At 53.4% G+C, this 56,488-nt stretch carries 52 protein-coding genes and 1 riboswitch (2 of these 53 only partly in view); of the genes, 25 read left to right on the top strand and 27 right to left on the bottom strand.

The window, feature by feature from the left end; genetic code table 11:
- Positions 1-2,204: the 5' portion of a 5-methyltetrahydropteroyltriglutamate--homocysteine S-methyltransferase gene (gene metE / locus LX66_RS26415; RefSeq protein ID WP_145719127.1), read on the bottom strand. Its footprint begins 100 nt before the window's first position; the window shows 2,204 of its 2,304 coding nt (coding positions 1-2,204); its start codon is at positions 2,202-2,204; its stop codon lies beyond the left edge, outside the window.
- Between the two features lie 91 nt (positions 2,205-2,295).
- A riboswitch (cobalamin riboswitch) is annotated at positions 2,296-2,503 on the bottom strand.
- A 200-nt stretch (positions 2,504-2,703) separates the two neighbouring features.
- Here metE and pepT point away from each other — a divergent pair.
- The 3 genes from pepT to LX66_RS26400 all read left to right on the top strand — a co-directional run bounded on the left by pepT (position 2,704) and on the right by LX66_RS26400 (position 5,271).
- The gene (pepT, locus tag LX66_RS26410) at positions 2,704-3,951 is read left to right on the top strand and encodes a peptidase T (RefSeq protein WP_145719125.1); all 1,248 of its coding nucleotides are present in this window, start codon (positions 2,704-2,706) and stop codon (positions 3,949-3,951) included.
- Positions 3,952-4,031: 80 nt separating this feature from the next.
- Positions 4,032-4,748: a MotA/TolQ/ExbB proton channel family protein gene (locus LX66_RS26405; protein ID WP_145719123.1), complete on the top strand. Its 717-nt coding sequence runs from the start codon at positions 4,032-4,034 to the stop codon at positions 4,746-4,748.
- A gap of 112 nt (positions 4,749-4,860) precedes the next feature.
- Positions 4,861-5,271 carry an ExbD/TolR family protein gene (locus LX66_RS26400; protein ID WP_145719121.1) on the top strand — a complete coding sequence of 137 codons (411 nt, stop codon included), beginning with the start codon at positions 4,861-4,863 and terminating at the stop codon, positions 5,269-5,271.
- On the opposite strand, the gene prmC is transcribed toward LX66_RS26400, so the two are convergent.
- Positions 5,268-6,125, bottom strand: a complete 858-nt coding sequence (gene prmC / locus LX66_RS26395) for a peptide chain release factor N(5)-glutamine methyltransferase (RefSeq protein WP_145719119.1) — start codon at positions 6,123-6,125, stop codon at positions 5,268-5,270. The two genes, LX66_RS26400 and prmC, sit on opposite strands and share 4 nt — an antisense overlap.
- Before the next feature lie 46 nt (positions 6,126-6,171).
- On the opposite strand from prmC, the gene ribD reads away from it, so the two are divergent.
- A complete protein-coding gene (gene ribD / locus LX66_RS26390; protein ID WP_145719117.1) occupies positions 6,172-7,218 on the top strand; it encodes a bifunctional diaminohydroxyphosphoribosylaminopyrimidine deaminase/5-amino-6-(5-phosphoribosylamino)uracil reductase RibD in 1,047 nt (348 codons plus the stop codon).
- Complete coding sequence (locus LX66_RS26385) at positions 7,218-7,817, top strand: IMPACT family protein (protein ID WP_145719115.1); 600 nt, start codon at positions 7,218-7,220, stop codon at positions 7,815-7,817. The genes ribD and LX66_RS26385 overlap by 1 nt, the downstream gene beginning before the upstream one ends.
- A gap of 4 nt (positions 7,818-7,821) precedes the next feature.
- On the opposite strand, the gene LX66_RS26380 is transcribed toward LX66_RS26385, so the two are convergent.
- Positions 7,822-8,295, bottom strand: coding sequence for a CAP domain-containing protein (locus LX66_RS26380; RefSeq protein WP_145719113.1), 474 nt, complete (start codon positions 8,293-8,295; stop codon positions 7,822-7,824).
- 163 nt (positions 8,296-8,458) lie between these two features.
- On the opposite strand from LX66_RS26380, the gene LX66_RS26375 reads away from it, so the two are divergent.
- The 4 genes from LX66_RS26375 to LX66_RS26360 all read left to right on the top strand — a co-directional run bounded on the left by LX66_RS26375 (position 8,459) and on the right by LX66_RS26360 (position 17,042).
- Positions 8,459-9,196: a GH12 family glycosyl hydrolase domain-containing protein gene (locus LX66_RS26375; RefSeq protein ID WP_145719111.1), complete on the top strand. Its 738-nt coding sequence runs from the start codon at positions 8,459-8,461 to the stop codon at positions 9,194-9,196.
- A gap of 401 nt (positions 9,197-9,597) precedes the next feature.
- Positions 9,598-12,726, top strand: coding sequence for a SusC/RagA family TonB-linked outer membrane protein (locus LX66_RS26370; RefSeq protein ID WP_145719109.1), 3,129 nt, complete (start codon positions 9,598-9,600; stop codon positions 12,724-12,726).
- An 18-nt stretch (positions 12,727-12,744) separates the two neighbouring features.
- Positions 12,745-14,247 carry a RagB/SusD family nutrient uptake outer membrane protein gene (locus LX66_RS26365; protein WP_145719108.1) on the top strand — a complete coding sequence of 501 codons (1,503 nt, stop codon included), beginning with the start codon at positions 12,745-12,747 and terminating at the stop codon, positions 14,245-14,247.
- Positions 14,248-14,276: 29 nt separating this feature from the next.
- Positions 14,277-17,042: a glycoside hydrolase family 78 protein gene (locus tag LX66_RS26360; RefSeq protein ID WP_145719106.1), complete on the top strand. Its 2,766-nt coding sequence runs from the start codon at positions 14,277-14,279 to the stop codon at positions 17,040-17,042.
- Here LX66_RS26360 and LX66_RS26355 read toward each other — a convergent pair.
- The gene (locus LX66_RS26355) at positions 17,035-17,922 is read right to left on the bottom strand and encodes a 3-hydroxyacyl-CoA dehydrogenase family protein (protein ID WP_145719104.1); all 888 of its coding nucleotides are present in this window, start codon (positions 17,920-17,922) and stop codon (positions 17,035-17,037) included. The genes LX66_RS26360 and LX66_RS26355 overlap by 8 nt on opposite strands.
- Before the next feature lie 69 nt (positions 17,923-17,991).
- Positions 17,992-18,642, bottom strand: a complete 651-nt coding sequence (locus tag LX66_RS26350) for a carboxypeptidase-like regulatory domain-containing protein (protein ID WP_145719102.1) — start codon at positions 18,640-18,642, stop codon at positions 17,992-17,994.
- 134 nt (positions 18,643-18,776) lie between these two features.
- Here LX66_RS26350 and LX66_RS26345 point away from each other — a divergent pair, with 134 nt between their 5' ends.
- Positions 18,777-19,874, top strand: coding sequence for an Mrp/NBP35 family ATP-binding protein (locus LX66_RS26345; RefSeq protein WP_145719100.1), 1,098 nt, complete (start codon positions 18,777-18,779; stop codon positions 19,872-19,874).
- Between the two features lies 1 nt (position 19,875).
- Complete coding sequence (locus LX66_RS26340) at positions 19,876-20,490, top strand: FMN-binding negative transcriptional regulator (RefSeq protein WP_145719098.1); 615 nt, start codon at positions 19,876-19,878, stop codon at positions 20,488-20,490.
- A 33-nt stretch (positions 20,491-20,523) separates the two neighbouring features.
- Here the strand turns inward: LX66_RS26340 and LX66_RS26335 are convergent, their stop codons facing one another.
- Positions 20,524-21,882: a Gfo/Idh/MocA family protein gene (locus LX66_RS26335; protein WP_145719096.1), complete on the bottom strand. Its 1,359-nt coding sequence runs from the start codon at positions 21,880-21,882 to the stop codon at positions 20,524-20,526.
- 90 nt (positions 21,883-21,972) lie between these two features.
- Complete coding sequence (locus LX66_RS26330) at positions 21,973-22,833, bottom strand: sugar phosphate isomerase/epimerase family protein (protein ID WP_158642772.1); 861 nt, start codon at positions 22,831-22,833, stop codon at positions 21,973-21,975.
- A gap of 417 nt (positions 22,834-23,250) precedes the next feature.
- On the opposite strand from LX66_RS26330, the gene pyrF reads away from it, so the two are divergent.
- Positions 23,251-24,069 carry an orotidine-5'-phosphate decarboxylase gene (pyrF, locus tag LX66_RS26325; RefSeq protein ID WP_145719092.1) on the top strand — a complete coding sequence of 273 codons (819 nt, stop codon included), beginning with the start codon at positions 23,251-23,253 and terminating at the stop codon, positions 24,067-24,069.
- Positions 24,070-24,157: 88 nt separating this feature from the next.
- On the opposite strand, the gene LX66_RS26320 is transcribed toward pyrF, so the two are convergent.
- The 4 genes from LX66_RS26320 to LX66_RS26305 form a co-directional block, all read right to left on the bottom strand.
- On the bottom strand, positions 24,158-25,450 hold the full coding sequence (locus LX66_RS26320; protein WP_145719090.1) for a RagB/SusD family nutrient uptake outer membrane protein: 1,293 nt from the start codon (positions 25,448-25,450) through the stop codon (positions 24,158-24,160).
- Between the two features lie 18 nt (positions 25,451-25,468).
- Positions 25,469-28,570, bottom strand: coding sequence for a SusC/RagA family TonB-linked outer membrane protein (locus tag LX66_RS26315; RefSeq protein WP_145719088.1), 3,102 nt, complete (start codon positions 28,568-28,570; stop codon positions 25,469-25,471).
- An 85-nt stretch (positions 28,571-28,655) separates the two neighbouring features.
- A complete protein-coding gene (locus LX66_RS26310) occupies positions 28,656-29,402 on the bottom strand; it encodes a DeoR/GlpR family DNA-binding transcription regulator (protein ID WP_145719086.1) in 747 nt (248 codons plus the stop codon).
- Positions 29,403-29,575: 173 nt separating this feature from the next.
- Complete coding sequence (locus LX66_RS26305; protein ID WP_145719084.1) at positions 29,576-30,001, bottom strand: YciI family protein; 426 nt, start codon at positions 29,999-30,001, stop codon at positions 29,576-29,578.
- Positions 30,002-30,073: 72 nt separating this feature from the next.
- On the opposite strand from LX66_RS26305, the gene LX66_RS26300 reads away from it, so the two are divergent.
- Together LX66_RS26300 and LX66_RS26295 are read left to right on the top strand one after the other, a co-directional pair.
- On the top strand, positions 30,074-31,252 hold the full coding sequence (locus LX66_RS26300; RefSeq protein ID WP_145719082.1) for an acyl-CoA dehydrogenase family protein: 1,179 nt from the start codon (positions 30,074-30,076) through the stop codon (positions 31,250-31,252).
- Between the two features lie 79 nt (positions 31,253-31,331).
- Positions 31,332-32,399, top strand: a complete 1,068-nt coding sequence (locus LX66_RS26295) for an FAD:protein FMN transferase (protein WP_158642771.1) — start codon at positions 31,332-31,334, stop codon at positions 32,397-32,399.
- Here LX66_RS26295 and LX66_RS26290 read toward each other — a convergent pair.
- From LX66_RS26290 to LX66_RS26270, 5 genes are all read right to left on the bottom strand, one after another.
- On the bottom strand, positions 32,359-32,988 hold the full coding sequence (locus LX66_RS26290) for an outer membrane beta-barrel protein (RefSeq protein WP_145719078.1): 630 nt from the start codon (positions 32,986-32,988) through the stop codon (positions 32,359-32,361). The genes LX66_RS26295 and LX66_RS26290 overlap by 41 nt on opposite strands.
- A gap of 29 nt (positions 32,989-33,017) precedes the next feature.
- A complete protein-coding gene (locus LX66_RS26285; RefSeq protein WP_244620519.1) occupies positions 33,018-33,671 on the bottom strand; it encodes a DUF4136 domain-containing protein in 654 nt (217 codons plus the stop codon).
- Positions 33,672-34,014: 343 nt separating this feature from the next.
- Positions 34,015-34,641 carry an HAD family hydrolase gene (locus LX66_RS26280; RefSeq protein ID WP_145719076.1) on the bottom strand — a complete coding sequence of 209 codons (627 nt, stop codon included), beginning with the start codon at positions 34,639-34,641 and terminating at the stop codon, positions 34,015-34,017.
- Between the two features lie 31 nt (positions 34,642-34,672).
- A complete protein-coding gene (locus tag LX66_RS26275; protein ID WP_244620518.1) occupies positions 34,673-35,932 on the bottom strand; it encodes a DUF2130 domain-containing protein in 1,260 nt (419 codons plus the stop codon).
- Between the two features lie 238 nt (positions 35,933-36,170).
- A complete protein-coding gene (locus LX66_RS26270) occupies positions 36,171-36,455 on the bottom strand; it encodes a hypothetical protein (RefSeq protein WP_145719071.1) in 285 nt (94 codons plus the stop codon).
- 150 nt (positions 36,456-36,605) lie between these two features.
- Here LX66_RS26270 and LX66_RS26265 point away from each other — a divergent pair, with 150 nt between their 5' ends.
- The 3 genes from LX66_RS26265 to LX66_RS26255 all read left to right on the top strand — a co-directional run bounded on the left by LX66_RS26265 (position 36,606) and on the right by LX66_RS26255 (position 40,194).
- The gene (locus LX66_RS26265) at positions 36,606-38,669 is read left to right on the top strand and encodes a tetratricopeptide repeat-containing sensor histidine kinase (RefSeq protein WP_145719069.1); all 2,064 of its coding nucleotides are present in this window, start codon (positions 36,606-36,608) and stop codon (positions 38,667-38,669) included.
- Complete coding sequence (locus LX66_RS26260; RefSeq protein ID WP_145719067.1) at positions 38,666-39,421, top strand: LytR/AlgR family response regulator transcription factor; 756 nt, start codon at positions 38,666-38,668, stop codon at positions 39,419-39,421. The genes LX66_RS26265 and LX66_RS26260 overlap by 4 nt, the downstream gene beginning before the upstream one ends.
- 113 nt (positions 39,422-39,534) lie before the next feature.
- Entirely contained in the window at positions 39,535-40,194 is a 660-nt protein-coding gene (locus LX66_RS26255; protein ID WP_145719065.1) for a hypothetical protein, read from the top strand.
- A 175-nt stretch (positions 40,195-40,369) separates the two neighbouring features.
- On the opposite strand, the gene LX66_RS26250 is transcribed toward LX66_RS26255, so the two are convergent.
- The 6 genes from LX66_RS26250 to LX66_RS26225 form a co-directional block, all read right to left on the bottom strand.
- Entirely contained in the window at positions 40,370-40,555 is a 186-nt protein-coding gene (locus LX66_RS26250; RefSeq protein ID WP_211366582.1) for a hypothetical protein, read from the bottom strand.
- A 3-nt stretch (positions 40,556-40,558) separates the two neighbouring features.
- Positions 40,559-41,722 (bottom strand): PepSY-associated TM helix domain-containing protein, encoded by a 1,164-nt coding sequence (locus LX66_RS26245; protein ID WP_145719064.1) that lies wholly within the window; start codon positions 41,720-41,722, stop codon positions 40,559-40,561.
- A 100-nt stretch (positions 41,723-41,822) separates the two neighbouring features.
- A complete protein-coding gene (locus tag LX66_RS26240) occupies positions 41,823-42,482 on the bottom strand; it encodes a response regulator transcription factor (RefSeq protein ID WP_145719062.1) in 660 nt (219 codons plus the stop codon).
- Positions 42,475-43,257 carry a sensor histidine kinase gene (locus LX66_RS26235; RefSeq protein ID WP_158642770.1) on the bottom strand — a complete coding sequence of 261 codons (783 nt, stop codon included), beginning with the start codon at positions 43,255-43,257 and terminating at the stop codon, positions 42,475-42,477. Before LX66_RS26235 ends, LX66_RS26240 begins: the two co-directional genes overlap by 8 nt.
- The gene (locus LX66_RS26230; RefSeq protein ID WP_145719059.1) at positions 43,233-43,895 is read right to left on the bottom strand and encodes a hypothetical protein; all 663 of its coding nucleotides are present in this window, start codon (positions 43,893-43,895) and stop codon (positions 43,233-43,235) included. Before LX66_RS26230 ends, LX66_RS26235 begins: the two co-directional genes overlap by 25 nt.
- A 3-nt stretch (positions 43,896-43,898) precedes the next feature.
- Positions 43,899-44,453, bottom strand: a complete 555-nt coding sequence (locus LX66_RS26225) for a hypothetical protein (protein WP_145719057.1) — start codon at positions 44,451-44,453, stop codon at positions 43,899-43,901.
- A gap of 252 nt (positions 44,454-44,705) precedes the next feature.
- Between LX66_RS26225 and LX66_RS26220 the strand changes: the two genes are divergently transcribed.
- From LX66_RS26220 to LX66_RS26205, 4 genes are read left to right on the top strand one after another with little or no spacing between them, the layout of a single operon-like run.
- Positions 44,706-45,032 (top strand): hypothetical protein, encoded by a 327-nt coding sequence (locus LX66_RS26220; protein ID WP_145719055.1) that lies wholly within the window; start codon positions 44,706-44,708, stop codon positions 45,030-45,032.
- A gap of 23 nt (positions 45,033-45,055) precedes the next feature.
- A complete protein-coding gene (locus LX66_RS26215; protein ID WP_145719054.1) occupies positions 45,056-45,970 on the top strand; it encodes a trypsin-like peptidase domain-containing protein in 915 nt (304 codons plus the stop codon).
- 3 nt (positions 45,971-45,973) lie between these two features.
- Entirely contained in the window at positions 45,974-47,446 is a 1,473-nt protein-coding gene (locus tag LX66_RS26210) for a hypothetical protein (RefSeq protein ID WP_145719053.1), read from the top strand.
- Between the two features lie 56 nt (positions 47,447-47,502).
- A complete protein-coding gene (locus LX66_RS26205; protein WP_145719052.1) occupies positions 47,503-48,114 on the top strand; it encodes a hypothetical protein in 612 nt (203 codons plus the stop codon).
- A gap of 56 nt (positions 48,115-48,170) precedes the next feature.
- On the opposite strand, the gene LX66_RS26200 is transcribed toward LX66_RS26205, so the two are convergent.
- The 3 genes from LX66_RS26200 to LX66_RS26190 all read right to left on the bottom strand — a co-directional run bounded on the left by LX66_RS26200 (position 48,171) and on the right by LX66_RS26190 (position 53,455).
- A complete protein-coding gene (locus LX66_RS26200; RefSeq protein WP_145719340.1) occupies positions 48,171-49,496 on the bottom strand; it encodes an alpha-L-fucosidase in 1,326 nt (441 codons plus the stop codon).
- 207 nt (positions 49,497-49,703) lie between these two features.
- A complete protein-coding gene (locus tag LX66_RS26195) occupies positions 49,704-51,695 on the bottom strand; it encodes a flavin monoamine oxidase family protein (protein WP_145719050.1) in 1,992 nt (663 codons plus the stop codon).
- Between the two features lie 41 nt (positions 51,696-51,736).
- Positions 51,737-53,455, bottom strand: coding sequence for an alpha-keto acid decarboxylase family protein (locus LX66_RS26190; RefSeq protein ID WP_145719048.1), 1,719 nt, complete (start codon positions 53,453-53,455; stop codon positions 51,737-51,739).
- A gap of 279 nt (positions 53,456-53,734) precedes the next feature.
- Between LX66_RS26190 and LX66_RS26185 the strand changes: the two genes are divergently transcribed.
- Entirely contained in the window at positions 53,735-54,277 is a 543-nt protein-coding gene (locus tag LX66_RS26185; protein ID WP_145719046.1) for a DUF2975 domain-containing protein, read from the top strand.
- Between the two features lie 3 nt (positions 54,278-54,280).
- The gene (locus LX66_RS26180; RefSeq protein ID WP_145719044.1) at positions 54,281-54,484 is read left to right on the top strand and encodes a helix-turn-helix domain-containing protein; all 204 of its coding nucleotides are present in this window, start codon (positions 54,281-54,283) and stop codon (positions 54,482-54,484) included.
- A gap of 116 nt (positions 54,485-54,600) precedes the next feature.
- Here LX66_RS26180 and LX66_RS26175 read toward each other — a convergent pair whose 3' ends face one another.
- Both LX66_RS26175 and LX66_RS26170 read right to left on the bottom strand, forming a co-directional pair.
- Complete coding sequence (locus LX66_RS26175; RefSeq protein ID WP_145719042.1) at positions 54,601-55,113, bottom strand: hypothetical protein; 513 nt, start codon at positions 55,111-55,113, stop codon at positions 54,601-54,603.
- A gap of 128 nt (positions 55,114-55,241) precedes the next feature.
- The gene (locus LX66_RS26170) at positions 55,242-55,829 is read right to left on the bottom strand and encodes a Crp/Fnr family transcriptional regulator (protein WP_145719041.1); all 588 of its coding nucleotides are present in this window, start codon (positions 55,827-55,829) and stop codon (positions 55,242-55,244) included.
- Between the two features lie 303 nt (positions 55,830-56,132).
- Between LX66_RS26170 and LX66_RS26165 the strand changes: the two genes are divergently transcribed.
- Positions 56,133-56,459 (top strand): ArsR/SmtB family transcription factor, encoded by a 327-nt coding sequence (locus LX66_RS26165; RefSeq protein ID WP_145719040.1) that lies wholly within the window; start codon positions 56,133-56,135, stop codon positions 56,457-56,459.
- Positions 56,456-56,488 carry the 5' portion of an SRPBCC family protein gene (locus LX66_RS26160; protein ID WP_145719038.1) on the top strand. Its footprint extends 492 nt past the window's final position, so the window shows 33 of its 525 coding nt (coding positions 1-33); it begins with the start codon at positions 56,456-56,458; its stop codon lies beyond the right edge, outside the window. The genes LX66_RS26165 and LX66_RS26160 overlap by 4 nt, the downstream gene beginning before the upstream one ends.

Below are 56,488 nucleotides of genomic sequence, written 5' to 3'. Positions count from 1 at the left end.
TCGGGGTTCACCCAGATGTTGCGGGCCGGCAGCAACTGCGCCGCTTTTTCCAGCAGCTCCGTCATTTCAGTAATGGTCGGCACCCGCGGGGAATGAATATCATATACGCCCGGCCCTATCTCGTTGGGATAGCGGAAAGCGGCAAAGGCTTCCAGCAGCTCCATTTGCGAGCGGGAAGTTTCAATAGTGATCACATCTGCGTCCATTGCGGCAATGCTGTCTATAATATCGTTGAACTCGGAGTAGCACATATGCGTATGCACCTGTGTTTCGTCCTTCACACAGGAAACGGATACGCGGAAGGCGCGCACCGCCCAGTCCAGGTACGCCTTCCACCGGGCCTTGCGCAGCGGCAATCCTTCGCGGATGGCCGGCTCGTCCACCTGTATCACCTGTATGCCCGCTTTTTCCAGCTCCGCCACCTCATCGCGGATGGCCAGCGCTATCTGCAGGGTGGTGTCCGCACGGGGCTGATCATCCCGCACAAAGGACCATTGCAGGATGGTAACCGGGCCCGTCAACATGCCTTTCATGGGCTTGCGGGTGAGTGACTGCGCGTAGCTGCTCCAGGCTACCGTCATAGGCTGGCTGCGCTGTACGTCGCCATAGATCACGGGCGGTTTCACGCAGCGGGAGCCATAGCTCTGTACCCAGCCGTTCTGCGTGAATACAAAGCCTTCCAGTTGCTCGCCGAAATACTCTACCATATCGTTCCGCTCAAATTCGCCATGCACCAGCACATCCAGTCCCAGGCCCTCCTGCCATTTTACGGCGTCTGCTATGGCTGCGCGGATCGCTGTTTCATATTCGGCGGGGGTAATATCCCCTTTTTTCAGGCGGGCGCGCAGTTGGCGGATCTCCGCTGTTTGCGGGAAGGAGCCGATGGTGGTAGTAGGGAACAGGGGCAGTTGTAGTAAGGCTTCCTGCGCCTGCTGCCGGATATGGAAGGGATGCTGCCGGGTAGCGTCCGCTTCCGTGAGCGCCTCTACGCGGGCCTTTACGGCTGGCTTATGCACAATGGCGGCGATACTTTTTTCGTACAGGCATGCCTGGTTGGCTTCCAGCAGCGAATTATCGCCGGCCAGTATCTGCCGCAGCTCGGCGAGCTCCTGCACTTTTTGTTTGGCAAAGGCCATCCAGCTTTTTATATGCGGCGTCAGCACGGCTTCATCGGTTTCCAGGTCCAGGTCGTACGGCGTATGCAGCAGGGAGCAGGAGCTGGCCAGCAGCAGGCGCTCCTCACCAATGGCCGCGGCCGCCTGGCGGATCAGTTGCAGGGATCTTTCATAATCATTTTTCCAGATATTGCGCCCGTTCACAATGCCCAGGGAGAGCAGCATGCCGTCCGGGATGCCCTGTAATATGGCGTCCAGTTGTTCCGGCGCCCGCACCAGGTCTATATGCAGGGCCTGCACCGGCAGTTGCAGCGCCAGTTCCGTGTTTTCCTGCAGCGGGCCGAAATAGGTGGCCAGCATGAGCTGCAGGGAGGGCAGGGCCTTGCCGATCTGCGTATAGGCGTACCGGTAAAGGGCCTGCTGCCCGGCAGTCAGGTCCAGCACCAGGCAGGGCTCGTCCAGTTGTACCCAGGTGGCGCCGGCCTGCTGCAGGCTTTGCAATAACTGTATATATACCGGCAGTAGCTGCTCCAGCAACTGGCTGGTATGCAGGCCGGTATCCTTGCTTTTGCCCAGCAGCAGGAAGCTTACCGGTCCCAATAGCACGGGCTTGGTAGTAATGCCCAGGGCCAGCGCCTCTTTGAACTCATCCACGCATTTGGTGGAAAGCACGCGGAATTGCTGACCGGCATTGAATTCCGGCACCAGGTAATGATAGTTGGTGTCAAACCATTTGGTCATTTCCATGGCGGTGATGTCCAGCCCGTTCTTCTGGTAGCCGCGGGCCATGGCAAAGTACAGCTCCGGGCTGCTGGCGCTTACCAGCTTGTCCAGCAGGGGCTGGAAACGGGCCGGTACCGCACCGGTCATCAGGCACATGTCCAGCACCTGGTCATACAGTGAAAAATCGTTGGAAGGGATCAGGTCTATGCCGGCCTGTTGGAGGGTTTCCCAGTGCTGTCGGCGCAATTGCCGGGCGGTGAGCTGGAGCTTCTCCAGCGACATTTTGCCCGCCCAGTAGGCTTCGCAGGCTTTTTTCAGTTCCCGTTGACTACCAATACGCGGGTAGCCCAGTACGTTGGTTTGCATACGTGCAAGGTTTTGATGGTAAGGAAAATACCGCGGGAGGCAATGGGGAGTTGATAGTCATTCCGTGTATTGCTTTGTTCCGCGAAAGCATACATCCAATTTGTTTGTGGCAAGTATCCTGGCTTGTAACGGTGGTGGCCGTCCTTCTCATCCGCCGGCAGGCAGACAATGGACAGTAGCGTGGCCATCACTTTTCCGAAGGTTACTTACAGTTGCGCGTCAGCCCGTGATTTGCACACGGTTCCTTTTTAATCCCTTCGCGGCCGGGCCGGAAGGGAACCGCAAACAAAGTTGCATGGTAAAGTGCCGGTGCAAATATAGATAAAACAGCTTTCATGGATGTATATTATTTTTCTATGCAAACCTATATTTATAGTATGGTTAATTCATAGTGTGTATATAATTTGGTTTTTTATATCATAGTTCATTATTTTTAAAGAAAATTATTCTATTATCGGATAGCAAAGCGCCGCAAAAAAGAAAATCTTACGTTTGCAGGATGTTTACCGATTACCAGTATACCGTAACCGAACGTTTTTTGCGGTACGTACAAATAGATACACAGTCCGATCCCTTAAGCACTTCCTTTCCTTCCACGGCAAAACAAAAGGACCTGGGGCGCCTGCTGGTGCAGGAGCTGCAGCAGACGGGCCTTGCCGATGCGGAGCTGGACCCGCACGGGTACGTGTATGCCACCATTCCTGCCAATACGGACAAAGCGGTGCCCGTCATCTGCCTTTGCGCGCATATGGATACTTCCAGCGATTGCTGCGGTACCGGTGTGAAGCCGGTTGTTCATTATAAGTATGACGGCGGCGATATTGTATTGCCGGATGATCCTGCCCAGGTGATACGCGCCGCTGAACATCCCTACCTGCAACAGAAAAAAGGCGATGATATCATTACCGCCAGCGGCGCCACTTTGCTGGGGGCCGATAATAAAGCCGGTGTTGCCGCTATTATGGATGCCACCCGTTTTTTACTGGAACACCCGGAAGTAAAGCACGGGGCTATCCGCATCCTGTTCACGCCGGACGAAGAAACCGGCCGGGGCGTGGAAAAGCTGGATATGGCCAAACTGGGCGCACAGTACGGCTACACCCTGGACGGGGGAGAGCTGGGCTCCCTGGAAGATGAGACCTTTTCCGCAGACGCAGCAAAGATCACGATAGATGGCGTAGGCATTCATCCCGGCACCGCCAAAGGCAAGCTGGTAAGTGCCATTAAAATAGCCGCCGAAATAGTGGCCGCGCTGCCGGCAGACCGCTTATCGCCGGAAACCACCGAAGGGCGCCAGGGCTTCATACACCCGGTGCGCGTGCAAGGCACCGTGGAAAGGGCGGAGATCGATCTTATCCTGCGCGATTTTGTAACGCAGGAGCTGGAAGCACATGCCGCCCTGCTGCGCCAGGTAATGGACACCGTGCTGCAGCGCCACCCGCAGGGGCGCGCCACTTTAGCGATAACGCCCCAGTACCGCAATATGAAGGAAGTGCTGGACCAGCATCCGCAGGTATGCGCCTATGCGGAGGAAGCCATCCGCCGTGCGGGCGTTACCCCGCTGAAGATGATCATCCGCGGCGGTACGGACGGCTCCCGCCTGTCTTTCATGGGATTGCCCTGTCCCAATATCTTTACCGGCGAAATGGCCCTGCACAGCAAACAGGAATACGTGAGCATACAGGATATGCAAAAGGCCGTGCAGACCATTGTACACCTGGCACAGGTTTGGGAGGAACGGTCATAATAAAATCCGGCCGTTTCCGTTTTTACATTAACTTATTGTATCTTAATTTAATACTTTTGCAAGGTTTTAAAATTTAATACATGCTATCAGGACTTGTTACATTACTACAGGATACGATGTTGCTGCCCCCGGCCGATACCGTGGCTACTGCCGCCGGTGCCGCTGCTGCTGCGGATCAGCATATCAGCTTACTGGATCTGTTAATGAAAGGCGGTGTGCTCATGATACCGTTGGGCGTACTTTCTTTGATAGCGGTGTTTGTATTTGTAGAAAGGTATCTTACCATTGCAAAAGCCGGCAGGATGGAAGAGAACTTCATGCCGATGATACGGGACCACATTACCAGCGGTAATATAGCGGCCGCCCGCTCCCTGTCCAAGAACACCGCCAACCCGGCCGCCCGTATGATAGACAAGGGCATACAGCGCATCGGCAAGCCGATCGAGAATATTGAGCGCTCCATGGAGAATGTGGGAAAGCTGGAAATATACAAGATGGAAAAGAACCTGGTGATACTGTCCATCATTGCGGGCATTGCGCCCATGTTCGGTTTCCTGGGTACTATTGCCGGTATGATCCAGACCTTCTTCAACATTTCCATTACTTCCGATATTACGCTGGGCACCATTGCCGGCGGTATCTATGTAAAGATGATCACCTCCGCTACCGGCCTTATTATCGGTATCGTGGCCTACATCGGCTACAGTTTCCTGAATGCGCAGATAGATAAGGTGGTGAATAAAATGGAAGCCGCTTCCTCGGAGTTTATTGATATTTTACAGGAGCCTACCCGGTAGTTAATTAAAAGGTAAGAATTAATAATTAATAATCGAAAGGCCGGTGCTGCAATGAAACAGGCGTGTAACGGGTATTATTAATTATTCATTATTCATTATTAATTGTTCAAAAATGAACCTGCGCAGCAGAAGGGGAAAAAGACAGGTAGAGCTGCATAACTCGGCGCTGAATGATATTCTGTTCATTCTGCTCCTGTTCTTCCTGATCGTGTCTACACTGGCCAACCCGAACGTGATAAAGCTCACCCTGCCCAAGGCTAAAAGCAATACCAAAGCCAAGCAAACGGTGGTGGTGAGCATTAACGATAAGCGGGAGTTCTTCGTAGGCACCAACCGGGTGCCTTTCGAGAGCCTGAAGCAGATGCTGGTGCCGGCCATCGCACGGGAGAACGTGGACCCCACTATTGTGATCAACGCGGAAAGGACGGTGCCGGTAGAGGATATCGTGCGCGTCATGGAAGTGGCGCGGGAAATAGGCGCCAAAGTGGTGCTGGCTACGGCCAACCCGCAAAGCAAGGGTTAAACTTCCGCGCGCACCATCCGGTCTTTCCCGAAAATATCCTGCCTGAGCGTGATCTGCCGGAAGCCTTGCTGCTCCAGCAATGCTACTACTTCTTTTCCAAGCGCTTCATTGATCTCGAAGTACAGTTTGCCGCCCGGCGCCAGCTTATGCCGCGCCAGTTGTGCAATGCGCCGGTAAAACAGCAGCGCGTCTTCATCCGGTACAAACAGGGCCAGTGAGGGCTCAAACTGCAGCACCTGCCGCTGCATGCCGGAACGTTCATTTTCCGGGATATAAGGCGGGTTGCTGACGATGATATCAAAAACAGGCAGCGGTTCCGTGGCCCTTTCATCCAGCACATCCGCCTGTTCAAAATGTACGTCCAGGTGCAGCCGGCCGGCATTGTTACGTGCCGTGCCCAGCGCGCCGGCGCTGACGTCCAGCCCCCAAACGGTGGCCTGCGGCAGTTCTTTTTTGAGCGCCAGCGGGATGCAGCCGCTCCCGGTGCCAATGTCCAGTATCCGTATAGCTGCATGTTCCCCTATTTGCACATCTGCTGCGATCCATTCCACCAGCTCTTCCGTTTCCGGGCGGGGTATCAGCACCTGCGGGTTTACCAGCAGCTCCATACCGTAAAACCAGGCCCTGCCGGTTACGTATTGCACCGGCTGGTACTGCAGCAGTCCTTCCACCGCCTGTTCCACCTGCGCCTGCTGGCTTAATTCCATCGTTTTTTCCTTGTAAATGATGCGGTCCAGTTTACTGAGGCCGGTAATATGCTCCAGCACCAGGTGAGCAATGTTAGCGGCCTCCCTTGGGGGATAAAGTGAAGCAATGGATCGGGTAATATAGGTAAATGCAGTTTGTATGTTCATGCAATGGTTTGAAAATGATATTTTTGCAAACATATAGAATTCCCGCATGAACAGTATCCAGGATGAACTTTTTATGCAGCGCTGTTTGCAGCTCGCGCAGCAGGGTGCCGGCCAGGTAGCGCCCAACCCGATGGTAGGCGCGGTGCTGGTGCACCAGGGCCGTATTATCGGCGAAGGGTACCATCGCCGCTACGGGCAGGCGCATGCGGAGGTGGAATGTGTGCAGCAGGTGGCGGAGGCAGACCGGCCGCTGATACCGCAGGCTACCATGTATGTGAGCCTGGAACCCTGCGCCCACTACGGTAAAACCCCGCCCTGTGCAGACCTGATCGTGGCGCAGCAGATACCGCGCGTGGTGATCGGCTGCATGGATACTTTTTCTGCAGTAAGCGGCAAAGGCATTGAAAAGCTGCAGCGTGCAGGCGTGGAAGTAAGCGTGGGCATGCTGGAAAGGGCCAGCCGGGAACTGAACCGGCGCTTTTTCACCTTTCACGAAAAGCAGCGCCCTTATATTATTTTGAAATGGGCGCAATGCCCCGCCGGCTTTATGGCTACGCTCAACGGCGAGCCGGTGCGCCTGTCCAACCCCTATAGTGACCGGCTGGTGCACCGCTGGCGTAGCGAGGAAATGGCTATACTGGTTGGCACCAGGACCGCGCTTACCGACAACCCCCGCCTTACCAACCGCCTGTGGACCGGCCGTAGCCCGCTGCGGCTGGTGATAGACCGGGAACTGGGCACGCCCCGACATTATCACCTGTGGGACGGCACCGTGCCTACCTGGTTCTTCACCGAAAAAGCAACCGGCAGCGATGGCGCCACGGAAACCATGCAGGTGGATTTCCGGCAGCCGCTGCTGCCCCAGCTTATGCAGCGCCTGTACGAAAGGAACATCAGCAGCGTGCTGGTGGAAGGCGGCGCCTATGTGCTGCAGCGCTTCATAGAAGCCGGCCTGTGGGACGAAGCCCGGGTGATCAACGGCAGCAACATGCTGGCCGAAGGACAGAAGGCGCCGGTGCTGCCCCGCGCATTATTGATAGACGAAACCACCCTGGAAGGGGACCGGGTATTATATTACAGGAATCAGCATTAATGGAAGTTTATTTTACAATTGAGAAAACAGCGACAGCAGAATACAAGGACAGGGGCAGTAAGTTCCTGGCATATGCCTTCCCTGTAAAAACAACGGACAACGTAAAAGAGCGGCTGCAGGAAGTGAAAAAGGAGCACCCCAAAGCCACGCATCATTGTTTTGCTTACCGCCTGGGAACAGGTGGCCTGCAGTTTCGCGCCAGCGATGATGGCGAGCCTTCCGGCACTGCCGGCAAGCCCATACTGGGACAGATAGACAGCAGGCAGCTTACGGACGTAATGGTGGTAGTGGTGCGCTACTTCGGCGGTACCCTGCTGGGAGCGCCCGGGCTGATCAATGCTTACAAAACCGCTACTGCACTGGTGCTGCAGCTCATACCGGCCGTGCAGAAAAATGTGGAAGCAAAATATTCCCTTACTTTTGACTATACCATCCAGAACGAGGTGATGACCGTACTGAAGCAGCATAACTGTACCATCCTCTCGCAGGAGCTGCAGTTGTTCTGCGTAATGCAGGTGGGCATACCAATATCCGGCCGCGAGCTGTGCCTCCTGCGTTTAAAGGATATCTACGGGCTGGAGATCCGGGAGCAGGCGTAAGCGGCTAACGCGGCCTGCCAAACTCCTGCACCCAGTAACCCCGGAAGGTAGCCGCGCCCATTTCTTTATACAGGCTGTCCATCATAGCCCGGCAATGTTCCCCGCTGTCCTGCCAGGCCTGCATGACCCCGCTTACACTGGTATACCCCCGGCCAATGTTCTCCCCGACATAAGTGCCCGAATATCCTGCGCGCATAGCCCTTTGCAGGGGAGAGGAGCCATCCGGTGCAATATGGTCGAAATACTGTTTTGCATACATGTCTTTTACATGCAGGTCCGCCGCCGCGGCCAGTGTATCGTTCCAGGCGAGCGGGGCTACCGGTGGCATGGAATCTGCGCCGCAGCGGCAGCCGGACAACCTCAGCCGGTTCACCGCCTCCAGCATGCCGGTCTGCCAGGGGGCGGCTACCCCCATATCCTTTTTGCACCCGTATAACAGGCAGGTAATAATAATTAACCTTGACAGCTTGTAGCGCATCGTGTCACCCGGACATTTTATTTACGGAAGTTAACATTTTCATACCTCTTTTTGAATAAACCACTACCCTGTTTTAGCAGTGGAAATAATAATTTCGGAATGTTGTTAAACCATCGATGGCCTACACCCAATTCTCTCATTTCTTAAACAAAACACACCCGTTATGAAAAAAGTAAATCTGTTACTGATGACTACCCTGTTATTGGCGGCATGCCAAAAAGAAGCCGTTACACCTGCAACAAACAATGCTGAAGTAAAAGCCAACTGGTCCTCCAGCGCCCAGTGGGCCACCTGGTCCAATGGCGGCTACACCTTGTATAACAATATCTGGGGTAGCGGCGCCGGCCCGCAGGTGATCTGGGCCAACACCTACAGCAACTGGGGCGTTTGGGCCAATCACCCGAATACCGGCGGCATCAAATCGTACCCCAACAGCGAAAGGGTGGTGAACAGGCAGCTCAGCACCCTTGCAAGCCTGGGCAGCAGCTTTAACGTGACGCGGCCGGGCAGTGGCTCCTATGTTAGTGCCTATGACATATGGGACACCAACTTCGATTATGAGATCATGCTCTGGATGAACAGGGCAGGCGGCGTAAAGCCCATCTCCTATAACTGGGATGCCAATGGCAACCCGGTGCCGCTTTTCTCCAACCTGTCGCTGGGCGGCCATACCTGGAATGTATACCGGGGCAACAACACGGCCAATGAAGTATTCTCTTTTGTAAGGACCAGCAACACCAATGCCGGTACGGTCGATATCCGCGCCATCCTGAACTGGATCAGGAACCGGGGATGGATGGGCAATATCACGGTAGGCAAAGTGCAGTTTGGTTTCGAGATCACTTCCTCCAGCGGAGGAATGGATTTTATCTGCAACAGCTATTCCGTTTCCTATAACTGATAGCCGCGCAGCATTAGTAAAACACTATTCAAAGGCGCCCTGCCTGTCCTGGTCCGCACCGGGACGGACAAGGGTGTCTTTGTTTTTCCCTACCTCATTGAGATAGTATAGGATAGTTGCACTGTGTTTTTGTTCTAATTTACTTTCCGGTTAGTTACCACGTTGCCGGACTTACTCAGGGAGCCTTCTCCTGCTATTATCGTTTATTTAAACTAAAACAAACATTCCTCGTTATGCTGCAAAGAATCACCGCAACCGTTATTTACATGCATCGCCACAGTACGTAGCTACGGCATTTCAGCTATGTGGCATCATGTTCCTGCTTTCACCGCTGGTGGAAGGGGTGACACTGTCATGCCTGATCAGAACAACTTATTTCACGTTAACTAAAATTTCCCGTTATGCGCAACCATTATACAAACAAACAACCGCGGCGGCTCCTGCTCTTTTGCGGGCTGTTGCTCCTGCTTTGGTGCAGCCCCGCCGCCGCTCAGCAAACGCACACCATCACCGGGCAGGTAGCTGACTCTTCCGGTAATCCTCTTCCCGGCGTGACCGTACAGGTAGCCGGCAAGGCGCAGGGCACGCAAACAAATACCAGCGGTCAGTTTTCCATTGCTGCCGCAGCAGGCGATGTGCTGTCCTTCCGCTTTATTGGCTTTGAAGAAAAAAGGGTGACCGTAGGCAGCCAGCCGGTCATCAACGTACAACTGCAATCGGCTGCCTCCGGGCTGAGCGAGGTGGTGGTGATCGGTTACGGTACCCAGCAAAAGAAAGACCTGACCGGCGCCGTGGCCAATGTTAGCGGCAAGCAGCTACAGGATCTGCCGGTAGCCGGCATGGACCAGAAGCTCATTGGCCAGGTGCCTGGCGTGCAGGTCAGCAGCGTTACCGGTACGCCTGGCGGCGGCGCTGCAGTAAGGATCAGGGGCTCCGGTTCTATCGGCGCCGGCAGCGATCCGTTATACGTGATAGACGGCTTCCCGCTATCCTCCGGCTTCGGGCAGCAGGCCAGCCCGCTCAACATCATCAACCCGGACGACATTGCTTCCATCACCGTACTGAAAGACGCTTCCTCTACCGCTATTTATGGTTCCCGTGGCTCCAATGGCGTGATCGTGGTCACTACCAAACACGGGCAGTCCGGCAAGCCGCGTGTAACCCTTAACAGTTATACCGGCTACCAGGAAGTGCCACAGAAGGGCAGGCCGCAAATGCTGAATGCGCGGGAGTTTGCGCAGTTCAGGAAAGAGATCATCATAGACGATTTTGCTTCCCGCGGACAGACCGCTACTGATGCCGATATACCGGAGGAATACCGGCACCCGGAGCAGTACGGCGAAGGTACGGACTGGTACAACACCGTATTGCGCAAGGCGCTGCAGCATAATACCACCCTGGGCGTAAGCGGCGGTACGGAAAACACGAAGTATAATTTCTCCGCCGGCTATTACCGGCAGGACGGCGTGGTGCGCTACACCGGTTACGAGCGCTATGCCGCCAGGGCCAATATTGAAAGCCGGATAGGCCGGAAAATAAAACTGGGACTTGTCCTGGCGCCCACCTACAGCACGCAGCAGGTAAATGATTTTGAGAACGGCTTTACAGACGTGCTCACGCGCAGCCTCTGGCTCAGCCCATTGATACCGGTACACGACAATACCGGGCAGCGCACGCCCTACATCAGCTCTCCCGGCATGTTCAGCGCTGCTAATCCCCTGAACTCGCTGGAATACGGCGTTACCAACGTAAAGAGCTTCAACGGCCTGGGCGGCATTTATGGCGAGTACGAGATCATAGATGGCCTGAAAGCAAAAGTGAGCTTTAATGTGAATTACGGCAACGGGTCTACGTTTGTATTCAATCCTTCCTTTTTAGGAGGCGTAAATAACCCGCCTCCCGGCATTCCCAACTCCTCCCAGTCCAAGGCCTCGGCGCTTAACTGGTTGTCTGAGACCCTGCTGTCCTACGACAAAAAGCTGGGGAAGGACCATATGCTGAACGTAGTGCTGGGCTACACTGCGCAAAAGGAGCGGCAGGACTACCTGCAGATCAACGCCACCAATTACCCGGACGACAAGATACAGCCGATTGGCGCGGCGGCCACCATCCCTTCCTATTCGCAGGATGTGCAGGAATGGGCCGTGCTGTCCTACCTGGGCCGGATCAATTATTCCCTGAAGGATAAATACCTCTTTACCGCTACAGTACGCTCCGATGGCTCCTCCCGTTTCGGTTACAACAACCGCTATGGCACTTTCCCTTCCGGGGCGGTAGCCTGGCGCATGTCTGAAGAACCTTTCATGCGCAGCCTGCCCTGGGTCAGCGATCTCAAGCTGCGCGCCAGCTACGGTCTGTCGGGCAACTATAACATTGGTAACTATACGTACATGTCCAATATCGCTGCCTACAATTATGTGTTCGGCGAGCAGATCGCCAACGGCAGGAGCGGTTCTTCGCTGAGCAACTATGACCTTACCTGGGAAGAATCCTCCCAACTGGATGTGGGCCTCGATGCGGGGTTTTTTAACAACCGGCTGGCGCTTACGGTAGATTATTACCGCCGCATTACCAAGGGTATGCTCTATAACTCCGAGATACCGCTGTCCTCCGGTTATACCAATGTGATCATCAATTCCGGTAAGATACAGAATCATGGTGTTGAGATCGGTATCAGTACGGACAATCTTTCCGGCGCGCTTAAATGGACCACCAGCGGCAATATTGCCTTTAACCGCAACAAGGTGCTGGCTCTCAATGAAAGGAATGATCCCATCTTCAGCGGCCGCAGCGGCGAAGGCTCCTTCACCCACATCACGGAAGTAGGCAAGCCGGTAGCATTGTTCTATGGTTACGTGGTGGAAGGCATTTACCAGGACGAGGATGATCTGAACCGCTCGTCCAAACATGTCACTTCCGTGGTCGGCTCCATCAAGTACAAGGATGTGGATGGCAACGGCGTGATAGAACCGGTGAACGATTTTGCCATTATCGGCGATCCCAACCCGGACTTTGTGTGGGGCCTCACCAACAGCTTTAATTACAAAGGCATAGACCTGGGCATTGTGCTGGTAGGCGCGCAGGGCGGCGAAGTGATGAAAACCGCTAACCAGTACCTGGATAATATAGACGGGATCTTCAATGTGGACCGCAAGGTGCTGAACCGCTGGCGCTCCCCCGAAAATCCCGGCGATGGCAAAACGCCTACCACCAACGGCGCACGGGTGATATACCGCGATGTGAACTCTTCCTGGATAGAAAGCGCTTCCTTTATGCGCATCCAGAACATTACGCTGGGGTATAATTTCAGCAGGAAACTGCTGGAGCGCAGCCGCTTCATCAGCAGCGCCCGCCTGTATGCCGGCGTGCAGAACCTGCACACCTTTACCCGCTACAGCGGGGCCAACCCGGAGGTAAGCCGCAAAACGGTGTCCGGCAACGCTACCAGCACTGCGCTGACCCCGGGAGAGGATTTCACCAACTACCCGCTGGCGCGCGTGTATACCCTGGGCATTAACCTGTCTTTCTAAAAAGTAAAAATCAATGTTATGCTATCACGTAATGCATGGAAATATATATACGTTCCCGTTATAGCAGGCCTGCTGGCTACCAGTTGCGGGAAGGATTTCCTGGACCTGAACCCCGAAGCCACCATCAACGGGGATGCCTTTTACAAGAATGAAACGGAGATAAAGCAGGCCGTGAACGCCGCCTACAATGTGCTGCAGGCCCTGGGCAGGGAAAGCTACTGGATATTCGGGGAAATGCGCTCGGACAATACCGCCTTCCAGTACAATACGGCCGACCGCGGCCGCGAGCAATGGGAATTTGTGGATGAGTTCCTGGTAGGCGCTACCGCGGAGTGCATCAATAATTTCTGGCGCAACAGCTACACCGGCATTTCCCGCTGTAATGATGTGCTGACCTATATCACGGAGGTGGAGATGGAAGATGCTGCCCGCAACCAGTACATAGGCGAGGTGGAGTTCCTGCGCGCCTTTCATTACTTTAACCTGGTGCGCCAGTTCGGCGGCGTGCCTTTGCGGCTGGAAGCCGTACAGTCGCCGGATGCTGCCCTGTCAAAAGGCCGCGCCACGGTAGATGAAGTATATGCCGCTATCATTGCCGATCTGGCGGATGCGGTGGAAAAGCTGCCGGCCGCTTATACCGGCGCAGACCTGGGCCGCGCTACCGAAGGCGCCGCCCGTACCCTGCTGGCCAAAGTGTATCTCACACAAAAGAAATATACCGAAGCCCTTGCAGAGCTGCGTAAAGTGGCGGCCCTGGGTTATCACCTGCTGCCCGATTATGCAGCGGTCTTTGATCCCGGCAACAAGCACCATGCGGAATCTATTTTCGAGATACAATACCTGGGATCACAAACCGGGTTATTCAGTACCTTCATGTACACCTTTGCGCCGTATACCTCCGGCAGCAGTGTGACCGGCGATACCAAGACGGGTATCAACGGCAGCGGCTCCGGCTGGAATATCCCTACACAGGACATGATTACAGCCTATGAGGCAGGGGATAAGCGCAAGGCCGTTTCCCTGGCGGAAGGGTATACCAACAGTGACGGGGTGTTTGTGAACATTCCTTATGTGAAGAAATACAATCACGGTTTTGTGGAGGTAGGGCGTACCAATGATAACTTCCCGGTGCTGCGCTATGCGGATGTACTGCTGATGATGGCCGAGTGCCTGAATGAGTTGGGCTACACAGCTAATGGCGAAGCGTTTGACCTGCTGAACCAGGTAAGGGACCGCGCCGGCCTGCCGGCAAAAACAGCGCAGGATATCGGTACACAGGCCGCGTTCCGCGATGCCGTTTTTCATGAGCGGCAGTTGGAGCTGGCATTTGAAAACCACCGCTGGTATGACCTGGTGCGTACCGGCAATGCCATTACCATTATGAACGCCCATGGCGTAAGGGAAAAACAGCAGCATGCCTACATTCCCTCCAACGCTTACCAGGTGACCAGCAACCGCCTGTTGCTGCCCATCCCGCAGACCGATGTGAACCTGGACAACCTGGAGCAAAACCCGCAGTAAATCAGTAATCATTTTCTAAATACTACAGCATGTTAAAACGAATCATTCTCTTATTCCTCTCTGCAGTACTGTTCTTTGCGTGCGGGCCTTCCGGCAAGGACCCCGCACTGGCGCGCCTGCGCTGTGAATTCCGCGAAAACCCGCTGGGCATTGACATTACCCAGCCGCGCCTGAGCTGGGAAATTCAAAGCAGCGACAGGGGCGTGGTACAGCAGGCCTACCAGGTGCTGGTGGCCTCCACCAGAGAAGCGCTGGACAACGACGAGGGGGACCTGTGGAATTCCGATAAGGTCATGTCGGACCAGTCCGTTAATGTGCGCTACGCCGGCAAGCCGCTGGGCAGCGGCACGGACTGCTACTGGAAAGTAAAGGTGTGGACCGCGGACGGCCTTGAATCGGGCTGGAGCCAGCCTGCGTACTGGAGCACCGGCCTCCTGCAGCCCGGCGACTGGCAGGCCAAATGGATCGGGCTGGACTCCGCTTTTGCCTGGGAAAGACCGGATGATCCCTACACCCGCCTGGCAGCCCGCTACTTCCGGAAAGAATTTCAGCCGGAAAAGAAAATAAAAAAGGCCACCGCTTACATCAGCGGCCTGGGGCTGTATGAGCTGTATATCAATGGCAACAAGATAGGGGACCAGGTGCTGGCGCCCGGCCCTACGGAATATAACAAACGGGTGTTCTACAACACTTTTGACGTAACGGACCAGCTACAGGAAGGCAGTAACGCCATCGGCGTGATACTGGGCAACGGGCGCTATTTCCATATGCGCGCCCCCGGCAAGATACGGCTGCCGCAGGTCACTCACTACGGCTATCCGAAAATGATATGCCAGGTAAATATCACGTATGAAGATGGCAGCACGGCCAGCATCGTATCGGACAATAGCTGGAAAGTAACGGCTAACGGCCCCATTGTGGCCAACAACGAATATGACGGCGAAGCGTATGATGCTACCAAAGAAATGCCGGGTTGGAGCCAGCCCGGCTTTAACGCCGCTACATGGCTGCCTGTACAGTTGGTGGAAAAGCCGGGCGAGCTGCTGGTGGCGCAGTTGAACAGGAATATAAAGGTGATGGACACGGTGAAGGCCGTCAGCGTAAAGGAAATAAAGCCGGGCCTTTTCATTTACGATATGGGGCAGAATTTTGTGGGATGGGTGCACCTGAAAGTAAAGGGCGCCAAAGGCGATACGGTGAAGCTCCGCTTTGCAGAGCGCCTGCAGGACGACAGCACGTTGTACATGGATAACCTGCGCTCCGCCAGGGTAACGGATGTGTATACACTGAAAGGTGATGGTACGGAAGAGTGGGAACCGCGTTTTACCTACCACGGTTTCCGCTATGTGGAAGTGACCGGCTACCCCGGCAAGCCAGACCTGTCTGCCATTGAAGGCCGGGTAGTGTACGACGATATGGAGACCACCGGCGAGTTCACTACTTCCAACAAAGTGATCAACCAGGTGTATAAAAATGCCTATTGGGGCATCCGCGGCAACTACCGGGGCATGCCTACGGACTGCCCGCAGCGCGATGAGCGCATGGGCTGGCTGGGCGACCGCGCCGTAGGCGCAAGAGGAGAGAGCTTTATTTTTAATAATCACCTGCTGTATGCCAAATGGCTGCAGGACATCGAGGATGCGCAATCGCCGGAAGGCAGCGTGCCGGATGTAGCACCCACCTACTGGAAGATATATTCGGACAACATGACCTGGCCGGCGGCCTACCTGATCATCGCCAACCTGCTGTATGAACAGTACGGCGACGACCAGCCTATCCGCAAACATTATGCGTCCATGAAGAAATGGATGCAGTACATGAAGGATAAGTATATGAAGGATTACATCCTTACCAAGGATACTTACGGCGACTGGTGCATGCCGCCCGAATCGCCGGAGCTGATCCACTCCAAAGACCCGGCCCGCAAAACCGCCGGCGATTTCCTGGGCACGGCTTTCTATTATCACCTGCTTACGCTGATGGAGCGCTTTGCCACACTGACCGGTAATACCGCCGATGTAGCCGCTTTCCGTGAGCTGGGCGCCAACGTGAAAACCGCTTTCAACAACAAGTTCCTGGACAAGCAGGGCGGCTACTACGCCAATAATACGCCCACGGCCAACATTTTCTCCCTGGCCTATGGCCTTACGCCTGCCGACCGGGAAGATACGGTGTTCCACCATATCGTGAACAAAACACTGAACGATTACAAGGGCCACATCAGCACCGGCCTGGTAGGGGCAGAATGGCTGATGCGCGTGCTTACCGGCTACGGCCGTGGCGATATTGCCTACCAACTGGCCACCAATACCACCTACCCGAGCTGGGGGTATATGGCGGAGCACGGCGCTACCACCATCTGGGAGCTGTGGAACGGCAATACCGCCGATCCCGCGATGAACTCCGGCAACCACGTCATGCTGCTGGGCGACCTGGTGGTATGGTATTATGAAAACCTGGCCGGCATCAAACCCGATCCCGCTGCGCCCGGCTTCAAAAAGATCATCATGAAGCCCCTGCAGGTGAAGGGCCTGGATAAAGTGGAGGCCAGCTATCGTTCTGTGTACGGTCCTATCCGCAGCGCCTGGGAAAAGCAGGACGGTACTTTCAACTGGCATATCACCATTCCTGCCAATACCAGTGCCACGGTGTATGTGCCGGCCGCTTCGGAGCAGCAGGTGAAGGAAGGCAATGCAGCCATTAGCGGGGAAAATGGCGTGAAGTTCCTGAAGATGGATGGCGGGTATGCAGTGTATGAAGTAGGGTCAGGGGAGTATAGCTTTAGTGCTACTTAAACCGCTCACTCACTACCAGCTCCTTGCTCCCTTTGGTATACTTGTAAAAGCCTTCCCCGCTTTTTACGCCCAGGTAACCGGCGGTTACCATGTTTACCAGCAGGGGGCAGGGAGCATATTTGGGATTGCCGAAACCGTCGTGCAGCACCTGTAGTATGGAGTGGCAAACATCCAGCCCGATGAAGTCCGCCAGTTGCAGCGGTCCCATGGGATGCGCCATACCCAGCTTCATCACGGTGTCAATTTCGGATACGCCGGCCACGCCTTCGTACAGGGAACAGATCGCCTCGTTGATCATCGGCATCAGGATGCGGTTGGCAATGAACCCGGGGTAGTCGTTCACCACGCAGGGCACCTTGTGCAGCTTTTCAGACAGCGCGGTAATGGCCGTTGTTACTTCCGGCGCAGTAGCATAGCCATTGATGATCTCGACGAGCTTCATCACCGGTACGGGGTTCATGAAGTGCATGCCGATCACTTTTTCCGGCCGTTTGGTAGCGGCGGCTATGCGGGTAATGGAAATGGAGGAGGTGTTGGTAGCCAGTATGGCTGCTGCTGGTGCATGCTGGTCCAGCTCCCGGAATATCTTTAGTTTCAGCTCACTGTTTTCCGTGGCAGCCTCCACTACCAGGGAGGCGTTTTTTACTCCTTCGGGCAGGGAGGTATGCGTGGAAATATTTTGCAGGGTCTGCGCTTTCACTTCGGCGGTAATGGCTTCCCTGGCCAGTTGCCGGTCCAGGTTCTGCTGTATGGTAGCCAGGGCTTTTTCCAGTGCGGGAGCGGAAACGTCTACCAGGCTCACGGAGTAGTTATGCTGTGCAAATACGTGTGCAATACCGTTGCCCATGGTGCCGGCGCCGATAACGGAGATGTGTTGCATGCAGGAATGGTTTTTTGATGTATGAATGTGCAAATATGCAGAAATATGTGCAAACAGCACCTCCGCGCATCAGTAATCGTCCTTCCGCTTGAAATCTCCCCGTTTCCATGCCTGTATGAACTGCGCCCAGGCCAGGGGATTGAAGATGTTTTGCGGTGTTTGCTGCCCGGCATAGTAGAGGGACTGTGACTGCTTCTGCATGTACATGTTCGCGGCCTCGCGCCCGTCCACAGGCATATAGCGGGCCAGGGCGCGCATATGGGCCGCCTGGGTGTTCTTGCGGGCTATCTCGTACGCATCGTCCGGTATATCGCCGCTGATGAAGGCTTTCTCAAATTCCTCCCGGGTAGGGTAGGGCTTGATGATGGTTACCGGCAGGTAGGTGGTATCCTCCACCATCAGTTGGATCATGGAAAAATTATTGCCCTGCAGGTCCGTAGGGATCTGGTATATTTTTTTCTTGAAGCCGATGGCGCTGAAGGAGAGCGTATCGCCCTTGAATGCTACGATGGAAAATACGCCCTGGCTGTTCGAAATAGTGCCCCTGCCTTGCCCCTGCACTACGATGCTCACCGCCGGGATGGCCCGCAGGCTGTCCGCCGTCATGGTGATGCCTGATATCTGGATAATGCTGTCCCTGAACTGTGTGATCTGCGCTTTCAGCAGGAAGGGAAACAGTAAAAAGAAAAATAACAGTATGTAGGAACTAATCTTTCGCATGCGGTCCTAAGATAAAGGAATTTGTCAGAATGTTCAACGGCTACCGGTACATTGACAAAAACTATAATTTATCGCCCAAATTAACCACCGATTAGGTTAACTTTGCTTTCAGGAATCAAATTTAACAACAATTTATGATCACGAAAGAGCAGGTTTTACAGGCCCTGAGCAATGTGGAAGAACCGGATCTGGGAAAGGACCTGGTAACGTTGAACATGGTAAAGGACATAGAGATAGACGGCAATAAGGTTACATTTACCGTGGTGCTGACCACGCCCGCCTGCCCGCTGAAAGATATGATCAGGAATGCCTGCGTAAATGCCATCCAGTTGATGGTAAGCAAGGACGCAGCAGTGCAGGTGAATATGACCGCCAATGTAAACTCCAACCGGAAGGACGGCAAGTCCACGCTGCCCAAGGTAAAAAATATTATCGTGGTAGCGTCCGGCAAGGGCGGCGTAGGAAAATCCACCGTAGCGGCCAACCTGGCCCTGGCCCTGTCGGAAGGCGGCGCCAGTGTGGGGCTGATGGATGCGGACATTTATGGTCCTTCCGTGCCCATTATGTTCGGCGTGCGTGGTGAAAGGCCCATGATGGTGAATGTAGAGGGCAAAGGCATGATCGTGCCGCTGGAAAAATACGGTATCAAGCTCATGTCTATCGGTCTCCTGGTTGATGAAAAGCAGGCCGTGGTATGGCGCGGCCCCATGGCCAGCAGCGCACTGCGGCAGTTTATCACCGACGTGTACTGGGATGAGCTGGACTACCTCGTAATAGACATGCCCCCCGGCACCGGAGATATACACCTCACCCTGGTACAGACCGTGCCGGTTACCGGCGCCGTGATTGTCACCACCCCGCAGGACGTAGCCCTGGCAGATGCCAAAAAAGGTATCATGATGTTCAGCGGTCCGCAGGTGAACGTGCCCATCATCGGCCTGGTGGAAAATATGTCCTACTTCACGCCCGCAGAGCTGCCGGACAATAAATACTATATTTTCGGCAAGGAAGGCGGCAAGCGCCTGGCGGAAGACATGGAAATTCCCTTCCTTGGCCAGGTGCCCCTGGTGCAAGGCATCCGCGAAGGCGGTGATGAAGGTGTGCCGGTAATGGTCAGCAACGATGAGATCACCAAAAAGGCATTCATCGATTTTGCCGGTAATGCCGCACGCAGCATTGCCATGCGGAATGCCAACATGGCGCCTACTAAGATTGTAGAAGTGGCGGTTTAGTATGCACATTCCTAAATACAACCAGGAAAAGGACTGGCAGCAGGTATCCGCCTTTATACGGGAGAACAGCTTCGGTATACTGGTGAATGTGGCTGCCGGTACTCCTTTGGCCACGCATATCCCCATTGAGCTGGAAGAAAAGGCAGGCGGTACTAATGTGCTTACGGGCCATGTAGCCCGCGATAACCGGCAATGGGAGGCTTTTACCGCCGGCCCGGCGCTGGCCATCTTTACCGCGCCGCATGCCTATATATCTTCCTCCTGGTACGAAAAAGAGAAAATACCCACCTGGAATTATATTGCCGTGCATGTATACGGGCAAATGCGCCTGCTTACGGATGCGGAATTGCTGGCGTCACTGGAGCGGCTGATGACGCGCTATGAAACAGCCTCGGCCCGCCCGGTCCATTTCCAGGATATCCCGGAAAAGGAGCTTCGCAATAACCTGAAGGCCATTGTCGGGTTTGAAATGACCATTACCGACGTGCAGGCCCGCTACAAGCTGAGCCAGAACCGGAACGCCCGCGACTACGACAGCGTGATCTCGCATCTCAAAGCCCGCGGTGACGAAGGATCGAAAAAGATAGCGGAGGAAATGGAGAAGAGAAAAAAGTAAAGTGCGGATGTGCACATCCGCACTTTAAAATACTTATAACGTAAACACCTTATCGCCCACCATCACTTCCTGTTTCTCCTCGTCAAAAGTAGCTTTCATGCCGGTGCGGTAAGCCGCATTGCCCATGATCAGCGCAATGGAGTGGGAGTAAGCCGCTTCTATAGGCGCGTTGGTAGGCTTGCGGGAGCGCACGCATTCCATCCAGTTGCGCACATGCCCGTTGGTAAGGGAGTCGCCGCCGGTATTGGCGCTGGTCTCCACCTTGGTCTGCAGGCTGCTAAGGGTCATGTTGGGCAGCAGGTTGGCATGCATGCCCATGGCCTGTGCTTCCCTTTCACGGAGGCCGCCGGTAGGGCTGATCTTGTTATTGGCCATATCAATGGTGCCGCCGTTGGAAAAATATACTTCCTTGATACCACCCGCGGAATTATGGAAGCGGGAGCTGTACATCACCTGGAAACCGCTGCCGGGATCGTCCTGCGGGCCATATTCAAACACGGCGGTAAGCGTGTCCGCATTCACCCGCCCGTCTTTCCATACATATACGCCGCCGTTGGCCACTGCAGTTCGCGGGTGCTTCAGCCCGCTGAACCAGTGCACGGTATCTATCTGGTGGGTCATCCACTGTCCGAATATGCCGCTGGAATAGGGCCAGAAAAGGCGGTATTCCAGGTACTTGCGCGGGTCCCAGTTATCTTTTGGCCTGCCCGCCAGGTAGCGCTGCCAGTCCGTATCGGATTCGCGGATGGATTTTACGAGGTCCGGCCGGCGCCAGCGTCCCGGCTGGTTTACATTCCAGGTCATTTCCACCATGGTGATGGGACCGAATTTACCGCCCTGGATAAATTTGGCCGCTGCATCGTAGCTGTCGCCGCTGCGGCGCTGGGTGCCTACCTGGAATATTTTCCCGGAGCCTTTCACCGCCTTCAGCGCATTGCGGGCATCCTCCATGGTCTCTGCAAAAGGTTTTTCGCAATACACGTCCATTTTATGGCCTACGGCCTCAATGGTATGATAGGCGTGCTGGAAGTCCGCCGTGGCAATGATCACGGCATCCAGGTCCTTGTTGCGGTACAGCTCATCATTATTCATACAGGCCTGTATGTTATGCCCGGTCTTTTCCTGTAAAAAGGCCTTGCCTTCCTCCCGCCGGCGGTTCCAGATATCGGATACGGCGATCAGGTCAAAGTTCAGCTCCTTGCTATTGTTAAAGAAGCAGGGCAGCAGCGCCTGCCTGGCCCTGTCGGAAAAACCTACCAGTCCCACATTTACACGGTCATTGGCGCCCAGTATGCGCGCATAGCTGCTGGCAGGCATGCCCATAGCGGTGAGGGTGATACCGGCGCCGCCCATTAATGATTGTTTCAGGAATTCACGACGTGATTTTTTCATCTGTTAATTTTTATTTTTTTAGTTATCAGATGGAACTTACCATGATAAAATTTTATCATGGACGTTTCATATCATCAACAGTTTATTAGTTTATTGGTTAATGGCTAGCTGATCTCCTTTTTTGCGTGCGGGCTTTTTCTCTTTTACCCCATAGGATTCTTCCAGTTGCCCGCGCAGGTATTCAAGCGCAGGCCGGCATTGCGCGGCCAGGTCATTCCAGCGGCATTCCACCATAATGCGCCCGTCAAATCCTATCTTCCGCAGCGCGGTAAAGTAGGGGCGGAAGTCCTCTTTGGCCACGCCGGGCGCCGCTCTTTTCTCCTTTTCCGCAATGTGACAGTGCACCAGGTAGCCTTTGGCCTTTTCAATGACGGAGGCGGGCTCATTTTCTTTCAGCATGTGATAGATGTCTGCCGTGAGCCTGAAGTTGGGATGGTTAACGGCACGGGCAATTTCCGTGGCCTCCGACAGCGTGTTCACGAAATTGGTTTCGGTGCGGTTCAGGCTTTCCATGGCAATGATACGGTCATATTTGGCCGCCACTTCCGCCATTTTGCGGCACAGCACTATAAATTCTTTTTTAGCGCTGGCATAGTCCACTCCTTCGGGGAGCCGCCGGGCGCCACTGCTACCCAGTACGATCAGTTGTACGCCGGCCTGCCGGGCCCGTTGCATAACGGTGTCCACGTAGCCCAGCACGCGGGCTTCATTTACTTCCGGGCCTACGATCTTGATGGAGCCGGGAATGAAGTTGTTGCAGCTCTGCACTTTGCAATGGGTCTTATGCAGGGTTGGCAGCAGGGCGTTGAACTGGTCCTGGCTCAGGCTGGGGGACAGTATCCGGCTTACGCCCTCTTCAATATACACATAACCCGCTTTGGCCAGCAGGCTGTCGTTTTTGTAAGAGGTACAGATACCAATGGAAGGTAATTGTTGTGCATTCGATTGCAATACAAGGCAGCAAAATGTGCAAAAAAGAAAAAAATAACGCTTTTGCATGAGCAGTTTTTTCAGTGAACGTGGCATGAAACCGGCAGGGGTGTTTTCATAAACAATTGAAAATCAGTTGCTGCCTGGCTTCATTTGGTTTACAGGAGATGTGGTTATTTCCTGTTGAGAAAGTTAATAAGTAAATCTGTAAGATCAAAATTTAAAGGATAAATATTAACAGGCGAAAAGATAAATATTAACCGATGAAATTGGCAAAAATAGCGGAACTTTAACTTGTTGCGCCTGGCGGCCCGCAGTAACGAAGATGCCAATTGCCAACCGGACTGTGCAGCCATTGACAGTAACAATTATCATCTATATTTCAATCACTTGCATTGGTTAAGTTTTACTTAACTTTGCGCCCCAAATTAACTGACTATGAACCGACAGGAATTAGTGGGCCTGATCAAAGAACGGCAATCTTATCTGTGTGTTGGCCTGGACACAGATATACAAAAGATTCCCAAGCACCTGCTGTCTTACCCCGACCCGGTGTTTGCTTTCAACAAGGCCATTATCGATGCTACCAAAGACCTTTGCGTAGCTTATAAGATCAATACCGCCTTTTATGAATGTATGGGTATCCGCGGCTGGGAAAGTCTCCAGCGCACCGTGGAATACATTCCTTCCGGCATTTTTACCATTGCCGACGCCAAACGCGGCGATATCGGCAATACCGCCACCCAGTACGCCAAAACCTTCTTTGATACCTACAAATTCGACGCAGTGACCGTTGCACCCTATATGGGAGAAGACAGCGTAGCGCCTTTCCTGTCCTTTAACGAGAAATGGGCCATTGTGCTGGGGCTTACTTCCAATGAAGGCAGCAAGGATTTCCAGTTGCAGAAGGTAGGGGAAGAGTACCTCTATGAAAAGGTGATCCGCACGGTTATGGAATGGGGCACGCCGGATAACCTCATGTTCGTAGTAGGCGCTACACAAACAGCGCAGTTGGCAGCCGTGCGCCAACTGGCCCCCGACCACTTTTTCCTGGTGCCGGGGGTAGGCGCCCAGGGCGGCAGCCTGCAGGAGATCTCTTCCCTGGCCATGAACAAGGATTGCGGATTGCTGGTGAATGCCAGCCGCGCCATTATCTATGCGGGCAATGGCGAGGATTTTGCAACGGATGCCCGGAACGCGGCCCTGCAGTACCAGCAGGAAATGAGCGAGTACCTGGAGCAGGCGGTGGCCGGCTGACAAGGAAAAATTATATAGCCAACAAAAAAGGTCGCATCAGCGACCTTTTTTGTTGGCTATATGGTACTTACACTGTGGCGTGCCGTTATCAGAAATCCGGGTCTGGCGGCGTATTCGGGTTGTTATCCCGCTCCGCAAAAGGATAAGGATAAAAGTTCCGTTTGCGCTCGGACAGCGGCCGGTCAAAGCGGCGCATATCTTCCAGCTTCAGGCCGGACATATACAGCTCTATACAGCGGTGCTGGTAGATGGCCTCCAGCAGCGCATCCTGTGTCAACGGCCCGGTAATGGCCGGCAGGTCGGCGCCAAGGCCCAGTGAGTCCTGGGCAGGGGATTTGGTTACCACTTTGTTCAGTTCCGCCAACCCATTCACAAGATCATTTTTACGTGCGTAGGCTTCTGCTTTTATCAATGTCATTTCTCCCATCATGTATACCGGGAAAGGGCTGGTATTCGTAAGTGCAAAACCTTTTATACGGAACTTGGGAGTAGTAGAGAAGGTGTCCAGCATATAGAAAAGTACCCGCTTGTCAGCCGGATCAGGCCGTAAGCCCTCCGGCAGGCCCATGGTAGAGTCAATGACCTGGTATACGTTGTTGGTGGAGGTGGCAGTTTCCCAGATAGGATTGGGAAAGATGGCATCATAGTGAAACTGTACTGCCTTGCGTGTTACACTGCCAGCCATGCTGAGGGCCAGGTCATAATTGCCGGCAAACAACGCATACCGTGCTTTCAGTGCCCGTAATGTATTCGGAATATCCATCCCTGCCGGGATGTTATTCAGGAATGATCCGCTGGGCGCATTGGCGTTAACCGCCGCCAGCGCCGCATCAATCCAGCCAATGGCTTTGTTAAAGCCGGCTACGCGGTCTATAAAAGGGGCGCCGCTTTCCAGCGTACCGGTGGTGTCCGGCACCTGCTGCCAGCCCATAGCCATGTTGCCCATAGCCAGCGCCTTAAAGATGGTCACATAGCCTATCAGCCCGCTGGCATAGGCCCGGTCGTCCATGCTTTGCGCATATGCGATCACGCGGTTGGCGTCATAAATGATCTTGTTGCTGTTGGTCCAGAGGTTGCCCAGTACCGTGTTGGTGCCGTCTACGGTGCCGCCGCCTATGTTGAGCTGGTTTTCCGGCACGTTGCCTTCATTGCGCAGGAGCAATTCCTTAGTGGTAAAGCCGTTGGCCGTTACCAGGTTGTACAGCGAGCCGGCGCGGCCGGTGGAGTAGATCCGTTGCAGGCCCACCGCCACCGCCGTTACCGCCTGGGTGGAGGTGAACACATCATCCTCCTGGGCAGCGGAAGGGCTGGTATAGTCTTTTTTGCAGGATGCAGCCAACAGTGTGCTGATGATACAGATACCTGCTATTATTCTTTGCATAAGTTACTTTTTAAAAGGTTAGAATTTTGCAGACATGCCCACGCTGAATGTTCTCGGCACCGGTACGGCGCCAAAGTCAATGCCGCGCAGCACCGTGCTTTGTCCTGCTGCATTCACCTCGGGATCATAGCCTTTGTAATTGTCCCATGATACCAGGTTGCGGCCGCTTACGCTCACGGTCAGGTCCCGGAATCCCTTGATGCGGCCTACGTTATAGCCCAGGTATACTTCGCGCAGCTTTACAAAGGAGCCGTCGTCTATACGCCATTCCTCCGTAGCGTACACACCGGCTATGTAGCCGCGGGGCAGTTGGCCCAGGTACTCCTGTTCGGCCACCTTGCCGTTGCCCACGCCCTGGCGGGTACGGAAGTCCGCGTTAAATACGTCGTTCCCCTGTACGGCGTCCAACTGTACGCGCAGGTTGAATTTTTTGTAGCTCAGCTCATTCACCAGGGTGGCGGTATAATCCGGGTTGGGATCGCCGATGATCTTCCGCAGGGTGGTGCCGGTCGGCAGCCCGTTGGCATCACGCTGGGGGGTATACGATAAAGGACCGTTCTGCACGCCTTTTTCCTGTTGCGGGATGCCGGCCGCATTCTTGATGTCATTGCCATTAGCGTCCCGGGCAAAGAAGGTGCCATAGAACACGCCGATGGGCTGCCCTTCCAGGATGGCTACGGGCGCACCGCCGTTGGTATTGTACAGGATCAGGGACTGGCCTATTTTCAGGGCCTTGTTGCGGTTGCGGTTAAAGATGCCGGTCACATCCCAGCGGAAATGCTTGCTTTGTACCGGCACCAGGTTCAGCACTACTTCAATCCCCTTGTTCTCCAGTGACCCGATGTTGTTCCGGTAGCTGGAATAACCTACCGTGGGCGCAATCACGCGGTCCAGCAGCAGGTCGTCTACCCGCTTGATATAATAGTTCACCTGCAGGCCTATACGGTTTTGCAAAAAGGCCAGGTCTGCGCCGAACTCGGTTTCCTGCTGGCGTTCAGGCGCAATGTCCTCGTTAGCCAGTATGGAGCTGCCTGCAAAAGAAGTTTTGGAATTGAAGGCATTGGGCGTGTAGGAGTTAAAGCGGTCATATGCGCCAATGCCGGTCAGGTTACCGGATTGCCCGTAGGCGGCCCTTACTTTCAGCAGGTTCCACCAGTTGCTCACTGCGGCATCTTTCCAGAACTCCGCTTCGGATAATACGTAGCTGCCGCTGGCCTTTACATACAACTGGTTGCGTTCGTCCTCCCCGAATACGGAAGAGCCGTCCATGCGCAGGGCGCCGGTCAGGAACAGCTGGTTCCTGTAGCCGAAGCTTTGCTGCAGGTATACCCCGGAAATGGAGATCTCGCTGCGGCTGTCTGCAGTGGGCAGCGGTGTGGCAGCGCTGTTCACCGCCTCTACAAAGGGCGCCAGGCCCCTGCCCTGGGTAAGCAGGTAGTTGTTCCTCTCATACTGCAGGGAGTAGCCTAACTGTGTAGTGGCGTTCAGGTGATCGGAAATGTTCCATTTATAGTTGGCGCTCAGGTCGTGGTTGATCTGGAAAAAGTTGTTGGTGGCGGAGCTGGCATACCCGTTCTGAGCTCCGTCCAGGCTGGAGCCGCCGCCAAAGAAGGCGGTGCTTACATTGTAGGCATAGGGCGGCATGAAGGTGTTGCCCCGCTGGCTGTAATTGTCAATACCCAGGTTATAGCTCAGGGTCAGGTTCTTTACCGGGTATGCCTTGAGGCCCACGTTGGCCAGCACGCGGCTGGTCTGCTGCTTCTGCTTGAAATCCTCTATCACGGATACCGGGTTCACCCTGCCTCTTTCGCCAACTGCCTGCAGGTTGCCGGCCGCATCACGCGCGTAGATGTCGTGGATGTTGCCGATGATGGTCACGGAATTCATGGGAGAGAAGAAGGAGTTGCCGTCCGGTTTCTCATTGGCCGAGCTGTTTACATAATTCACGCCGGCGGTGAAGCTGAGCCAGTCGGTCATCTGCTGGTCCAGGTTCATGCGGAAGCTGTAGCGCTGGAAGTCTGTATTCTGGATAATGCCCTGGTTGTAGAAGTAGGAGGCGGAGGCGTAGTATCTTGTTTTGTCCCTGCCGCCGCTTACAGATACGTTGTTGTCCGTGCCAACGCCCGTGCGGAAAATATAGTCCTGGTAGTCATACCGTTTTACGGGGGTGGTCTCGGTCAGGGAGGTCACCAGTATATCCTGCGTAATGGACTCCGGGCCAAATTTCACCGGGGCCTGGTTCACGTCCAGCTTCTTGCGCAACTGGCTTACCATGAAGTTGGTGGAAAAGTTCACCTCCGGTGCGCCGGTGCTGCCTCTTTTGGTAAAGATCTGCACTACGCCCGCATTGGCGCGGGAACCGTAGATGGCGGCGGCCGCTGCGCCGTTCAGCACTTCTATATGGTCAATGTCGGCAGGATTGATGTCCACCATCCTGTTCTGCCCGATGGTGCCGATGAAGTTGGAGCCATCGTAGGTGCCGGCTGTGTTGGTCACGCGGTTGGTAGCATTGTTCACAATAATACCATCCACGATGTACAGCGGCTCAGAGGAGCCGGATATGGTGCTGATACCTCTCAGCCTTACGGATATGCCGCCGGCCGGGTCGCCGGAGTTCTGTGATATCTGGGCGCCGGCGGTCTTGCCCTGCAGCGCGGCCAGCGCGTTGCCGGTAGCGCCTTTGGTCAGTTGGTCGGCCTTTACGGTGGCGATATAATTACCCAGTTGCTTGCGGGTAGTGCCTTCGGTGGTGCCGGTCACCACCACTTCATCCAGTCCCAGGGCGTCTTCAGACAGTTGCGTAATAACCGTATAGGTGCCGGCATCGCCTATCTGCAGCGCCTGCTCGCGGGTGGCAAAGCCTACGCCGGAAAATTTGATGGTATAAGGGCCTGGCTGCAGGTTAGCGTTAAAGCTGTAGGTGCCGTCCGGGTCTGTTACAGCGCCGTAGGTCGTATTTTTTACCTGCACGGTAATGCCCGGTATGCCATTGCCGTCCTGGCTGGTCACCTTGCCGGCTATACGCACCTGGGCCGCAGCACTCATGGCGCTGAAACCGGTGAGCAGGAGCAGGCAGAGCAAACGCCACTGTCTGCGTGTTAAAAATAACAAGTTGGTCATAAACAAGTTTTTAGTGTGAAAGAACAGTACGGTGAAAACCACTTATAGAAAAAATTGCTGTATCCATTATCAGCATATCCGCGCATTATAGCACTTCCAGTCCCTCCCTGATATAGTTCTTTAATAGCGGGTCGTCGGGAGATAACTCCGTGACCAGTGTATGAATGTCATGAATGTCGCACACCTGTATGCGCTGCGCCGTGTTCACCTTCTCCGAAATGGTGAGGGATACCACTTTCTGTGCAGAGCTCACCATCGCTTTTTTGATCTGCATCACTTCCCAGTCGTTTTCCGTAAGGCCGTGCGTGGTGTCAATAGCATTGGTGCCCAGGAAGCAGAGGTCCGCCTTGACCTGCCTTATCCTGGCCTGCGCTTCGCCACCAACGGTAAGCTGCGCATTCTTGGACAGCCTGTCGCCGATCAGGATGATCTCTATGCTGGGATGCCGCATGTATTCCAGCGCAGCGGTCAGGCTGCCCGTAAAGAAAGTGGCTTTCAGCCCGGGCGGTAATGCCCTGGCCAGCTCAATAATGGTGGTGCCTCCCGTGGTGAGTACAAACATGCCGTCCTGTACCAGGCTGGCGGCCTTCTGCGCAATGATCTTCTTTTCGTCCAGCGAGTATACCTGCTGGGCGTTCAGCGAAAAGTGGTATCCCTGGGACAGCGCGCCCCCGTGCACTTTTACGATCTTGCCCTGGTCGGCCAGCTCCGCCAGGTCCCGCCGGATGGTGTCTTCCGATACCTTGATCTCCTGGCTAAGGTCCGCGGACAGTACCCGGTTATGCAGGTTCACCTGGTGAAGGATATAGGCTTGCCGTTCTTTTTTCAGCATGACAAAAAAGCGAAATAGAAATTGGTTACTGTTAATATCGGCACAAACCCGCAAAAAAACAAGCAAAAAGGTGCAGTTAATAGTAAAAAGCCTGCAAATACCCGCAAACTCATCTTGAAGCGAGAAGAAAGTATAATGGGTAAATATGCAGGGGAAGGTGGAAGGGGAGCAGTTTATTTAAACACGCAGTTCCTGGCGGTCCACCAGGGCTTTATTTCAAAGCTGAGGCGGCCGGTAATGATGGCGGTGTCCGTTTTTACCAGGCTGGCTGCCGTGGCGCTGTCCGGGCAGTCCAGGATGAAGATGCCCCGCAGGTCGCCATCATCTCCGAAGGGGCCGGCTACCACTAGTTGCCCGGACCGGGCCAGCCGTTCAATATTGGCGATGTGCCGCTGTTGTATCAGCGCAGCCGCCGCACTGTCCTGGTTGCGTTGCGGGCCTTTCCGGAGCAACACCATCCAGTACTGCTTCATGACTACTTTCGTAGTGTCGGCAGTGTTAGTAGTGCGGGCGGAGGGGATGAGGGTCGGCTTAAAAGAGACGATCAGCAGGATAAGGAACCCCGTTAAGAGCATTGCCGGGAATACTTTACTTGCCATAGCTTCCTTATTTTGCGCGTAAGGTACATCTAAAATTGTAAATCATTATATTGCTGGTAAAACATGGCCAGCATGGGGAAAGATCTATTCCGGTCACCGGATTATTATTTACTCGACGATTTGTTGACCGAAGAGCACCGGCTGGTGCGCGATGCCGTGCGCCAGTGGGTGAAAAAGGAAATATCACCAGTTATAGAAGATTATTGCCAGCAGGCGGCCTTTCCCACCCAGATCATTAAGGGGCTCGGGGAGCTGGGCTGCTTTGGTCCCACCATACCGGCGGAGTACGGCGGCGGCGGACTGGACCACATTGCCTACGGCCTGATGATGCAGGAACTGGAGCGGGGCGACAGCGGCGTGCGCTCTACCGCCTCCGTGCAGGGATCGCTGGTGATGTACCCCATTTATACTTTTGGCAGCGAAGAACAGAAACGGAAATACCTGCCCCGCCTCGCTACCGGCGAGCTGATGGGCTGTTTCGGGCTTACAGAGCCTAACCACGGCTCCGACCCGGCGGGGATGCTTAGCCGTTATAAGGACGACGGAGACCATGTGATACTGAACGGCTCTAAAATGTGGATCTCCAATGCGCCTTTTGCGGACATCGCCGTTGTGTGGGCTAAGAACGAGCAGGGCGGCATGCACGGCCTGATCGTGGAAAGGGGCATGGAAGGGTTTTCCACGCCGGAAACCAAGGGCAAGTGGAGCCTGCGGGCCAGCGCTACCGGCGAGCTGGTGTTTGATAACGTGCGGGTGCCCAAGGCCAACATCCTGCCCGGCGCACGCGGGCTCAAAGGGCCGCTCAGTTGCCTGTCCTCTGCCCGCTACGGTATTGCCTGGGGCGTGGTAGGTGCTGCCATGGACTGTTATGATACGGCCCTGCGCTATGCAAAGGAGAGAAAGCAGTTCGGCAAGTCCATCGCCGGTTTCCAGCTTACCCAGAAAAAGCTGGCGGAAATGATCACCGAGATCACCAAGGCGCAGTTACTCAACTGGCGGCTGGGCGTACTGAAAAATGAAGGGAAGGCCACCCCGGCGCAGGTATCCATGGCCAAGCGCAATGCCTGCGACATGGCTACCAAAATAGCGCGGGACGCCCGGCAGATACTGGGCGGCATGGGCATTACCGGCGAGTTTCCCGTTATGCGGCACATGATGAACCTGGAAAGCGTGATCACCTATGAAGGCACCCACGAGATACACCTCCTTATCACCGGCCAGGATATTACCGGCATAGATGCATTCCATTAACGCGAAGTATGAAGTAAGAAGTATGAAGTATGAAGTGGGAAGAAAGACGATTGTTTTTTTGCTAAGTGTATGCTTTACTGTGAGTGCCCGTGCCCAGCATCTTACCGTATGTGAAGGAAAGGCCCAGGGCACTTATTACATTATCAAGTACCTGCATACGGATACCGCCACCCTGCAGCCCCGTATCGATTCCATTTTCAATGTCATTGATCAGTCCCTCTCCCTGTACCGGCCCGGTTCGCTTATCAACCGTTTCAATGCCGGCACGCAGGTGCAGATGGATGCCCATATGCAGGCGGTGGTAACACGGGCATTGCAGGTCAGCAAAGCCACTGGCGGCGCTTTTGACATCACGGTAAAACCGCTGGTGGATGCCTGGGGCTTTGGCGTGGTGCGCCCGGCCTGGCAGGGCGTGCCCCCGGCAGATACCCTGCAGCAGCGCCTGCAACGTACCGGCTACCATTACCTGCAGGTCAAAGGCAGGCGGCTGCGGAAGCGCAGGCCCGGCGTGGAAATAGACTGTAACGGTATCGCACAGGGCTATACGGTGGATGTGCTGGCCCGCTTCCTGGAACAGCAGGGGATTGACAACTACCTGGTAGATGTAGGCGGGGAGCTGCGGGCCAGGGGGCATAATGACCGGCGCCGCACCTGGAGCGTGGGCATCGAACGGCCGGCCACGGACCAGGGGAATGAGCCGGTACCCGCTGTATTGCCGCTGCAGGACAGGGCCATTGCTACCAGCGGCAACTACCGCCGTTTCTTTGACCAGGGCGGCACCCGCTTTGCCCATACCATCGATCCGCACAGCGGGCAGGCCCTGCATAATAATATCATCAGCGTAACGGTGATCGCCAGGGATTGTATCACTGCCGACGGGTTTGACAATGCGCTCATACTCATGGGTGTGGAGAAGGCGCTGGCCTTTATACAGTCGCACCCCCAATACGGCCTGGAGGCGTATTTTATTTATAAGGACAGGGAGGGGAATACCCGGGAACGGTACACGGAGGGGTTTAAGCAGCTAATAGCCGCGAAAAAGCCCCGTCCCGGCATCGCCGGAACAGGGCCTCACTTTTACAGCTTCCCTAGAATATGGACAAACTTTAGTCAATATGCCAACGCAATCCTATATTTCCCTGGATAGTATTAAAGCTGGTGATTTCGGCTAATTCGTAAGGTGAGTAGCTATACTGCGCACTGATGTTCAATAATAACGGTGAAGCCTTGCCAAATGGTATATTCACCCCTATTTCCGGGCTTAGCATAAATGCCCAGCTATTGTCCTTGTCCACGAACATGCCCCAGTATTTCTCATAGTTCATGTTGGCGGCGCCAATGCCCAGGGACCCATAGGGTATTACCGGCGCATCCGGCTTGGTGAACTGGTATTGCACGGTAGCCAATGCAGGTATTACCTGAAAGGTACGGGTTTGCACTGCAGAAATATCGCCGGACTTGGTCGGGTATACCGCCCGGGGCAATCTTTCATAAAAGTCCTGGAACCCTGTTTTCAGGCCTATGCCCAACTGGTCGTTCAGCATGTATTGCAGCCCGGCCTGCCAGCCGCGGAAGCTGGCCTTGCCGCTGTAGTCGCTTAAAGAGCCCATCGGGGCGGCAATGGAATAATTCACATTAAAGGAGAAAGGAGGGCGCACCTGTGCAGATGCAGCTTGCACACCCAGGCACCCTGCTATTGCCAATATCCAAATCTTTATGTTGATGATCCGTTTCATTTTCGTCAGTTTTTTAAGTGAAATACTGCTTACTGCTGAAGGTAAGGTGACTGGTCAAATACGGCGGTGACCATACTGTTGATGTTGCTGCTGTTCCATACGCCGGCGCCTCTGAACATGGCGTTCCATATAGCATCGATCTGCTTGTCGGCATCTGCGTTCTTCAGGTCCAGCAGGTCAATGGATACCGCCCTTTCCTGGTAGTACACCGTGTAGTAGGTGGGGAAGTAGTAGCCGTAACCCGGGTAGCCCCAGTACCAGGGATCCCAGTAGCCGCCCCAGCCGGCCCAGTATCCCGGGTTGTAATAGGTGTTGGCGTAAGACTCATCAATACGGGTCAGGTTGATGGCCAGGTCCGGCTTGGCCGCCCTGTCTACCTCTGTGTAACCCCTGGCCTGCATGGCGGATTTAACGGCGTCTATCAGTTGCCGGTCATACTCCGTCAGCGCCCTTTTGGCGGTGTCCCCGTTGCTGGCCACGGCCACGGAGTCCACAATGCTGAAGGTATTATAGCTGGCGAAGTTGGCGGTCGTATCCCTGTTGGTTACGTAGATACGGGATTCCTCGTCGGTCATGTCGTTCAGCGGATCTTTGCTGCAACTGTTCAGCACCAGTACGGCGGCGCCTGCTACGGCCAGCATCATGCCCGTTTTTCTTACGAATTGAATCATACTCCGTTTCATTCGCACATATTTTTCTTTTTCGGAGGCCGCACGGAACCTCCCATTAATAGTTCCTTTCAGAGAAAAAATGTTTAAGCTCGGTTTCATATGCACACGTATTTAATTTGTTTACAGATCTTGTGTTTAAAGTGCTTCTTCTCCAGGTTTGTCGTACACTAAATATGCCAACGTAGTTACGCGTACAGGTCAATAGCTGAACATTATAACACTGATTAAGCATTTAACGTTCAACGCTTTAGAGGCCCCGTTGTTACAAAGGTTTATCGGGCAAATGTTAATGTTTACCTAAAATTTTGTTAAAGGATCGCTAACCACGGGCTTACATATGAAGGAATAAATGGAACTAACTTAACAGGGATTTTTCGGCCAATATTTGCCTTAATCCTGCCGGGGAGGTAAAATGATGGCTTTCTATACCGCAGGCTTCAGCGGCGGTTACGTTGCGGAGGTTATCGTCAATGAACAGGGCTTCGGCGGCATTTACGCCGTAGCGGTCCAGCAGCAGCTCATAGAAGCAGGCCTGCGGCTTGCGCATTTTTTCGCGGCCGGATACCAGGATGCCGTCAAACCACTGTAAAAAAGGATAGGATACCAGCGCAATGGGAAAGGTTTCGCTGGACCAGTTCGTTAGTGCGTATAATTTGTAGCGCTGGCTGTCCTTCAACTGTTGTAATATAGCAACACTTTCAGGGATGGGGCCTCCCAGCATTTCCTTCCAGCGCCCGTAGTAGGCGCGGATCTGTGCTTCATAGGAGGGATGCTGCTCCACCAGCAGTTCGGTGGCTTCCTGCAGGGTTCTGCCCGCATCCTGTTCTTCATTCCAGTCCGCGGTGCAGATATGCCCCAGGAAATGCTCCGTTTCTGCCGGTGTTGCAAATATCTTGTTGTAGAGATAGCGCGGGTTCCAGTCTATCAGCACGGCGCCCAGGTCAAATATGATGGTGGTATATTGCTTTTTACCGTTTTGCATGGATTAAAGATAGACAAATCTTATAAAATCCTTATTTGTCAAACAGGGGACCGTTATCGGAGGGGCCGGGCAGCAGCTCGTCCGCCGCATCTTCCAGCAGCTTCAGGTCTACGGAGTCGCTGCCGGCAATGCCTTCCACGGAGCCCTTGATATGTGCGGCATTCAGCAACACTTTTTCCAGTTGTTTTTCACGGGCCTTCCAGAGCTTTTCCATGGCTTCCCGCTCTTTCTGTATGGATAGCTTCATGGCCAGGAACCCTTCCCGGATGGCTTTCCACTGCTCGGCAAACTCGCTGCTGGTGAGGTAATTATAGAGCATATGCATTTTATCGCCTTTGTTCTCCTGGCTTTTCAGCGCGCCGGCAATCCTGATCACTCCGTCGCGCAGCACCAGGGCCAGCGCTTTTACCTCGGCAAAGGAGCAGATCCAGATACCATCGCGCTCGCCAAAGCGGTCCATGTCTTTGGGCATGGCCTGTGTTACCAGTATGGCTACGTCCGCACCCTGGCTGCGCATGTCGGCTTTCAGCTTTTCCACCCAGTCGCGGGAGAAATCCTTGGTGCGTTTGCTTTCATAGATGATCTTGCCGCATTCCTGGCCAAACTGGTTGCGGATGGTCTGTATGCAGTCCGCGCCCCGGATGCCTTTGCCTACTTCTGTGATGGTATCAAAGGGGAAGGCCTGTTGCAGCATTTCTTCCAGCACCAGTTCCTGGATCTCTCCCTGCAATTGGGTGGAGCCCTGTTCTGCGCGGCGTTTCATTTCTTCCGCCAGTTTGCGCTGGTCTTCCAGTTGTTTTTCCATTTCCCGCATGCGCAGTTGGAACTCCGTTTCCCGGAGCTGGCTGCGCTCGGCTTCCTCCTTGCGTATCACTTCAGTGAGCTGGTTGCGGGCTTCCAGCACTTTTTTGTGCATGGCTATTTCCATCTCTTCTTCCCGGTTGCGCAGCTCCTGTTCTTTTCGCAGGAATTCCAGCTCCTGCTGGCGGGCTGCTTTCAGGCGTTCTTCCTGTTCGTGGTTGGTCTGCTGCAGCATGCGTAGTTGGTTCTCGAAATCGGCCGCCATCTGCCGGCGTATATGCTCCGCCAGGGTTTCCTGCATTTTTTCCTTTTCCAGCAGCAGGCGTTTGCTCAGCTCCTCTTCCTGTGCCTGCCTTTGCTGCTCTACGAGCTGGCGCTGCTGGGCCAACTGTTGTTTTTCGGTCTGCAAAACATCCATCCGTTTGCGCCATTCCGACTCCAGTTTTCCCCGCATTTCTTTTTCAATGTCAGCAGCAAAAGCATCTTCCATCACAAACTGGTGTTTGCAATTGGGGCATGTAATTGATGTTCCCATAGTTCAAAAACAGAATAGTATTGATGTTGTGAAATATTACACAGGTAAAACTAATCCGGTGCCACGCACTGTATCGGCGTGGTGTAAAGGTAGGTAAAAACAAAAAAGGAAGGAGAACCTTCCCTTCCTGGTTAACATAGCAAAAAACAAACAAAAAGGGGCTCGGGACCGGAGGTAAAGGGCATAGGTCAGATTATTCTTCCTCCTGCTCTTCTTCCAGTTGAAACTCGCTGTCTTCTTCGTCGGCGGTTTCGGGCATATCGTACAGCAGTTCATCGGTCAGGATGAACAGCAGGGTAATGCTGCCATTCACAGCGTTGGCGCTCAGGTTTTCCCATTCTTCTATCATCCAGCCTTCTTCCAGCCACTGGTTTATTTCAGGTAACTCGTTTGCGAAGGAGGTGGAATGGCCGTTTTCCTGCTGACCGGCTTCCTGCAATCTTTCCAGGTCTATCGTAACGGTGATGACTTTTTGCATGGATCAGGGTTTTGTACCCCGAATATCGTGGTCGGGTGTTAGGGAGAGGTTAAGGGTGGATTAAGGAAATGTTAAGGATGGGGAGGGGGTATCCCCCCCTGCCCATTTTCCGTTTTTGTGTATCTTTAGCGGGAGCAAGTTCCCCTCCTTATGCCTTACCTGAGCTTTCTTTTGTGTTTGCTGATCAGCTTTTCCGGTGTATATGCACAGCAGGCGGTTACAGATTCCCTGGAAGGGCGGCTGCAGCAGCCCGGCCTGCCGGACAGCCAGCGCCTGGCATTGCTGACAGACCTTGCTTACTATTACGCATCCTCCCACCCCGCCACCGGCCTGCAGTATGCAGAGAAGGCCATCCGCCTGGCCTCGCAGCGGTATCAATTCCGGCCACTGGCCACCGCTTTCAACTATAAGGCACTGAACTACCAGCGCATGGGCCGCGATTCCCTGGCCATCACCTGGTATGAAAAAGCCATTGCCCTGGCCCGTAAAGGGAAATATGTCACCAGCGAGATAAGCGCTATGCACAACCTGTCCATCCTGTATTGCGACCGGGGCAACTACAGCCAGGCGCTGTCCATCCGGCAGCGGGTGAACACGTTGCTGGCCGGCCAGGATGACAAGCGGCGCCTGAGCCTCTCCCTGAACAGCACCGGCGCTATTTACCTGCAGTTGGCAGACTACCCGCGTGCGCTCCGTTATTTCCAGCAGGCCAGGCAGGCGGCGCCTGCGGCAGGCAATACTGCTGCGGCCTTAACCGCGCTGGAGAACATCGGGCTGGTGTACAAGAAAATGGGGCAGCCGGACAAGGCCCTGCAATATTACGGCGAAGCGCTGGAGGGCTACGGCCCGGAAGGGAGCAACATTGCCCGGAGCAACCTGCAGGCCAATATGGCCACCCTGTACGATGAGCAGGGCCGTCACAAGGAGGCGCTGTCGCTTTTCCGGCAGGCGCTGGCTACAGACCGGCAGGCAGGATACAGCCGGGGCATTGCCCGCAACCTCACCGGTATGGGCACCGCCTACAGCGCTATGCAGCAGTACGGCGCTGCTTTCAATTGCTTCAGGATGGCGGACAGCATCCTGCTGCAGGCGCCCGACGCCAATGCCCGGTGCGCCCTGTACGCCACCTGGGCGGCAGCGATTATGCATTGCCCCGATACTGCGCTGGCAGCAGCGGGATATAACAGGAACGGGCGTACGGAAGCCGCCTACGCGCTGGCCGGCAAGGCACTGGCTTATGCGAGGGACAGCCGTCTTAAAGAAAGAGAAATGCAGCTCACCGGCTTCCTGGCCGATATCCGGCAAGGCCAGCACCAGTACCGGCAGGCGCTGGAACTGCACCGGCAGTATGTACAGCTCAGGGATACCGTGCTGGGTGAGGACAGCAAGATCGCTTTCCTGAAACAGGAAATGCAGTTCGAGGCCGACAAAAAGGAGCTGCAGCACCAACTGGCCCTGCAGCAGCAAAAGAGCAGGCAGCACATCACGCTCGCGGCCGCTGCGCTGCTTTTGCTGGCAGGCGGCGGCGCTTTTTTCATCTACAAGAAAAGACGGGATTACCGGCAGGCCAGGTCAGAGCTGCTATTAAAAGCGGCTATCAGTGAGTCAGAAATGAAGGTGCTGCGCCTGCAGATGAACCCGCACTTTATTTTCAACAGCCTGAATGCCATCAGCCGGTACCTGCTGAACCACGACACCCGCCAGGCAGACTACTACCTGTCCAAGTTCGCCAGGCTGATGCGCAGCATCCTGGAGTTTTCCGGGGAAAAGCTGATCCCGCTGAAGGACGAGCTGGAAACCCTTTCCCTGTACGTGCAACTGGAGCAGATGCGCATGGTCCGCAAGTTTGATTATATTGTTGCGGTAGATCCGCAGTTGGCCACGGGCCATACCTTTATACCGCCGCTCATCTTCCAGCCTTTTGTGGAGAACAGTATCTGGCATGGCCTGTCCAGGTCTGCAACTGCCGGCTATGTACGCCTGCAGATAACAGCAAAGGGGGATGTCCTGTGCTGCTCTATCGAGGACAATGGCGCAGGCAGGCAGGTGAAGGAAAACCCGGGCCGGAGGTCATACGGCCTGCAGATCACCCGGGAGCGGCTCCGGCTGCTGAACAGTGAAAGGGAGAACGGGCATGCGGCCCTGCTGGTATATGACCTGGAACCAGGCGTGGGCGTACAGCTTACTTTACCTTTGATCACAGAAGAATCATGATACGGGCAGTTATTATAGATGATGAGATCCACGCAGCGGAGCGCCTGGCCGACCTGCTGGCGCATTACTGCGCCGCCGGGGTAACGCTTGCCGGCCATGCATTGGACGCAGCAGCCGGCCTGGCCCTGATCCGGGATACAAAGCCCGATCTCGTGTTGCTGGACATACACCTGGGCGCCGCCACCGGCTTTGAGCTGCTGGAGCAGTTCCCGGACCCTGATTTCTCGGTCATTTTTACCACGGCCTATGAGCAGCATGCGCTCCAGGCCATCCGGTTCAGCGCGCTGGATTACCTGCTGAAACCGGTAGATCCCGATGAGCTGGTGGCCGCTATCCAAAAGAAAACCAACCTGGCTGCCCGCGCTCCGCAAAAGGCTTCGCTGGAGCTGCTGTTCAGCAATATGCGCTTCCATAACCAGGGGCTGGCAAAGATCATGATCCCCACCATGCACGGCTTTGAGCTGGTCAATATACCGGATATCCTGCGCTGCCACAGCGATGTGAATTATACCACCATCCACCTGGTGAACGGCGACAGCTTCCTGGTAGCCAAAACCATCGGGGAGTTTGAGCACCTGCTGGCGTCCCATCACTTTTACCGCATCCACCAGTCCCACCTGGTCAATCTCAATTTCATAAGGCGCTACCATAAGGGCAAAGGGGGGATCGTGGTGCTGCAGAACGGGCTGGAGCTGCCCGTGGCGGCCCGCCGCAAGGAAGGATTCCTGCAGAAGGTACAGTCACTGCTGTAGCACGCCTATTGCTCCATTTGCAGCAATTAATCAATGAACGGTAACGCTTGATAAGTATGGCTTGTCCGCACCTGTAAATGTATGTTCCTTAGCAGTACACAATACATACAGTTATGGAAGAAATACAAGCCGTACGCTTTGACAGCAAAGAAGAAGTAAAGCGTTTTTACCGGGAAGATCTGCTGGATCTTATAAAAACGGTATTCCTGACCCCGGTGGAAGGCATACATGCCCTGTTCCTGAAACGCTCGGACCGCAGCTATTTCCATGCCCTGGTGCTGATAGTTTCCGCGGCCCTGGTGTGCATGTTCTTTACGTTCATCTCTATTCCTTCGGAGTTCAGGTCGTATCTGCCCTGGTTCTCTATCGTGATGAAAGGGGCTATCTTCAGCGGTGCTTTCCTGGTGGGGATCTCCTTATGTTCCTTTGGGATAAAGCTGCTGTCGGGGAAGCCCCATTTCCGGGATGAGCTGCTCACCGGCGGATTGTGCGCGGTACCGTTCTCCGCGCTGAACGTGCTGCTGTTCATCAGCGCCAAGCTGCTGCTGGGCAAGGAGGTGGTCAGCACCATCATGATGGGCGGCATCTCCTCCGTGATCCAGAAAGCCGGCCTGGTGATCCTGCTCATCCTCTATATCTACCTGCAGATGGTCAGTATCCTGATGCAGTCGCTCCGCGCCGGCGGCACCAACGAAACCCTGAGGTGGTACCTGTCCCCGCTGGGCATCATACTTTCGGGTTACCTGGCCGTGAAGATCGTGCAGCTATTTTAAAATAATAATTGCTCCGTTCACCAATGATTAACGAAAAGGGCGGATTTATTTGCTAGTTTTATTTCTCCGGAGAAAGCAATGTAATAATGGTTTTTGATTATAGAGAACGGCAGGTCAGTTGGTAGGTGGCCTGCCTTCTTGTTTTATTGCGTACCTGCTTTTGCTGCGTATTTCATCACGCCTTTACGGCCTGTTTCCTGAACAGGAAAATGACGATGGTAACAACGGGTATGCTTAATGTTATCCAGGAGAGCCAGTGCCAGATGCCGGTGCCCGTAAGCGCCGCCAGCAACCCGAAGATCGTTAGTGCCGCCATTACCAGGGGCCATCCCCAAAGTTGAAAGAAATTGCTTTTCATCATAAGCTAGTTTAAAAGTGCGGCCTGTGTAACAGCCTCGCTTTGCAATATCCGGTTGATCCTGGCTTCAGATGCTTTGCGGCGGGCAAACCACAGGTATAATCCGCTGATCAGCACCACGATCGTAGCGATATCAAACAGCGCCCACAGGATCTTCAGCGGCAATCCGCCGTAATCCCCGAAGTGAAGCGGCTCTGCAATGAACAGGGTATTTACATACCAGGGCATGCTGCGCATATCCGTCAGCGCCCCGCTCTGCGCATCTATCATGGCGGGTTTTACCAGCCGGGATGTTAAAGGCGTGGTACCTTTCATAAACACGGCATAGTGATGCTGGCTGGTAAAGGGAGTGCCGGGAAACGCCACCAGGCTGGGCTGCATACCCGGCGCTGCCGCACGCGAGGTCCGGATGGCGGATTCCAGTGAGCTAAGCTCGCCAGTGACCGGAGGTTTATCTTTATAGGGGGCTACCATTTCCGCCAGTTGCCCGGATTGCCACATCACCAGCATCACATCGGACAGGGTATTGATCACACCCGTGATCCCCACTACCAGCGCCCAGGCCAGTGTCACAATGCCCAGCAGGTTGTGCATATCCAGCCACCGCAGGCGCGTGGACCGGTCCCGGCGAATCATGCCGAAGTTGAACCGCCGCATGATGGGCCCGTACAACATCACCCCGGAAACAATGGCCGCTACGAACAACAATCCCATCAATCCCAGGAAGAGCTTGCCGATGATCCCGGCAAACATATCTGTATGCAATTTCAGCATAATGTACAGGAAGCCCTTGTCCGGCGGAGGCGCCTGTAATACTTTCGCCGTGCGGGCATCCAGCACTACCAGCTTGTACACGTCCGGGGGGGCATTCACGGAGTCGGCCATGTTTAATATCACCAGGTTGGGCTCCTCCTCGTCCCAGTAAACATACCTTACCACATCATTGGGCCGCTCTTGCTGACCTGCGCGGATAATATCATCCAGGCTGGCCGGCGGCGTGCTTTCCGGCATGGGCGGGGCGGTATGCGTTTTTCCCTGCAGTTCCTCTATTTCATGGTAGAACACCAGCGGCAGGCCGGTCAGGCACAGCATCAGGAGGAAGAGGGTACAAATGAGGCTGGTCCACTTGTGGACCACGAACCAGCGTTTTACGTTCTTTACGTTTGCCATATACTTCCTGTCAGAAATCGGGTGAAAGTAAACCACCGGCCTTTAGGTTGTTTACGAGATAGGGAAAATGTTTTACGCAAAGAGGAAAAAGGCGGTTGCCTCAGATCACCACCAGGTTGTGTTTTACCGCATATAACACCAGCCCCACCCGGGTAGATACATTCAGTTTCCTGAACAGCGCTTCGCGGTACCCATCCACTGTTCTTTCGCTTACAAACATCTCTTTGGCGATCTCCTGGTAACTCTTTTCACTGCAGGCCCTCCGGATAAATTCCAGCTCCCGTTGCGACAGTTTCACCAATGCATGCAGGGGGGAGTTTTCATTGACGAGCTGACTGATGGACTGCATCACTTTCCTGGTCACCAGGTCGTTAAAAAAGAAGCCGCGCGAGCACACTTCGTCAAACGCCAGTTTCAGCTCCTCCGGTTCGGCGTCTTTCAGGATGTATCCTTTGGCGCCATGGCGGATCATTTTGATGATAGCGATCTCCGATTCCATGGTGCTAAGGGCCAGTACATGAATGTCCGGCTGGTGCTGGCGCAGCCATTCGGCCGCCTCATACCCGTCCATGCGGGGCATGGTCACATCCAGGAGGATAATATCCGGCAGGCGCTGGTACTTCAGCCGTTCTATCATTTCACGGCCGTCGGAGGCTTGAAACAATACTTCATAACGGGGGAAAAGATTGACCAGCGCCGCCAGTCCTTTCCTGAACATCGTGTGATCGTCCACAATGGCGATATATCTTGTGTCAGGCATATGGTACAATTATGTGAATGGATGTTCCTTCCTCAGGGCTGCTGCTGATAGTGGCCGTACCGCCGATCAGGCGTGCCCTGTTGAGAATGTTCTGCAGGCCCAGTCCGTCCTTCTTTTCAATTTCCTGGTCTACATTAAAACCGGCGCCGTTATCATGCACGGTGACCTGCAGCGTTTCCGGCTGGTATTGCAGGTCAATGACCACCTGTGTGGCCCTGGCATGTTTCAGGATGTTCTGCAGCGCTTCCTGGATCATCCGGAACAGCAGCAATTTTGACTGCTGGTTAACGGGTCGCTCCCCGGAGCCGATGTTAAAAACGATGTCTACCCCGGCGCGCTGCATCCGTCGCACTTCCTCCCGGATATTATCCGTGAGGGCAAACGCCTGTACCCGGTCGCTGCTCAGGCTTTTGGCAAGGCTCCGCAGGGCGGTGAATGCGCTGCCGATGGTCTCTTTCACGGCTTTCAGGTCTTCCCGGCCACGGGCGGACTGTTGTTCAATGATGTTGAGCTGCACCTTTGCAAAGCTGAGCAACTGCCCTACATTATCGTGTATCTCCTGGCTGATGTCGTTAAATATCTCTTCCTGGATCTCCAGCTTCGACTGTAACAACTGTTTTTCAAAAGCATCCTGTATTTGCTGCTTTTCACGCGCCATCTGCAGCTTCTTGTTGTTATACGACCAGATCATCACCAGGAAGAGGATGCCGATGAACAACAGTACCACTGTAATGGCGATAATGATAACGACTATCTGGATCTGGGTATCTTGCATAAAATAAAAGCGTAACTGTAAGCCAGGTATAACATGATATTGGGAACCGGCATGATAGCCTTGTACAAACTTTTTTTCCATAACATCACCCGGTGATCCTGCAGGTATTGCTGCAGGCCCAGGATCACCAGCGTGATCAGGGCGAAAAGCAGGAGCCCGGCATTGATCCAGAAATAAGGATCTTTCCACAGGCTCGCTCCCGCTTCCTCCCGCAGGGCCAGCCGCAGCAGGGTAAAGCAGGAGAGCACAATGGTGACGATCTGGATCAATATTAAAGAAAAAGTATTAAAAACGGCGGGGCCCTGCAGGAACAGGTAATTCAGCAGGATCACCAGCATGCACAGGAAAGCGATCACGGTAAAGGTAGGCCGCTCATTGTTGCGCAGTTGCAGCATGGCGCCCATCAGGTATAACCGCATCGGGGTTTCCAGCAGGAGGTTCAGGTTATAGATCGCGTGGTTGGATAACCAGGGTATCCAACCCAGCAGCTTGTAATTGGTGCCGGCGATCTCGATCAGGTTAACCACCACCAGCATGGGCAGGAACGGGGAAAGCTTGTATTGAATGAGCCCCCTGTAGCACAGGATGGCCAGCAGGAGGCTCAGCAGTTGGGCGTATTGGTATAAATGTAATTGCATGGGTCAGGGCTCTAATCCGCCTAGATTGTAAGCCTTGCCTCCGTTGAGGACGGCCTTGGCGGGGTCTTTGAAAAAGGGGATGATGAAAGTGGTGATGCGGTTCCGCCTGGCTTCGATGGAGGCCGGCGCACTGGCGAAGTAGATGCCCAGGAAAGTATCCGTATAGATACCGTTGGCCAGCTTGAAGTGTACAACATCCTGCTCAGCCGGGCCGTAATACTGCTCCAGTATCCATTCCTTCAGTTTAAAACCATTGAACTTTACGAAATGGGTAATGTCCAGCCGGTCGTTGACCGTAACGGGCGGGATAAAAATATCCGATGGATGGAGGATCCCCCGTTTCTTCATTTCGGCATTGTAACAATCGATACATTCCATGGCATCTGCAATCTCGACTTCCCGGCCCTCGTCATCATCCGTAAGGTGATTGAATAGCTTGTCAAAGGCCTCGTCCCGCTCAGGGGCGGATAAAGCTTTAACCCTGGCTTTTGCGGACGGTTGCAGACCTTTGTCCTGGTAGATCACATCGGGGCTGGTAATTGTGGTTTTGTTTTCCATGATGAAACAATTTGAGGTTAAAGTTGAAATGACGGGGTCAAGTTAAGCAAGGGAAAGGAACCGGGAAACTGCGCGTTTTTTCTCCTTCAGCTCAACTGCCTGGTATTCATATGTATGTAAAAAAGCAAAGGGATAAAAAACGGGAGATCTGCCGGAGTACCCCGTAAAAACACCCCCCGTAAAAACAGCCTTTCTCCCGTTGTGATCGCCTGGTAGCCATGGTAGCTTTGTGATGTTCAAAATCCCAAAGCCATGAGCAGAAAAATACAAACTTTCCAGCAATTTAAGGACGAGCTGGAGCAAAATTCCGATCTCCAGGTCGAATTCAGGGAAGATCCCCTTAAAGCCGTTCAGCAGTTCGAGCAAAGGATCATCGATGACAAATGGGTGTATCGTATAGTGGTCACAGTGCTCGGTGCTATCATCCTGCTGATCGTTACCGGCGTTATTATTTTACTGTCCAGGGACGGCACCGCCGCTACGGATGCCGATAAACTGGTACCCACCATTTTTACAGCCATCGGCTCCGGTGCCATCGGCGCACTGGCCGGGCTGCTGGCCCCGGCGCCCCAGCGCTGAGCATCGCCTAAACCCCAACTGCCATGAAAAAGCAAATACAAACCGAGCTGCACGCCATCCAGGGCCACATCAACAGGAATTTTAGGCGCTGGTTCAAACGGTATCCCAACCTGGAAGGTGTGCATGTAGGTCCTAAAAAGGTAAAGGGCGCCACGCTACCGGCTTGCTATGCCATTGTGTTCCATGTAAGCAGGAAAAAGCAGCGGCCGGGAAAGCCGGTGCCAAAGTTCCTGCGGGTAAAAAAGGGAGACCAGGATTATATGAAAGTACCTACAGACGTGATCCAAACCGGCAAAATGAAGCTTGCCGGCATTAAGATCGGGGAACGGACTAAAAATCAGCATTCCTCCCTGGTCGGCACCATTTCATTTTACTTCTCCACCCCCAATGGCGTTTATCTCGGCTCCAACATGCACGTGCTGGCCCCGCAACTGCTGCGCAGCGGCCAGGTATTTTATGATGCCCGGAAAGGCGATCCCCCGCAATCCATCCGGTTATTCAACGACGTGATCGCATCTACCGCCCGGCTTACCGTGGCCGTTTTTAATGGGATAGATTTCGGTTTTGCCAAAGTGGATAACCCCCAGGTGCCGGAAGTGATTGAGAGGATCATTAAAGAGGTAGGCGCTGTAAAAGGAGTATTCGGGCTAACGCGCGCCAATGTGCACACGGCTCAGCTCTCCTTCTACGGCATCTCCTCCGGGCGCAGACCTTGTGCGGTAACCGAGCTGGGAGCAGTGAAAAACACGAATCTTCAGCACATTTTTCTAACGAACCTGATCAAATTGAGCCGGTGCACGCTGGACGGCGATTCCGGGGCGCCGGTGTTCGATCAGCAAAACAGGCTGGTGGGCGTAATAATAGGCCGGGACGATGATGCCAGCTACGCCCTCCATATAAGCGATATCACCCGTTTCTTCCAATCCTCAAATCTTTAAATCATGAAACATATTTTTTCTCTTTTACTCCTGCTGTCCCCGGTGTTCCTATACAGCCAAACCTTTAAAATAAGGATTGGCGGTGCAGCCGGCCAGGAGCTGGATATCAGCGCCATACCGGCCACCCTTACCTTCCCGAACGGGATCGGGAGCTTTGAAATCAAAAAAGAGCCGGCGGATAATCCCGCACAGTCATTCCGGGTAGTTGCAGGCAATACTACTTTGACATTCCCGACTGACGGCGACTTTCATCCACTGTCTTTCCCCGCTGACATCCGGGAGATTGATATTACGATCAATGATGCGGCTGGTGCGGTAACAGCAGGGCCGTTCCGGTTGCATAAAAGTCCTGAAGATACAGGCGGCGGCGCCGATGGTGAGGTAAAGATCGACATGCCCACGGATAAAACCGCCACGGAGTATTTGGTGAATACGCTCTTTAAGGACCAGATCTATGATACAGAAGACGTGGGACTGAAGCTGCTGTTAACAAGCAGGAATTCCAGGAGAACATCCCGGTATATGGGACATCAGTATATTCACCTGTTCTTTGATCAGCACGGAAATAGCCTGATCCGTTCCATCCCGCTTGGAGTGGGTAAAGATAATTACGTGGTGCACGTGGTATACCTGGTGCCCAAAGAAAACCCGCTCCGTATCGAGTATAGGGCCGTTCAGAACACGGCGGATATAGAAGAAGGGACCGTTATCCGGGGAGATGGCGACCTGCAGAACAGTTTACGGTTGCAGCACCTGGATCCCGATAAGAAAACTGTGACCCTGGAATGGGCGCATACGGAAACCTTGTTTACCCCTTCCAGCTTTGATATTAATTTCGATATTGTCAGGAATGCCTTCCAGCTAAAAGGGGAGAGCCTGGAAGTTACCAGCCCGGTGGTAGTGGCTTCCAAAGTGATCAAGGTGAAGAAGATCTATCATGGCAGCATAGATGTAGGCGTATTAAAGACCAGCCTTGAAAATCCTACATTTATGCTGACCGCATCCGATGCAGATCCCAACCTGCAGGTGATCAAAAGAACGAATAGCGGCTCCCGGGTGCTGGCGTCGGCCATGTATACCTTTTACCTTTCCCCGGTGGTGCTGATCGAAAAGCTGCTGATGCCGGAGAAAGTAAGGAACTATAAGCTGGAAGGAAGGAGCTTTGCAGATGACCATAAGATATACGAACGTATCTATCCAACGGTTGGTATTGGCTTGAATGACCGGCTCCTGGATAATATATTCCTGGGCGGGAAATGGGAGTTCATCCGGGGTGGATCGGTGTTCCTGGGCTACCACTGGGGCAAGGTGAATACGCTGGAAACGGAGCCGGGATTTGAATTTGAGAAAACGGAGGTATCACAGGCTGCCTTTGACCTGAAAACGAACATGCAATGGAAGGGCGCATTTTGTTTCGGGCTGAACCTGGATGTGCGGATCATAGCCAACCTGTTCCAGGCAACAGCGGCCCGGTAAGGGAAAAGACATATATTTGTTCATCACCGTTTTCTTAACCTCAAACCTATACGCATATGAAAATAAGCGAAAGCTTTATGATCGTTCCCCTCCTGGCGGGCATACTGTTGACGGCCTGTACCAGCAATAAGGCAAACTTTACCGAAGCGCAGGTAAAGCGCTTAAACGACTCCATACAGTCCCTCCATAAGCAAATCGACAAATTAATGATCCTGGACAATTTGTTCAATTCAAAAGACTCATTGGCTGGCGATGAGGATGGAAGGGAAGTAGAAGTGAAAAATGCGAACCTGTGCATTAACTTCTATCCAACGGAAATGGGCAAACATGGCCTCCGGGCACAGGCGGGTACCATTCCTTCATTAATTGTCAGGCGGGCGCGAAAAATAACAACAGCAGAAAACTTCCAGGGAAGAGGCCTTTTGGACTGGCTGATAAAAACAGTGGACACATATGATCCCCAAGGCAAAGGTGAGCATATCCGGATCAAGCTTGTTTTCGGGATCTATACACCGGAATTTTTGGCGAATGAACAGGTCGGGAATGAGCTAAGCAGGAAAAAAATTGACCGGGTGGGCGTATTCCTGGTGCCGTATAGTAAAGCAACCAACAAGCCGCTCGTTGCCGGGGACGGGAAAGTATATGACCTTGGGGGATTGGACCCCTGAGTAGGATGGCTATATCAAAAGGCTGCCTGATACAGGGCAGCCTTTTGAATAATAATTTACTTCAATCCTCCTTTCCCGCGGTACAGTTCCAGGGGCCCGTCCAGTTGCACTTCCAGCACGGTCATGTACGCATCCTGCACCTTTTCCGGCACCTGTATGTATACCAGTCCCGGCACCGGGCTCCAGGAGATCTTACCTACAATTTTGTAGGGGCAGGATTGCCCGCTCCCGATCTCCCTGACATGTTTGATACTATTCTTTAACCCCTTGATCATCACATCGCCCCGTATGCCTGCAGGAAGGAACAAATACAGCGTGGAAGAATCCTTCGAGAGGGTGGAAGGACCATAGAAATGTCCCTGTGGCAGGCCGCCCAGCGTATTGAAAATAGCTTTGGCGTACTTTTTATTCCATTTGCCCAGTTCCTGCAGCACCTGCACTGCCTGTGCGGGAATGGTGCCGTCTTCTTTAGGGCCGATGTCCAGGAGCAGGTTGCCGCCGTTGCTGACCACATCGGCAAAAATGGTGATGATCTCGTAAGGCGTTTTCCAGTGGTTGTCCTTTGGCTGGTACCCCCAGTTGTCATTGATGGTCATGCAGAGTTCCCACCAGTCAAATGCCGGCCGTGTTACGGGAAAGTTCTGCTCCGGGGTTTCATAATCGCCGTACCCCTGCAGGCGGCCGTTAATGATGGCCTGCGGGTTATCGTCCAGGATCTGTTGCCGCAGGGCAGGGGCCCGCCACTCTTCCGCGCTGTGCTCCCAATCGCCGTCAAACCACCAGAGGTCGGGATGGAAAGCCTGGCTGATCTCCTGTACCTGCGCAAAGTTAAACTGCAGGAAACGCGCCCAGCGGGCAGTGTCTGCAGCTATTGTATAACGGTTGCTGTCCTTGGTAAAAGCCGGGTAGTCGCGATGGCTCCAGTCCAGTAGCGAAAAATATGCGCCCCGCCGGATACCGTATTTATCCAGCGCTTTATAGAATGGCCGGAGCAGGTCTTTGCCGGCAGGCGTATTTTTTACTACGCTGTAATGGTTTTGCCCGGTATTCCACAGGGCTACCCCGTCGTGGTGCTTGGTGGTGATCACGGCATAGCGGGCGCCGCTCTCTTTGATCAGCGCTGCCCAACGGTCTGCATCATACTTTGAGGCGGTAAAGCCTTTGCATTGCTGCATGTAATCTGCATAAGGCAATTGCTTGTTGTGAAAGCTCCAGCTTTCTCCCACGCCATCTACGGCATAGATTCCCCAGTGAATGAAGATGCCCAGCTTGGCATCGGCAAACCATTGCATCTTGCTACGGATGGAATCAGGCGTTATTTTGGATTGTCCCTGTGCATAGGCTGTAAAGCCCATCAGTAAAGCGATATAAATGTATTTCATGCTATTATAGATGACGGTGAAAGCATGCTCATCACCTGCTCTGAAGCGGCGCATCCACTCATGCTCATTATGTTCAAGACTGTTCAAAAATGCAACGTGGCTGGTAAAGTTTTTGGCTGAATAGCAGTTGGTTCGTTCACCAAATATAATTTTTATTGAAATAAAAGGCCGCCTCTTTTTTGAGACGGCCTTTTATTTGTGCGTTGCTTATCTGCAGGGACAGATAAACGGGTAATCTTTATCATCAATGATCGGCGGAATGCCAAAGAAATCGTTCAGCACAGACTCCGCAGTACAGTAAGCACCCTCTACCCAGGCCTGATCGTTGGAATAGGCTTCGCCCACAATGAAAATGTCGGCGTCTGCGCCGTCGATCAGTTGCGAAGGTTTCCGGATCTTCTGCTGGACATCGCAAACATCGTAATGCCCTGCGTAAGCATGGTAACCTGCATTGAACGGTGGCAGGGACCAGTCCATATATCTTGTTTCCAGGGGCTCTGGCACTACGGAATAATCTGCCTGGGGTCCAAAGTGTACGGCAGCCAGTTGCTGGCGCAGCATCTTTATCATTATTTCCGGCGCTTTACGCGGCCCCTCCAGGGGTTGATAATTTTCCGAGATAGGCCTTTCGCGTTGCCGGTTAGGTCCCAGTTCCAGCTCCTGCCAGAAGGTAGTGAATTGTTCATCGTCATAGCTGGCCAGCAGGCCGTATACCGGTTGGCCGCTTTGATCCAGCGCATTGTTCCCGAAATACACCACCTGGCGGATGGGCATATCTGTTACGCTTGGGCCGATGGTGTTACGCTCGGCTGCTATCAGCAACTGTTCCTCCTGTACTACGGTCAGGCGCGCTTGTATGCAGGTTTCAACGGCCCTGATAAAGTCAGCAGTCTTCGCGTAGGGCGTTTCCAGGATATGGGGATCATTGCTGATAGCTGTAATGTAGCCGGCGGGGAAACCCTTTTGCTGCAATTGTTCCAGCACATCGCTGGTCACTTCGTAACTGTTGATCTGTGCCGGGTAGGTAGGCGGGTTTTCCGCATTGTCCGCCCACCAGGGCCGGTCAAAGAACATCCCCACTTTATAGGAGGGCTGCAGCACGGCTGACTCCAGGTAGAGCTGCACTTTCCGGTGATTCAGCACATCCAGTCCATCGTGGGTCTTATACCGGGTGGCCTGCGCTACCAGCTCTAAGGAATGACGGGGCATGGCCAGCCAGGCAGCGGCTGTTGTACCGGCGCCGGATTCCTTGTCGGGATTTTCGCGGGTGGCAATGGTGTAGCGGATCACTTTGTCGATCACCAGGATGGAATGCAGGCGCGTATCCGGGTAGTATTTGAATACGATTCCTTTTTCTTCTGCCAGCGCTACAATGGCGTCAAAAAGGGCGTTGAACATGCAGGAATACCCATGGGTAAGCGTGCGGTATTCTGTGCCGGGCGTAAATTCGTTATTGGCCTGGAAAGCAACCGCCGAGTTCCAGTTAATGACATTGGAAGTGTAGCCGTTGCCGTCGGCAGTGTATTTATATCCTTCCGAGCCCAGTTGGTCAAACATCAGGTTCCAATAACCGATATCCTTGAGATGATCTCCTTTTTTGAAAACGGAGGACTCCGGCAATTCCACTTTGATCTTGCCGTGCCGGTAGAAGTCGCACCACTGGAGCCTCGTCTGGGGGCCGGAATCGGCTGTTACCGACAGGCTCTCCACGATGTTAAAGCCTGTATCCGGCGAGGCCGCCGCGCCGAAGTTCTTTACATTGTAAGGTGCCGGGTTGGAGGATGATATCTCGTTCAGGTACATATTCTTTGTGCGCAGGTAGAACAGGGGATTGGTGGATTCATTGAAGGGAACGGAGTATCTTTTAAGGTCCAGTTTGTCAATGACCGTGGTTACCAGGCGGTGACCGCCGCCATTGGGCGAGCCATCCCAATAGGAATAGCGCATGCCACCCAGTTCGAGGTAGGATTTTGAGGTGTCGTTCTGGTAATGCCAGGTGCAGACGCGGGCGCCGGCAGCGCGGGTGCCCGGGTACGCTTTCGAGAAATCATACTTGCCCCAGTCATACAACTCCAGGGTATCGCCCTGCATGAGCTGCCTGCCTGTAGTTTGTTCTGTGTTGTTCAGGCTGTCCAGTAAACGCCATGCAGTATAAAGCCCTGCAGCGCCGGCTCCGAAAATAGAATACTTCTTTTCCATTAGAATAGTGATTTGAGGGTATGTGTTTGAATAAAAGTGGTTTAGCTTTCTGTTCCAAGGCGGTACATCTGGCGGGGAAGGTCTTTTTCAGGGATCACCACTTCCACCAATGCGGGTTGATTGGTGAGGGCTATTATTTGCGGCAATGCGGCGTTCAGCTCGTCAATGGTGGTCACACGGAAACCGGCCGCGCCATAGGCCTGGGCAAGGGCCAGGTAATCCCATTTCGGGAGAATATCAAAGGCATTGAAGGTATGCTCCGGGCCTGGCTCAAAAGAGGTGATATTCACATATACCTGCTCAATGGCGTAAACAGTGTTGCTCATCACAAAGATCACGGCGTTCAGTTTATTCCTGGCGAGGGTGGAAAGCGACTGGCATAGCATCATGAAGCCGCCGTCGCCGGCTACTGTCCAGGCGCGTTTGCCGCTGCCTAACTGCGCGCCGGAAGCCGCGCCGGTCTCGTAACCGATGATCTGCCAGGCGGCGGAGGCGAGGAAGCTGTTTTGGGATAGGCCATAGGCATTGGTGGCTACGTACATGGCGGAGCTTATGCCAAAGGTCATAACGATCTGGTCCAGCAGGTTTTGCTGTTGCAGGAACTGCATGGAGTGCTGGAAGAAACGGTTGTAGGTAATGGTTTGGGGGCTGGCATCCCACCAGGGGTCCGAGTTAGACAGCCAGGGCTCCGGGTACCTGGGTTGGGGAGGCGCCGTTACCTCCAGTGGGTAAGTGTTCATTTTTTTGAAACGTATCAGCAGGGCATCCATAAAGTCCTCCATCGTCACCTCCTGGTAGATAAAGTAGCCTGCCCGTATCTGTTCCGTAGTGGCCAGCACCATATCCGCATATTTGTTTTCGACGAACCATATGTAATCGTCGGTAATGATGGCGCCCAGGGTAAGGATACAATCTGACTTTTCTACCAGGTTGCGTACGCTGTCGATGGAAGCGGCGTCGGAGTAGGTACCGATGAATTTGTCGCCTCCTTCGTCCAGCACGGTTTTACCCAGCGAGGTGGTGGTGTAGAGAAAGCCGCTCGCGTCAATGATGTCCTGCAGCAGGCCGGATAAGCCATGGCGGAGCACTTCCACCCCTGCAAAGATCAGCGGGTGCTTTGCAGCCGTAATCTGTGACCAGGCCTGGTTCACTGCATTCTCCAGGGCCAGCGGATCGCTGCTGCGCTTCAGCGGCTTTAGCACCTTGTCGGGTGGCGGCAGGCAGGGTTCGCCCCATACCTCTTCGTAGCACTCAATGTACACCGGCCTTTTATGGGTAATGGCGGCAATGAGCAGGTTGTCAATCTTCTCTGCCGCGCCGGCGGAGGTGCTGAGTGTTTCCGTTGCTACCGTTACATGCGCAAATACTTCCTGGTCGCAACGGAGGTTGCCGGTGGAGTGATGGTACAGCACATCGTACATCTTGGTGATCCGGCGGTCGTCAGCACCCGGTGTGGCGCTGATCACCACTACAGGGCTGCGCTCTACGTAGGCGCCGGCAATCGCATTAAGGGCGCTGAAGGTGCTGACCCCATATTGCAGGGACACCGCTGCCAAGCCCCTGGTGCGCCCGTAGGCATCGGCTGCATAGCCGGCGTCCAGCTCATTAATACAGCCAATGGTTGTAATGCCATCGAAATATTCAAGGGCCTGGGTAAAGTTTTTTACGTAATCGCCGGGGATCTGGAAAACCTCCGTGACATTGAGCTGTTTTAGCCGTGTAAGCAAATAATCTGCAACGGTAAAGGCTTGCTTTTGCATGTGTATTGGTTTATGTGATTGAGGGAATACAGGGGAGTGACCATTTTATGATGGGGGAAAAGTATTATTTCCATAGGATGTATGGTAGTGGTGCATTCTTCGGTTTCATGTGGACAAATCCCGGGGCTTCTGTCTATCTAAGTGAAGATAGCATTTTTTTGGGCATTTGCCGTATAATGTCGTTATCCCGGGATAAAGAATTCTTTTTCGTAAAATATTTATTGTTTTACAATAAATATTTTCCTAATTTCGCGTTGTTTACTTTTAAAACAAACCTTTATGGAAATCAAGATCAGCGCCAGGCAAATGCTTAAAATATTGTATGTCCTCTCCTGGATCATATTTATAGGTGTGTGTATTGAGGCGGGCAGCTTTGTCTTCAATGCCTTCTTTACATTGGTGATCAACCCCGTCAATGCCAGCTATTTCAACTTGTCGGGTCTTTATGCATACGACCCCGGGCATTTTGCGGTGATGTTACTGCTGATGTGGATTGTAACGGTATTGAAAGCCTGCATGTTTTACCTGATCGTAAAGATCCTGGAGGATAAAAAGCTGGATCTGGCGCAGCCTTTCAATAAAGCAACGGGGCGTTTTATATCCGGCATATCCTACCTGGCTGTAGGAACGGGCCTGTTCTCATGCTGGGGGATTAAATATGCCGCATGGCTGGTGAAGCAAGGGGTGCAGATGCCCGATGCGCAGCAATTACGGCTGGGAGGGGCGGATGTCTGGTTGTTTATGGGCATTACGCTGCTGGTGATCGCGCAGATCTTTAAAAGGGGGATTGAACTGCAAACCGAAAACGAATTAACCATATAAGCAATGCCGATAATTGTGAACCTGGATGTCATGATGGCAAAACGGAAAATGTCATTGAACGAGCTTTCTGAAAAGGTAGACATCACGCTCTCCAACCTGTCCATTCTAAAAACAGGAAAAGCAAAGGCGGTACGATTCAGCACATTGGAAGCGATCTGTAAAGCGCTGGACTGCCAGCCAGGTGATATACTGGAGTACAGACCATAGTCCCGGCTCCCCAGAACCGGGACTACCCCGGAAAGCGGGTCAGAATGTTGCTTCCGGGGGTCTAAGAAATTGTTCACTGCTTTCCTTCACCCGTGGAGAGCAGCACTACAGGTGTTTTATTTGACAAGCGCGTTGTCTCCTGGTGATTTTTTATTACTTCTTTTTTGCAGAATAAACTGATAAACCGAACCTGCAAGAAACAGGATGAAAATTATCAACAGGGTTTTTCCTATTACCGGGTCGCTGCTGCTTTTAGCCAAAGGGTTCCCGACCGGAACACGGGTCAGCGTCTCGTTAACGGTAGGAACCATAGACAGGAAAAAACTGAAAGACAGGAGAAAGTTTTCGAAATACCGGGCTTTCTTATGTTGGCCCATTTTGTAATAAAGGGAAAAGGCAATGATAACCAGGATTAAAATCAATAGCGAAAAAAGATGCCCTGCGTTAAAACCTCCATGCTTTGAAAGCCCCCAAACTGTTAATGAAGCTATGATTGTCCCGTAAAAATATACCTTCCCGGATGTTTGCGCAAGATTGATCCTGGCATGCTTTACAAAAGATATTAATCCTGCTGCAATGGCAATGATACCAATGATGGTATGAAAAATGCCCAAATTCGATAGTCCCATATGCTATTTTTTCTGCAAATTTTTGGAGAAAAAAAATGGGACGCATTCACTTAAGTTAATTTGAAATAACTTTTTTTACACTTGCCCGGTAAAACAAAACGGATGATCCGTTAAATGCTGATGAGGGATCACCGGTTAATTCTCTTACGGATGCGGCTTAGCGAAGGATTGGTGATACCCAGGTAAGAGGATATATGGTAGGCCTGGATACGGTTCACAATATTAGGATGTTCTTCCAGCAATTTAATATAACGCTCTTCATGCGAGTAGAATAGGAATTCTTCCGCCCGGGCCTGGGAATAGTTAAAAAATAATTCGGCCAGCAGCCGCCCGAATTTGCTCCAGTTGAGATGCGTGTCGTATAAACTGCTTAAATCACGGTAGGTGATATATATTATTTCGGAGTCTTCCAGCGCTTCTACAAAGTATACACAGGGATAACGGGTAATGAAGCTCCTGAACGATACAATGAACTGGTTTTCGGAAAAGAAGAAAATATTCTTTTCTTCGTCGGTCACAGGATCATTATAATAGATCCGGAATATTCCTTTCACCACCAGTCCCAGGTCGTTACAGACCACATTCTGCATATTGAAAAAGTCGCCTTTCTTTATTTTACGGGTTTTCCAGTAGGCCCAGCTATCTGAGATGTCTTTGGGCGTAAGTGCTGCAAAGTTTATCAGGTGTTGCTTTAATATTTCATGATGTTCACTCATACACTGGTGTTTTTGAACTATGATGCACCGGGGTGCTGCGCGTTAAAGTTAAAAAATAAGGAGTAAGTAATGCCTTACCGGGGAGCCTGTGTAGGGCTTACCTTAATATGGTGTAAAACTAAAAACGTCATGTAGTTAAACCGACCCCGCACCGGTACCGGGTATGAGCCACCTGTTGGTCAGAATTGATACGCTGCCGGGGTCAGTTTTGGACCATCCCTGGAGACCGGAAAAATTTTTTTTTTAAAAAAAGCTTGCGCAACCAGATAATTGCACGTACATTCGCAATTAAATAGTTGCACAATGGAAGCAAGACGAGATATTTTTCAAGCCATAGCCGACCCGACAAGACGGGCAATTATTGCGCTTATTGCCTTACAAGCAATGACACCGAACGCCATTGCCGAGCATTTTGACTCAACCCGGCAAGCGGTTTCAAAGCATTTACAAATTTTGACAGCGTGCGAATTGGTAACGCAAAAACAACAAGGCAGGGAAATCTACTACCAACTTGAAGTAAACAAAATGAAAGAAATTGACAAATGGCTTAGCCAATTCCGAAAAATTTGGGAAGGCCGTTTTGACCAACTTGACAATGTATTATTAACAATTAAAAACAAGAAAAAATGAACGGTAAATTATTATTTGACTTTGTTGTA

The sequence above is a fragment of the Chitinophaga japonensis genome, assembly GCF_007830125.1.
In the GTDB taxonomy this organism is placed as follows: Bacteria; Bacteroidota; Bacteroidia; order Chitinophagales; family Chitinophagaceae; genus Chitinophaga; species Chitinophaga japonensis.
This window is presented reverse-complemented; position numbering and strand designations above follow the sequence as displayed.

What these genes read in the sequence shown, in the direction of transcription:
- LX66_RS26275 (WP_244620518.1), bottom strand. Translation starts at nt 35,932, where the DNA reads ATGGAAGATGCTTTTGCTGCTGACATTGAAAAAGAAATGCGGGGAAAA.
- LX66_RS26345 (WP_145719100.1), top strand. Translation starts at nt 18,777, where the DNA reads ATGATCACGAAAGAGCAGGTTTTACAGGCCCTGAGCAATGTGGAAGAA.
- LX66_RS26220 (WP_145719055.1), top strand. Translation starts at nt 44,706, where the DNA reads ATGAGCAGAAAAATACAAACTTTCCAGCAATTTAAGGACGAGCTGGAG.
- LX66_RS26225 (WP_145719057.1), bottom strand. Translation starts at nt 44,453, where the DNA reads ATGGAAAACAAAACCACAATTACCAGCCCCGATGTGATCTACCAGGAC.
- LX66_RS26255 (WP_145719065.1), top strand. Translation starts at nt 39,535, where the DNA reads ATGGAAGAAATACAAGCCGTACGCTTTGACAGCAAAGAAGAAGTAAAG.
- LX66_RS26355 (WP_145719104.1), bottom strand. Translation starts at nt 17,922, where the DNA reads ATGCAACACATCTCCGTTATCGGCGCCGGCACCATGGGCAACGGTATT.
- LX66_RS26400 (WP_145719121.1), top strand. Translation starts at nt 4,861, where the DNA reads ATGAACCTGCGCAGCAGAAGGGGAAAAAGACAGGTAGAGCTGCATAAC.
- LX66_RS26190 (WP_145719048.1), bottom strand. Translation starts at nt 53,455, where the DNA reads ATGCAAAAGCAAGCCTTTACCGTTGCAGATTATTTGCTTACACGGCTA.
- LX66_RS26175 (WP_145719042.1), bottom strand. Translation starts at nt 55,113, where the DNA reads ATGGGACTATCGAATTTGGGCATTTTTCATACCATCATTGGTATCATT.
- LX66_RS26375 (WP_145719111.1), top strand. Translation starts at nt 8,459, where the DNA reads ATGAAAAAAGTAAATCTGTTACTGATGACTACCCTGTTATTGGCGGCA.
- LX66_RS26215 (WP_145719054.1), top strand. Translation starts at nt 45,056, where the DNA reads ATGAAAAAGCAAATACAAACCGAGCTGCACGCCATCCAGGGCCACATC.
- LX66_RS26360 (WP_145719106.1), top strand. Translation starts at nt 14,277, where the DNA reads ATGTTAAAACGAATCATTCTCTTATTCCTCTCTGCAGTACTGTTCTTT.
- LX66_RS26280 (WP_145719076.1), bottom strand. Translation starts at nt 34,641, where the DNA reads ATGCAAAACGGTAAAAAGCAATATACCACCATCATATTTGACCTGGGC.
- pepT (WP_145719125.1), top strand. Translation starts at nt 2,704, where the DNA reads ATGTTTACCGATTACCAGTATACCGTAACCGAACGTTTTTTGCGGTAC.
- LX66_RS26200 (WP_145719340.1), bottom strand. Translation starts at nt 49,496, where the DNA reads ATGAAATACATTTATATCGCTTTACTGATGGGCTTTACAGCCTATGCA.
- LX66_RS26350 (WP_145719102.1), bottom strand. Translation starts at nt 18,642, where the DNA reads ATGCGAAAGATTAGTTCCTACATACTGTTATTTTTCTTTTTACTGTTT.
- LX66_RS26265 (WP_145719069.1), top strand. Translation starts at nt 36,606, where the DNA reads ATGCCTTACCTGAGCTTTCTTTTGTGTTTGCTGATCAGCTTTTCCGGT.
- LX66_RS26385 (WP_145719115.1), top strand. Translation starts at nt 7,218, where the DNA reads ATGGAAGTTTATTTTACAATTGAGAAAACAGCGACAGCAGAATACAAG.
- LX66_RS26370 (WP_145719109.1), top strand. Translation starts at nt 9,598, where the DNA reads ATGCGCAACCATTATACAAACAAACAACCGCGGCGGCTCCTGCTCTTT.
- LX66_RS26245 (WP_145719064.1), bottom strand. Translation starts at nt 41,722, where the DNA reads ATGGCAAACGTAAAGAACGTAAAACGCTGGTTCGTGGTCCACAAGTGG.
- LX66_RS26310 (WP_145719086.1), bottom strand. Translation starts at nt 29,402, where the DNA reads ATGCTGAAAAAAGAACGGCAAGCCTATATCCTTCACCAGGTGAACCTG.
- LX66_RS26260 (WP_145719067.1), top strand. Translation starts at nt 38,666, where the DNA reads ATGATACGGGCAGTTATTATAGATGATGAGATCCACGCAGCGGAGCGC.
- LX66_RS26195 (WP_145719050.1), bottom strand. Translation starts at nt 51,695, where the DNA reads ATGGAAAAGAAGTATTCTATTTTCGGAGCCGGCGCTGCAGGGCTTTAT.
- ribD (WP_145719117.1), top strand. Translation starts at nt 6,172, where the DNA reads ATGAACAGTATCCAGGATGAACTTTTTATGCAGCGCTGTTTGCAGCTC.
- LX66_RS26300 (WP_145719082.1), top strand. Translation starts at nt 30,074, where the DNA reads ATGGGGAAAGATCTATTCCGGTCACCGGATTATTATTTACTCGACGAT.
- LX66_RS26180 (WP_145719044.1), top strand. Translation starts at nt 54,281, where the DNA reads ATGCCGATAATTGTGAACCTGGATGTCATGATGGCAAAACGGAAAATG.
- LX66_RS26250 (WP_211366582.1), bottom strand. Translation starts at nt 40,555, where the DNA reads ATGATGAAAAGCAATTTCTTTCAACTTTGGGGATGGCCCCTGGTAATG.
- LX66_RS26290 (WP_145719078.1), bottom strand. Translation starts at nt 32,988, where the DNA reads ATGAAACGGATCATCAACATAAAGATTTGGATATTGGCAATAGCAGGG.
- LX66_RS26240 (WP_145719062.1), bottom strand. Translation starts at nt 42,482, where the DNA reads ATGCCTGACACAAGATATATCGCCATTGTGGACGATCACACGATGTTC.
- LX66_RS26380 (WP_145719113.1), bottom strand. Translation starts at nt 8,295, where the DNA reads ATGCGCTACAAGCTGTCAAGGTTAATTATTATTACCTGCCTGTTATAC.
- LX66_RS26185 (WP_145719046.1), top strand. Translation starts at nt 53,735, where the DNA reads ATGGAAATCAAGATCAGCGCCAGGCAAATGCTTAAAATATTGTATGTC.
- LX66_RS26365 (WP_145719108.1), top strand. Translation starts at nt 12,745, where the DNA reads ATGCTATCACGTAATGCATGGAAATATATATACGTTCCCGTTATAGCA.
- LX66_RS26205 (WP_145719052.1), top strand. Translation starts at nt 47,503, where the DNA reads ATGAAAATAAGCGAAAGCTTTATGATCGTTCCCCTCCTGGCGGGCATA.
- LX66_RS26340 (WP_145719098.1), top strand. Translation starts at nt 19,876, where the DNA reads ATGCACATTCCTAAATACAACCAGGAAAAGGACTGGCAGCAGGTATCC.
- LX66_RS26305 (WP_145719084.1), bottom strand. Translation starts at nt 30,001, where the DNA reads ATGGCAAGTAAAGTATTCCCGGCAATGCTCTTAACGGGGTTCCTTATC.
- LX66_RS26165 (WP_145719040.1), top strand. Translation starts at nt 56,133, where the DNA reads ATGGAAGCAAGACGAGATATTTTTCAAGCCATAGCCGACCCGACAAGA.
- LX66_RS26285 (WP_244620519.1), bottom strand. Translation starts at nt 33,671, where the DNA reads ATGAAACGGAGTATGATTCAATTCGTAAGAAAAACGGGCATGATGCTG.
- LX66_RS26320 (WP_145719090.1), bottom strand. Translation starts at nt 25,450, where the DNA reads ATGCAAAGAATAATAGCAGGTATCTGTATCATCAGCACACTGTTGGCT.
- prmC (WP_145719119.1), bottom strand. Translation starts at nt 6,125, where the DNA reads ATGAACATACAAACTGCATTTACCTATATTACCCGATCCATTGCTTCA.
- LX66_RS26315 (WP_145719088.1), bottom strand. Translation starts at nt 28,570, where the DNA reads ATGACCAACTTGTTATTTTTAACACGCAGACAGTGGCGTTTGCTCTGC.
- LX66_RS26270 (WP_145719071.1), bottom strand. Translation starts at nt 36,455, where the DNA reads ATGCAAAAAGTCATCACCGTTACGATAGACCTGGAAAGATTGCAGGAA.
- LX66_RS26335 (WP_145719096.1), bottom strand. Translation starts at nt 21,882, where the DNA reads ATGAAAAAATCACGTCGTGAATTCCTGAAACAATCATTAATGGGCGGC.
- LX66_RS26235 (WP_158642770.1), bottom strand. Translation starts at nt 43,257, where the DNA reads ATGCAAGATACCCAGATCCAGATAGTCGTTATCATTATCGCCATTACA.
- LX66_RS26230 (WP_145719059.1), bottom strand. Translation starts at nt 43,895, where the DNA reads ATGCAATTACATTTATACCAATACGCCCAACTGCTGAGCCTCCTGCTG.
- pyrF (WP_145719092.1), top strand. Translation starts at nt 23,251, where the DNA reads ATGAACCGACAGGAATTAGTGGGCCTGATCAAAGAACGGCAATCTTAT.
- LX66_RS26170 (WP_145719041.1), bottom strand. Translation starts at nt 55,829, where the DNA reads ATGAGTGAACATCATGAAATATTAAAGCAACACCTGATAAACTTTGCA.
- LX66_RS26405 (WP_145719123.1), top strand. Translation starts at nt 4,032, where the DNA reads ATGCTATCAGGACTTGTTACATTACTACAGGATACGATGTTGCTGCCC.
- LX66_RS26210 (WP_145719053.1), top strand. Translation starts at nt 45,974, where the DNA reads ATGAAACATATTTTTTCTCTTTTACTCCTGCTGTCCCCGGTGTTCCTA.